The organism is Streptomyces sp. NPDC020996 (genome assembly GCF_040641355.1).
GTDB lineage: Bacteria > Actinomycetota > Actinomycetes > Streptomycetales > Streptomycetaceae > Streptomyces.
This window is the reverse complement of record NZ_JBFADM010000031.1, coordinates 1-57671: the sequence shown is the minus strand read 5'-3', so window position 1 is coordinate 57671 and position 57671 is coordinate 1. Positions and strand designations below refer to the sequence as shown.

General features: G+C 73.1%; 39 protein-coding genes and 1 rRNA gene. 21 read left to right on the top strand and 19 right to left on the bottom strand.

Annotated elements, in window-relative coordinates:
- Nucleotides 1-51: 51 nt before the first annotated feature.
- The 4 genes from AB0G63_RS21505 to AB0G63_RS21490 form a co-directional block, all read right to left on the bottom strand.
- Nucleotides 52-654 (bottom strand): hypothetical protein, encoded by a 603-nt coding sequence (locus AB0G63_RS21505; RefSeq protein WP_360752514.1) that lies wholly within the window; start codon nucleotides 652-654, stop codon nucleotides 52-54.
- A 305-nt stretch (nucleotides 655-959) separates the two neighbouring features.
- Complete coding sequence (gene prfB, locus AB0G63_RS21500) at nucleotides 960-2066, bottom strand: peptide chain release factor 2 (RefSeq protein WP_360752511.1); 1107 nt, start codon at nucleotides 2064-2066, stop codon at nucleotides 960-962.
- 67 nt (nucleotides 2067-2133) lie between these two features.
- A complete protein-coding gene (locus tag AB0G63_RS21495) occupies nucleotides 2134-3366 on the bottom strand; it encodes a serine/threonine-protein kinase (protein ID WP_360752508.1) in 1233 nt (410 codons plus the stop codon).
- A 203-nt stretch (nucleotides 3367-3569) separates the two neighbouring features.
- The gene (locus AB0G63_RS21490; RefSeq protein WP_360752504.1) at nucleotides 3570-5279 is read right to left on the bottom strand and encodes a protein kinase; all 1710 of its coding nucleotides are present in this window, start codon (nucleotides 5277-5279) and stop codon (nucleotides 3570-3572) included.
- Nucleotides 5280-5632: 353 nt separating this feature from the next.
- On the opposite strand from AB0G63_RS21490, the gene AB0G63_RS21485 reads away from it, so the two are divergent.
- From AB0G63_RS21485 to AB0G63_RS21450, 8 genes are all read left to right on the top strand, one after another.
- On the top strand, nucleotides 5633-9199 hold the full coding sequence (locus tag AB0G63_RS21485) for an FHA domain-containing protein (protein ID WP_360752578.1): 3567 nt from the start codon (nucleotides 5633-5635) through the stop codon (nucleotides 9197-9199).
- Nucleotides 9200-9536: 337 nt separating this feature from the next.
- On the top strand, nucleotides 9537-10907 hold the full coding sequence (locus AB0G63_RS21480) for an ABC transporter substrate-binding protein (protein WP_360752501.1): 1371 nt from the start codon (nucleotides 9537-9539) through the stop codon (nucleotides 10905-10907).
- A 42-nt stretch (nucleotides 10908-10949) separates the two neighbouring features.
- Nucleotides 10950-12302 carry a sugar ABC transporter permease gene (locus AB0G63_RS21475; RefSeq protein ID WP_360752498.1) on the top strand — a complete coding sequence of 451 codons (1353 nt, stop codon included), beginning with the start codon at nucleotides 10950-10952 and terminating at the stop codon, nucleotides 12300-12302.
- Nucleotides 12299-13216 carry a carbohydrate ABC transporter permease gene (locus tag AB0G63_RS21470; RefSeq protein WP_360752497.1) on the top strand — a complete coding sequence of 306 codons (918 nt, stop codon included), beginning with the start codon at nucleotides 12299-12301 and terminating at the stop codon, nucleotides 13214-13216. Before AB0G63_RS21475 ends, AB0G63_RS21470 begins: the two co-directional genes overlap by 4 nt.
- Before the next feature lie 153 nt (nucleotides 13217-13369).
- The gene (locus tag AB0G63_RS21465) at nucleotides 13370-15640 is read left to right on the top strand and encodes a bifunctional glycosyltransferase family 2 protein/CDP-glycerol:glycerophosphate glycerophosphotransferase (protein ID WP_360752495.1); all 2271 of its coding nucleotides are present in this window, start codon (nucleotides 13370-13372) and stop codon (nucleotides 15638-15640) included.
- A gap of 154 nt (nucleotides 15641-15794) precedes the next feature.
- The gene (locus AB0G63_RS21460) at nucleotides 15795-18017 is read left to right on the top strand and encodes a bifunctional glycosyltransferase family 2 protein/CDP-glycerol:glycerophosphate glycerophosphotransferase (protein ID WP_360752493.1); all 2223 of its coding nucleotides are present in this window, start codon (nucleotides 15795-15797) and stop codon (nucleotides 18015-18017) included.
- A gap of 8 nt (nucleotides 18018-18025) precedes the next feature.
- Entirely contained in the window at nucleotides 18026-20275 is a 2250-nt protein-coding gene (locus AB0G63_RS21455) for a bifunctional glycosyltransferase family 2 protein/CDP-glycerol:glycerophosphate glycerophosphotransferase (protein WP_360752490.1), read from the top strand.
- A gap of 79 nt (nucleotides 20276-20354) precedes the next feature.
- Nucleotides 20355-21920 (top strand): hypothetical protein, encoded by a 1566-nt coding sequence (locus AB0G63_RS21450; protein WP_360752487.1) that lies wholly within the window; start codon nucleotides 20355-20357, stop codon nucleotides 21918-21920.
- Nucleotides 21921-21950: 30 nt separating this feature from the next.
- On the opposite strand, the gene AB0G63_RS21445 is transcribed toward AB0G63_RS21450, so the two are convergent.
- Complete coding sequence (locus AB0G63_RS21445) at nucleotides 21951-22364, bottom strand: organic hydroperoxide resistance protein (RefSeq protein ID WP_360752484.1); 414 nt, start codon at nucleotides 22362-22364, stop codon at nucleotides 21951-21953.
- A gap of 120 nt (nucleotides 22365-22484) precedes the next feature.
- Here AB0G63_RS21445 and AB0G63_RS21440 point away from each other — a divergent pair, with 120 nt between their 5' ends.
- Complete coding sequence (locus AB0G63_RS21440; RefSeq protein WP_360752481.1) at nucleotides 22485-23000, top strand: MarR family transcriptional regulator; 516 nt, start codon at nucleotides 22485-22487, stop codon at nucleotides 22998-23000.
- 31 nt (nucleotides 23001-23031) lie between these two features.
- Here AB0G63_RS21440 and AB0G63_RS21435 read toward each other — a convergent pair whose 3' ends face one another.
- Nucleotides 23032-24897 (bottom strand): glycosyltransferase family 39 protein, encoded by a 1866-nt coding sequence (locus AB0G63_RS21435; protein WP_360752575.1) that lies wholly within the window; start codon nucleotides 24895-24897, stop codon nucleotides 23032-23034.
- Between the two features lie 260 nt (nucleotides 24898-25157).
- On the opposite strand from AB0G63_RS21435, the gene galE reads away from it, so the two are divergent.
- Nucleotides 25158-26138 carry a UDP-glucose 4-epimerase GalE gene (gene galE, locus AB0G63_RS21430; RefSeq protein ID WP_360752478.1) on the top strand — a complete coding sequence of 327 codons (981 nt, stop codon included), beginning with the start codon at nucleotides 25158-25160 and terminating at the stop codon, nucleotides 26136-26138.
- A gap of 35 nt (nucleotides 26139-26173) precedes the next feature.
- Here galE and AB0G63_RS21425 read toward each other — a convergent pair whose 3' ends face one another.
- Nucleotides 26174-26800: a TetR/AcrR family transcriptional regulator gene (locus tag AB0G63_RS21425; protein WP_360752475.1), complete on the bottom strand. Its 627-nt coding sequence runs from the start codon at nucleotides 26798-26800 to the stop codon at nucleotides 26174-26176.
- A gap of 276 nt (nucleotides 26801-27076) precedes the next feature.
- On the opposite strand from AB0G63_RS21425, the gene AB0G63_RS21420 reads away from it, so the two are divergent.
- Together AB0G63_RS21420 and AB0G63_RS21415 are read left to right on the top strand one after the other, a co-directional pair.
- Nucleotides 27077-27991, top strand: a complete 915-nt coding sequence (locus AB0G63_RS21420) for an ABC transporter permease (RefSeq protein WP_360752473.1) — start codon at nucleotides 27077-27079, stop codon at nucleotides 27989-27991.
- Nucleotides 27984-28838: an ABC transporter ATP-binding protein gene (locus AB0G63_RS21415; protein WP_360752470.1), complete on the top strand. Its 855-nt coding sequence runs from the start codon at nucleotides 27984-27986 to the stop codon at nucleotides 28836-28838. Before AB0G63_RS21420 ends, AB0G63_RS21415 begins: the two co-directional genes overlap by 8 nt.
- 77 nt (nucleotides 28839-28915) lie before the next feature.
- Here AB0G63_RS21415 and AB0G63_RS21410 read toward each other — a convergent pair whose 3' ends face one another.
- The gene (locus AB0G63_RS21410) at nucleotides 28916-33871 is read right to left on the bottom strand and encodes an NAD-glutamate dehydrogenase (RefSeq protein WP_360752467.1); all 4956 of its coding nucleotides are present in this window, start codon (nucleotides 33869-33871) and stop codon (nucleotides 28916-28918) included.
- Nucleotides 33872-34380: 509 nt separating this feature from the next.
- On the opposite strand from AB0G63_RS21410, the gene AB0G63_RS21405 reads away from it, so the two are divergent.
- Entirely contained in the window at nucleotides 34381-34947 is a 567-nt protein-coding gene (locus AB0G63_RS21405) for a DJ-1/PfpI family protein (RefSeq protein WP_360752465.1), read from the top strand.
- Between the two features lie 381 nt (nucleotides 34948-35328).
- Here the strand turns inward: AB0G63_RS21405 and AB0G63_RS21400 are convergent, their stop codons facing one another.
- Together AB0G63_RS21400 and AB0G63_RS21395 are read right to left on the bottom strand one after the other, a co-directional pair.
- Nucleotides 35329-35994: an HAD family hydrolase gene (locus tag AB0G63_RS21400; RefSeq protein ID WP_360752462.1), complete on the bottom strand. Its 666-nt coding sequence runs from the start codon at nucleotides 35992-35994 to the stop codon at nucleotides 35329-35331.
- Between the two features lie 42 nt (nucleotides 35995-36036).
- Nucleotides 36037-36549 carry a hypothetical protein gene (locus tag AB0G63_RS21395; RefSeq protein WP_360752460.1) on the bottom strand — a complete coding sequence of 171 codons (513 nt, stop codon included), beginning with the start codon at nucleotides 36547-36549 and terminating at the stop codon, nucleotides 36037-36039.
- A gap of 333 nt (nucleotides 36550-36882) precedes the next feature.
- Here AB0G63_RS21395 and AB0G63_RS21390 point away from each other — a divergent pair, with 333 nt between their 5' ends.
- A complete protein-coding gene (locus tag AB0G63_RS21390) occupies nucleotides 36883-37518 on the top strand; it encodes an Rv3235 family protein (RefSeq protein WP_360752458.1) in 636 nt (211 codons plus the stop codon).
- Nucleotides 37519-37643: 125 nt separating this feature from the next.
- Here AB0G63_RS21390 and secA read toward each other — a convergent pair whose 3' ends face one another.
- Nucleotides 37644-40457 (bottom strand): preprotein translocase subunit SecA, encoded by a 2814-nt coding sequence (secA, locus tag AB0G63_RS21385; protein WP_360752455.1) that lies wholly within the window; start codon nucleotides 40455-40457, stop codon nucleotides 37644-37646.
- Between the two features lie 279 nt (nucleotides 40458-40736).
- On the opposite strand from secA, the gene AB0G63_RS21380 reads away from it, so the two are divergent.
- Both AB0G63_RS21380 and AB0G63_RS21375 read left to right on the top strand, forming a co-directional pair.
- Complete coding sequence (locus AB0G63_RS21380; protein ID WP_360752453.1) at nucleotides 40737-41306, top strand: GNAT family N-acetyltransferase; 570 nt, start codon at nucleotides 40737-40739, stop codon at nucleotides 41304-41306.
- 81 nt (nucleotides 41307-41387) lie between these two features.
- Entirely contained in the window at nucleotides 41388-42572 is a 1185-nt protein-coding gene (locus AB0G63_RS21375; RefSeq protein WP_360752451.1) for a crosslink repair DNA glycosylase YcaQ family protein, read from the top strand.
- A 30-nt stretch (nucleotides 42573-42602) separates the two neighbouring features.
- Here AB0G63_RS21375 and AB0G63_RS21370 read toward each other — a convergent pair whose 3' ends face one another.
- The 7 genes from AB0G63_RS21370 to mtnA form a co-directional block, all read right to left on the bottom strand.
- Nucleotides 42603-43349 (bottom strand): response regulator transcription factor, encoded by a 747-nt coding sequence (locus AB0G63_RS21370; RefSeq protein ID WP_360752448.1) that lies wholly within the window; start codon nucleotides 43347-43349, stop codon nucleotides 42603-42605.
- Between the two features lie 204 nt (nucleotides 43350-43553).
- On the bottom strand, nucleotides 43554-44246 hold the full coding sequence (gene raiA / locus AB0G63_RS21365; RefSeq protein WP_360752445.1) for a ribosome-associated translation inhibitor RaiA: 693 nt from the start codon (nucleotides 44244-44246) through the stop codon (nucleotides 43554-43556).
- Nucleotides 44247-44561: 315 nt separating this feature from the next.
- Entirely contained in the window at nucleotides 44562-45512 is a 951-nt protein-coding gene (locus AB0G63_RS21360; protein ID WP_360752442.1) for a ComF family protein, read from the bottom strand.
- Nucleotides 45513-45636: 124 nt separating this feature from the next.
- Nucleotides 45637-47472 (bottom strand): LpqB family beta-propeller domain-containing protein, encoded by a 1836-nt coding sequence (locus AB0G63_RS21355; protein ID WP_360752439.1) that lies wholly within the window; start codon nucleotides 47470-47472, stop codon nucleotides 45637-45639.
- On the bottom strand, nucleotides 47462-49627 hold the full coding sequence (gene mtrB / locus AB0G63_RS21350) for an MtrAB system histidine kinase MtrB (protein WP_360752436.1): 2166 nt from the start codon (nucleotides 49625-49627) through the stop codon (nucleotides 47462-47464). Before mtrB ends, AB0G63_RS21355 begins: the two co-directional genes overlap by 11 nt.
- A 1-nt stretch (nucleotide 49628) precedes the next feature.
- Nucleotides 49629-50318, bottom strand: a complete 690-nt coding sequence (gene mtrA, locus AB0G63_RS21345; protein ID WP_187284748.1) for a two-component system response regulator MtrA — start codon at nucleotides 50316-50318, stop codon at nucleotides 49629-49631.
- Nucleotides 50319-50518: 200 nt separating this feature from the next.
- Complete coding sequence (mtnA, locus tag AB0G63_RS21340; RefSeq protein WP_360752433.1) at nucleotides 50519-51661, bottom strand: S-methyl-5-thioribose-1-phosphate isomerase; 1143 nt, start codon at nucleotides 51659-51661, stop codon at nucleotides 50519-50521.
- Nucleotides 51662-51801: 140 nt separating this feature from the next.
- Here mtnA and AB0G63_RS21335 point away from each other — a divergent pair, with 140 nt between their 5' ends.
- The 5 genes from AB0G63_RS21335 to AB0G63_RS21315 are packed head-to-tail and all read left to right on the top strand — an operon-like array spanning nucleotide 51802 to nucleotide 57325.
- The gene (locus tag AB0G63_RS21335) at nucleotides 51802-53118 is read left to right on the top strand and encodes a glycerophosphoryl diester phosphodiesterase membrane domain-containing protein (protein WP_360752430.1); all 1317 of its coding nucleotides are present in this window, start codon (nucleotides 51802-51804) and stop codon (nucleotides 53116-53118) included.
- 4 nt (nucleotides 53119-53122) lie between these two features.
- Complete coding sequence (locus AB0G63_RS21330) at nucleotides 53123-53833, top strand: DUF4129 domain-containing protein (RefSeq protein WP_360752428.1); 711 nt, start codon at nucleotides 53123-53125, stop codon at nucleotides 53831-53833.
- The gene (locus tag AB0G63_RS21325; RefSeq protein WP_360752424.1) at nucleotides 53830-55026 is read left to right on the top strand and encodes a DUF4350 domain-containing protein; all 1197 of its coding nucleotides are present in this window, start codon (nucleotides 53830-53832) and stop codon (nucleotides 55024-55026) included. Before AB0G63_RS21330 ends, AB0G63_RS21325 begins: the two co-directional genes overlap by 4 nt.
- Entirely contained in the window at nucleotides 55026-56015 is a 990-nt protein-coding gene (locus AB0G63_RS21320; protein WP_360752421.1) for a MoxR family ATPase, read from the top strand. The genes AB0G63_RS21325 and AB0G63_RS21320 overlap by 1 nt, the downstream gene beginning before the upstream one ends.
- Nucleotides 56015-57325, top strand: a complete 1311-nt coding sequence (locus tag AB0G63_RS21315) for a DUF58 domain-containing protein (protein WP_360752418.1) — start codon at nucleotides 56015-56017, stop codon at nucleotides 57323-57325. Before AB0G63_RS21320 ends, AB0G63_RS21315 begins: the two co-directional genes overlap by 1 nt.
- A gap of 88 nt (nucleotides 57326-57413) precedes the next feature.
- On the opposite strand, the gene rrf is transcribed toward AB0G63_RS21315, so the two are convergent.
- Nucleotides 57414-57530, bottom strand: a 5S ribosomal RNA gene (rrf, locus tag AB0G63_RS21310).
- Nucleotides 57531-57671 lie beyond the last annotated feature (141 nt).

The following is a 57671-nucleotide window of genomic DNA, read 5'->3' as shown; positions in this document are numbered from 1 at the left end:
CGCCTACGGCCCGCGCACGCTGCGCGCGCGGGCGGACGCCGTCGGTACGCGTCAGGCCGCGGCGCCGCCGCGGCCGCCCACCAGGCGCGGCAGGACGCGGAAGCCGACACCGCCGGCGATCATCGTGGCGGCGCCGATCACCAGGAAGACGGTCTGGCCGGCACCGGTCTCGGCGAGTTCGTCGCCGCTGCCCTGGGCCGCCGTGCCGGACGAGGTGTCCGTGCCGGTGTCGGTGAGGGCGGAGGTGCCCTCCTCCTGCGCGGAGGTGCCGGAACCGCCGTCGGGGTCGGTGTTGCTGTTGCCGCCCCCGCTGTTCCCGTTCCCGTTCCCGTTGCCGTTGCCGTTGCCACCGCCGTTGCCGTTGCCGTTGCCCGGGTCGGTGGGCTGCGAGGTCGGGTCGTCGGTCGGCTCCTCGGTGGGCTCGGTGGGCTCCTCCGTGGGGTCGGTCGGCTCGTCGGTCGCCGTGGGCTGTTCCGTCGGCAGCGTCGTCTCGGTCGGCACCGGGTCGCTCGGGGTCGGCTCCGGCGTGACGCAGATGTCGAGGAGATCGCAGTCGTCGGCGGCCGCGACGCCCGCGGCGGTCAGCGAGGCGCCGGCGGCGATCACGGCACCCGCGGCGATCCGCGCAACGCGGACGCGCATCTTGTTGGTCATGTGGTTGCTACCCCCAGTAGCTCATCGTCAGTGAGGCGGCGCTCGGGGGCCGTGATCGACGGGGACGGCCGCACGGAAGGAGCCCCCCGGTTCACATGCGCCCCAGAGATACGCATGCCAAGGCTTCACCCTTCCCACTTTTCACAGCAACGTCAAGGCCGTTGCGCGCGCAATGTCTGAATTCTGCCTTCTTTGAGGGGAGTTGGAGTCTGTGAGTGTGACGTAAACCCCAGACACAGCGCCTACACAAAAGGCAACTGCCGCCCGTAGGGCGGCAGTTGCCAAGTCGACAAAGCTGTTCGCGGCTACTTCTCCTGCTGCTTGCGCCAGCGAATCCCGGCCTCGAGGAACCCGTCGATCTCGCCGTTGAAGACGGCCTCGGGGTTGCCGACCTCGAACTCGGTGCGCAGGTCCTTGACCATCTGGTACGGGTGCAGCACGTACGACCGCATCTGGTTGCCCCAGCTGTTGCCGCCGTCGCCCTTGAGGGCGTCCATCTTGGCCTGCTCCTCCTGGCGGCGCCGCTCGAGCAGCTTGGCCTGGAGGACGTTCATCGCGGTGGCCTTGTTCTGGATCTGCGACCGCTCGTTCTGGCAGGAGACGACGATGCCGGTGGGCAGGTGCGTGATGCGCACCGCGGAGTCGGTCGTGTTGACGCCCTGGCCGCCGGGCCCGGAGGACCGGTAGACGTCGATGCGCAGCTCGCTCTCGTCGATCTCGACGTGGTCGGACTGCTCGACGACGGGGAGCACCTCGACGCCCGCGAAGGAGGTCTGCCGGCGCCCCTGGTTGTCGAAGGGCGAGATGCGCACCAGCCGGTGCGTGCCCTGTTCCACGGAGAGCGTGCCGTAGGCGTACGGCACCTGCACGGCGAAGGTGGTCGACTTGATGCCGGCCTCCTCGGCGTACGACGTCTCGTAGATCTCGGTCTTGTAGCCGTGGCGCTCGGCCCAGCGCAGGTACATCCGCTGGAGCTTCTCGGCGAAGTCGGCGGCGTCGACGCCGCCGGCCTCGGCGCGGATGTTCACGAGCGCTTCACGGGCGTCGTACTCCCCGCTGAGCAGGGTGCGGACCTCCATCTCGTCCAGCGCCTTCTTGACGGCGGCGAGCTCGGACTCGGCCTCGGCGCGGGTGTCCGGGTCGTCCTCCTCCTCGGCCATCTCGAACAGCACCGAGAGATCGTCGATCCGCCCGCGCAGCGCCTCGGCCTTCCTGACCTCGGCCTGCAGATGGCTCAGCTTGCTGGTGATCTTCTGCGCCTCGTCCGGGTTGTCCCACAGGGACGGCGCGGCCGCCTGCTCCTCGAGCACGGCGATGTCTGCCCTCAGCTTGTCGAGGTCCAGAACGGCCTCGATCGACTCCATGGTCGAGGAGAGGGACTTGAGCTCTTCGGATACATCGACGACTGCCACGCCTCCAGCGTAACGGTTCCGCCAACCGTGGAACGCAGGTGACCACGGCGCACCCGGGTCCCGCCGGTCACGGGGCGGCCGGCGCCGAGGTCCCCGCATCCCGCGGTGCGGTGCCCGCGTCGTCGCCGGACGTGGCCAGCCAGGCGCCGACCCCGGCCGCCGCGGCCAGGACCAGAGCCGCCGCTCCGAGGACGATCCGGCGCCGCCGGGCGATCGCCCGGTGCCGCGCCGAGCCGGGACGCGGCGCCCCGGCGGCCCTGGGCACCCGGGCCGTGCCGCGGGCGCCCCCGGCCAGTTCGTCCGGCCCGGGCACCCGCATCGAGGTGTGCGTGTCCCGGTTGGAGTCGGCCGGCCTGGAGCCCGGGACCAGCGGCACCGCGCCGCGGCGCGTCCCGCCCGCGGACACCGGCTCCGGCGGCGGGGCGTCCTCCGGGGCGGGTTCCACGTCCGGCTCGTCCACGTCCAGCGGCGGCATCCCCGCGAGCATCGGCAGCAGCTCGCGCAGCCGGGTGCCGAGCTCCGAGGCCCGCAGCCGCGAGGCCGGCGCCTTGGCCAGGCACTGCACGATCAGCTGCCACAGCTCGTCCGGGATGCCGGGCAGCGGTGCCACCGTCTCCGTGACGTGCCGGCGCAGCACCGCGCCGGGGTGGCCGCCGCCGAACGGCGTGAAGCCCGCCAGCAGCTCGTAGAGGACCGTGGCGAGGGCGTAGATGTCGACGGCCGCCCGCGGGGGCAGGCCCTCCACGATCTCCGGCGCCAGGTAGTCCGGGGTGCCGATGATCTTCGTCGCGCGCGTCCGGCGGGGGGAGTCGATCAGCTTCGCCACCCCGAAGTCGGTCAGCAGCGCGGGGTGCGCGCCCCCCGGGCCCAGCGGGCCCTGCATGTCGAGGAGCACGTTCTCCGGCTTCACGTCCCGGTGCACCACGCCGGCCGCGTGCGCCGCGGCGAGCCCGTCGGCGACGTCGGCGACGATCGCGACCGCCGCCTCCGGCGCGAGCCGCCGGTCGCGGTCGAGGCGGGTGCGCAGGTCGGTGCCGCGGACCAGGTCCATGACGAGCGCGAGGTCGTTGCCGTCCACGACCAGGTCGCGGACGGAGACGATGTGCGGGTCCTCCAGACCGAGCAGCGCGGTGCGCTCCTGCACGAAGCGCCCGACGAGCTCCTCGTCGGAGGCCAGGTCCTCGCGCAGCAGCTTGATGGCGACGGGACCGTCCGGCCCCTCGCCCAGCCACACCGTGCCGGCGCTGCCCCGCCCCAGGATCTGGTTGGCGGTGTACCGGCTGCCGATCTTCCGTGCCAAGACTGCTCCTACCGACGCGTGTTGTCGCTAAAACTACGCGTCCGGGGAGCCGGCCTTCACCGCGGAGACGGAAATCACCCGCCAGAAGTCGACAAATCCCCACTCCGACGCGTCCTCGGCCCGGCGCACCCGGACCGGCGATCCCCAGGGACGGCTCACCCCGGGGACGGCTCACCCCGGACCGGCGCCCCGCGCCCGGGGTGTCAGGCGCCGTTGCCCGAGCTCGAACTCGAGCTCCCCAGGTCGCCGATCCACCCGGAGACGGTGTCGAACCAGTCCTTGAGCTGCGCGAAGTAGCCCTTGCCGGTGCCGATCCAGTCCTGCAGCGGGCTCAGTTCCCAGATCAGCCAGCTCGCCACGAACAGGATGACGAGGGTGAACAGGCACCCCTTCAGGCAGCCGAGGCCGGGGATCTTCATCGGGTTGGCGCTGCGCTGCCGCGGCTGCCGGGGCTCGCGGGCGGGCTGCTGCGGCTCCGGCGCGTACCGCTGCGGCTGCTGCTGCCGGGGCCGCTGGTGCTGCGGCGGCGCGGCGTACTGCTGCGGCGGGCCGGCGTACTGCTGCGGCTGGTGCGGGTAGCCGTAGTCCGGGCCGGCCTGCGGGGGCCGCTGCTGCGGGCGCTGCTGGGGCCGCTGCGGCTGCTGCTGCGGGCGCGCGACCTGGCGCTGGGGGCGGCGGCGCAGCGGATCCTCGCCGGGGTCGAGGTACTGCACCTGGGTCTGCTCGTTGCGGTCGCGGGCGGCGCGCAGCTGGCTCTGCCAGGGGTGCGGCTGCTCCGGGTCGCCGGACTGCCGGTCCGACTGCCCCTGCGGGACCGGCGGCAGGACGGCGGTGGGGTCGGCGGCGCCGGTCTGCGGCAGCACGGCGGTGGGGTCCGCGGCGCCGGCCGGGCCGGGGGCGCCGGTGTGCGGCAGGACGCTGGTCGCGGCGTTCGGGTCGAAGGCGCCCGCGCCGTGCTGCAGCACCTGCGTCGCGTCCGCCGAGCCGGGGACGGGGGCAGGGGACGAGTCGGGGGCCAGCAGGCTCCCGACGGCGTCCGCGGCGGCGATCTGGGCGCTGCTCGCGTGGACGCCGACGCCCTCGGCGACGACGCGCAGGCCGCGGGCGAGGTTCTCGGCGCTGGGCCGTTCGCCGGGGTTCTTGCGCAGGCAGCGCTCGATGACCGTCCACAGCGGGTCGGGGACCGTGGAGGGGCGGCGCGGTTCGGCGCTGAGGTGCTGGTGCAGCACCTCCAGGGCGGTGGCGCCGGCGAACGGCGGGCGGCCGGTGACCAGCTCGTACAGCAGGATGCCGGCGCCGTAGATGTCGACGGCGGAGGTCTGCGGGCGGCCTTCGGCGGACTCCGGCGCGATGTACGCGGGCGTGCCGACGAACTCCTGGGTGCGGGTCAGGCCCGGGGAGTCGGCGAGGCGCGCGATGCCGAAGTCGGTCAGCATCGGGTGCATCTGGCCGCCGCCCTGCGCCAGCAGGACGTTGGCGGGCTTGAGGTCGCGGTGGACCACTCCGTCGGCGTGGCTGGCGGCGAGCGCGTCGGCGATCTGGGCGGTGAGCAGGGCGGCGCCCACGGGGCTGAGGGGACCGTTCTCGCGCAGGTAGCGGTGCAGGTCGGGACCGTCGATGAGGTCCATGACCAGCGCCAGCAGATCACCCTCGACGACCAGGTCGCGGACCCGGACGATGTTCGGGTGGGTCAGGCGCAGCAGGACGGAGCGCTCCCGGAGGAAGCGCATCACGATGTCCGGGTCGCTCGCCAGCTCCTCCTTGAGGACCTTGATGGCGACGGTCTCGCCGGGCTGGCCCGGCACCGCGGCCTCGGCCCCCGCGGTCTCGCGCTGGCGGGCTCGCCAGACGGTGCCCGTGGCGCCGCGTCCGAGCGGTTCCTCGAGCAGGTACTTGCTCCCTACCGGCCGCACGTCATGGGCTCCCTGCTGCTTGCTTACGTTCCGACCCACTGTAATGGCGCGAAGGGCGCCACCGGCTGTCGTCGCCCAAGCGTCTCGCGTACGAGATTCCCGCGCCTGTGCGAAGGAAAGACGCTCGACCCGGTCCGTCGGTTGCCGGAAGCGGTCGTGACCGATCTCGAACGGTCATCGGGAGGGCGGCTGTCAGGCACTTTTGCGGGCAGAGCCGACCAATCAAGATCACTTGCCCTCCGGCGGCGGGCGTGTTGTCGGCGGCAGGTGCGAGGATGCCTGCAGTACTGGCCGATGTGCTCGTGTGGGGTGGGGGGAAGTCCGCGCCCGCGCAGAAGGGACCGCTGACGGCGATGCAGATCCGGCTGACCGTCGTTGACCCGCTGGGCCCGCCCGACCGGGCCCGGGGCCGCACCGCGAGCCGCGACGTACTGGTCACGGCGCCCGCCGGCACGGCCCTCGCCGCGGTCGCGTCGGCGCTGGCCTCGGCGGTCTCCGGCGACGGGAGCGCGGCCGCGTCCGGCGGCGCCCCCGTGCTGTACGCGGGCGTGGAGCGGCTCGACGACCGCCGCAGCACCCTCGGCGAGCCCCCGCTGACCGACGGCGCCGTGCTGTCCCTGGGCGCCCCGGCCGACCCCGAACCGCACCCGGAGCCGGCCGACGCCCCGACCCAGCTGCACGTGGTCGCCGGGCCGGACGCGGGCGGAGTGCACCTGCTGCACGGCGGGGAGATCCGCATCGGCCGCTCCGCCGACGCCGACGTCCCGCTCGACGACCCGGACGTCTCCCGGCTGCACTGCGCGGTCACGGTCGCCGCCGACGGCCGCGTCTCGGTCGCCGACCTCGGCTCCACCAACGGCACGGTCCTGGACGGCGTCCGCGTGGACGCCCGCCCGGTGCCCTTCACCCCGGGCGGGCTGCTGCGGATCGGCGAGTCGGCCCTGCGGCTCGCCCCCGCCGCGCGGCCGCAGGAGCGGGTGGCGACCGCACCGGACGGGGAGGGCCACATACGGGTGCCCTCCGGGGCGGACCGGACGGCGCCGGGCGGCGCGGGCCCGGCCGGGGCCGCCGCGCAGGCTCCGGCGGGGTCCCACGCGCGTGTGGCGGACGGCGGCGACACGGCCGCCGCCCTGCGGGAGGCGCCCGGCGCCCAGAGGCACGCCCCGGTGGTGCCGGAGCAGGGCGGGGCGCCGCGGATCGAGAGCGGCCCGCCGCAGCCACCGTCCGGGCCGACCCGCTACATGGCCGGGGACACGCACGCCGGCCACCCGGGCGCGGTCGCGTGGAACCCCGGCGCGCAGGCCGCCCACGACGCGGCGCACTACGGCGCGGTGGACCACGGCGGGGTGCACCACGGCGCGGTGGACCACGGCGCGGTGGACCACGGCACGGCGGACGACGGCGCACGCGCGCGGGGCGGTACGGCCGCCCAGGGGGCGCGCAGGCGCGGCGGGCTCACGGCGTGGGCCCGGCGGCTGGCCGGCGGGCGCGGCGAGCAGGCCGCGGCAGCCGACGAGGCGTACGGCGCCCAGGACGCCCCCGGCGCGGCGGCGTACCCGCCCGCCGGCGGTGCCCGGCTGCCGGAGACCTGGCCGGACCCGGCGGTGCTGCTGCTGACGGCGCTCGGTCCGGGCCCCCGGCTGTGGGAGCGCGGGCCGGGACACCCGGAGACGCTCACCGTGCGGCTCGGCACGGCCGACCGGGCGGCGCCCGACGGCTCCGGCCTGCTGCCCGCCGTGCCGGTGACCGCGAACCTGCGCGAGGCCGGCTCCCTGGGGCTGGCCGGTCCCCGCGCGCGCCTGTCCGGGCTGGCCCGCGCGGTGGTGGCCCAGCTCGCCGCGCTGCACTCCCCCGAACTGCTGGAGATCGTCCTGATCAGCGCGGACCGCTCCCGCCCCGTGCAGGAGCGCGCCGCGGAGTGGTCCTGGCTCGGCTGGCTCCCCCATGTGCGTCCCGCGCACGGCCAGGACTGCCGTCTGCTGCTCGCCTACGACCACGAACAGGCCGCGGCGCGCACCGACGAGCTGCTCCGGCGCCTGGAGGACCGGTCGGCGGACGCCCGTCCGGGTGCCCGGCCGGCCGCCCCGGCCCCCGGACTCCCCGCCGCCCGGCGCCCTTCCTGGGCCCGGGAAGACGACGAGGACGGGGCGGACGGCTTCACCGGGCCGTACACCGTGCTGGTCGTGGACGGCGACCCCGGCACCGCCGTGCGCGAGGCGGTGACGCGGCTGGCCCTGGCGGGACCGGCGGCCGGGATCCACGTCGTGTGCCTCGCCGAGACGGAGTCCGCGCCGCCCGCGTCACCGGTCACGGAGACCTACCGGGCGGCGTGCGCGGTGGCCCCGGCGTTCCGGGACTGCGGCGCGGTCGCGCTGCTCAGCGGCGACGTGGCCACGGCGCTGCGCCTGATGCGCGTGGCCCGGACCGCTCCGGCCCCCGCCGACCGCCCGGCCACCGGCCTCGGTACCGGTCCCGGCCCCGGCTCCGGTGCCGCGGGCCGCTCCGCCGTGCCCGCCCCGCCGCACGCAGGCCCGGTGGGTCCCGGCACGACGGCCGCCGTGGACGCCGTGTCGCTCGCGTGGGCCGAGCGGTTCGCGCGGGCGCTGGCGCCGTTGCGGCCGGACGGTTCCCCGGCCGAACAGCACACGCGCGTGTCCGTGCCGCTGCCCCAGGCCGCCCGGCTGCTGGACGAGCTGGGGCTCGCCCGGGCCACCCCGGCGTCGCTGATGGCGCGCTGGGCGGACGCGGCGGACGACGCGCAGTCGCTCGGCGGGCGGGCGTGGGCCGTGCTCGGCGCCGGTCCGCGCGGGCCGGTCTGCGCGGACCTGGCGGCGGACGGGCCGCACCTGCTGGTCGAGGGACCGGCGGGCAGCGGACGCACGGAGCTGCTGCGGGCCGTGGTCGCCTCGCTCGCCGCCGCCGAACGCCCCGACCGGCTGGGCATCGTCCTGATCGACGGCCGGGACGGCACGGGCGCGCCGGGTGGACCCGGCGAGGGCCTGCGCGTCTGCACGGACGTCCCGCACGTCACCACCCACCTCACCGCCAACGACCCCGTTCGGATGCGGGAGTTCGCGCAGTCCCTGAGCGCCGAGCTGAAGCGGCGGGCCGAACTGCTGGGCCGCTGCGACTTCGACGAGTGGCACGCCGGGCGGGCGGCGGCGGGCCGGATCGTCCCCCAGCGGGCGGCGGCGACCCGCGGCACGCCCGCCGCCGCGCCCGCGCCCGGCACCGCGGCAGGCACCACGGCCGTGGCACCCGGCGCGGCGGCCGCGGCAGCCCTGGCGGCCGGAGGCCGCGCCGCCGGCCCGTCCGGTGCCGGGGCCGCCGACCTGGACACCCCGCCCAGCTCGACCCTGCGGCTGCGCCCGGCGGCCGCCCGGAGGCGTGCGGAGGACGCGCCGCCGCCGCTGCCCCGGCTGGTCGTGATCGTCGACGACCTGGACGCCCTCGTGTCCCCCGCGCTGGGTTCACCCGGCCGGCCGGCGGCCGGTTCGGTGATGCGGGCGCTGGAGGCGGTGGCCCGGGAGGGCGAGCGGCTCGGCGTGCACCTGGTGGCGGCGGCCGGGCCGGGCGGCCGTACCGCGGAGACCGAACCGGCCCGCCGGGCCGGCCTGCGCGTGACGCTGGACGCGCCCGGCGCCGGACCGGACCAGCCGGCTCCCGGGCGGGGCCGCCTGACCTGGGCGGACGGACGGGCCACGGCCTTCCAGGGCGGCCGGGTCACGGGCCGCATACCCCGCACGGCGACGCTGCGCCCGACGGTCGTCCCCCTGGAATGGGAGCGCATGGGCGACCCGCCCGCCCGCCGCCCCGTACGGGAACTGGGCAACGGGCCGACCGACCTCGCCCTGCTGGCCAGCGCGCTGGAGAGGGCCGCACGAGAGGTGTCGGCGGCACACGTCCCGTCACTGCTGTAGCCCCGACGGCCGTTTGCAGCCCCGACGGCCGTTCGCACCCCCGCCCGACACCCGTCGGCACCCGCCCGGCGTCCTTCGGCACCCGCCCGGCAGCCGCCCGACAGCCGCCCGGCCCGTTGCCGCGCCCGCCCGGCCCTCGGCGTGCCCGCCGGGCGGCCACGCCATCCCGCACCCGCCCGGACCCACCCGCACCCCCGCCCCCACCCCCGGTCACGACGCGGTCACGAATCGCCACTTGACACGGGAGGCGCTCTTGCCGCCCCCTGCGCACGGGCGTAGACCAGACGGACGGGACAGCGCTCGGTCGTTCGACGAAGATCGAAGAACGGGGCAGTGAATGCACAGCACGAGCAAGAACCGCAGGGCCGCGAGGACGGCCGCCGCGCTCCTCTTAGGGGCGCTCACCCTGTCGCTCACCGCCTGCGGCGGCGACGGCACCGACAAGAGCAAGGACGACACAGGCGGCGGCAAGGAGACGGGCTCCACCGTCACCCTCCCGAAGCTGAACGGCGCGAACCTGGAGGTCGCCGCCGTCTGGACCGGCGGCGAGCAGAAGAACTTCAAGAAGGTCCTGGCCGAATTCGAGAAGCGCACCGGCGCCAAGGTCACCTTCGTGCCCGCCCAGGACCCGATCATCAACTTCCTCGGCTCGAAGATCGCGGGCGGGCAGCCGCCGGACGTCGCGCTGCTGCCGCAGCCGGGCGCCATCAAGCAGGCCGTCGACAAGGGCTGGGCCAAGCCCCTCGGCGCCGAGGCCGTCGCGGAGCTGAAGAAGAACTATGCCCAGGGCTGGCAGGACATCGGCAAGGTCGACGGCAAGCAGTACGGCGCCTACTACAAGGCCGCCAACAAGTCGCTGATCTGGTACAACGCCAAGGTCTTCGAGAACGCGGGCGCCTCCGAGCCGAAGACGTGGAAGGAACTGCTCAGCACCGCCCAGACGGTCTACGACTCCGGTGTGACGCCGTTCTCCGTCGCCGGCGCGGACGGCTGGCCGCTGACCGACTGGTTCGAGAACGTCTATCTCTCCCAGGCGGGCCCGGAGAAGTACGACCGGCTCGCCCAACACAAGATCAAGTGGACGGACCCCTCCGTGAAGGAGGCCCTGACCACGCTCGCCCAGATCTGGGGCAAGAAGGACTACGTGGCGGGCGGCAGCTCCGGCGCCCTGCAGACGGAGTTCCCCGCCTCCGTCACGCAGACCTTCACCGGCGGCGCCCAGCCCAAGGCGTCCATGGTCTACGAAGGCGACTTCGTGCAGGTCAACATCCAGGAGACCAAGGCGAAGGTGGGCACCGACGCGAAGGTGTTCCCGTTCCCCGCGGTCGGTGACAGCCCGCCGGTGGTCTCCGGCGGCGACGCGGCCGTGATCCTGAAGGACTCCAAGGCCGCGCAGGCCCTGGTCACCTTCCTGGCCTCGCCCGACGCGGCGACCATCCAGGCCAAGCTGGGCGGCTACCTCTCGCCGAACAAGAACGTGCCCAACTCGGCGTATCCGAACCCGGTCCAGCGGAAGATCGCCAAGGCGCTCATCGCGGCCGGCGACGACTTCCGCTTCGACATGTCCGACCAGGCCCCGCAGTCCTTCGGCGGCACGCCCGGCAAGGGCGAGTGGAAGGACCTTCAGGACTTCCTGAAGAACCCGAAGGACGTGGCGGGCGCGCAGGCGAAGCTCGAGGCGGACGCGGCGAAGGCGTACGGAGGCTGACCGGACGATGACCGGACACGTCACTGTGGGGTGGAGCCGGCGATGACGCCGGCCGCCGCGGAGGGTGTCGCCAAGAACACGGCGAGACCCTCCGCTCCCCGTCCGCGCAAGAGTGTGACCGGCACCCGCCGGACGGTGGCAGCGCTCTTCCTGCTGCCCGCCCTGGTGCTGCTCGGCGCGCTCGTGGTCTACCCGATCGGGTACTCGGTCGTCCGCAGCTTCTACAACGCCTCCGGCGACGGCTTCGCCGGATTCGACAACTACCGGGCCCTGTTCACCGACGACGGCATCCGCACCGCGCTGAAGAACAACATCGTCTGGGTGGTGTTCGCGCCCACGGTGGCGACCGCGCTCGGCCTGATCTTCGCGGTGCTCACCGAACGGGTGCGCTGGGGCACGGCGTTCAAGCTGGTCGTCTTCATGCCGATGGCGATCTCGATGCTGGCGGCCGGCATCATCTTCCGCCTGGTCTACGACCAGGACCCCGACAAGGGCGTGGCGAACGCGGTGTGGGTCGGGGTGCACGACACCTTCGCCGAGTCCTCCGCGTTCCCGAAGGCGCACCCGGGCCGCGAGTCACCGCTGACGGCGCAGGGCGGCGGCTTCGTGACCAAGGCGGCCGTCCGCACCGGGGAGTCCGTCGCCCTCCCGCTGGTCGGCGTCGCCCCCGACCAGATGCCCGGCAGCGCGAAGCACGCCGTACAGGCGAAGCCCGACCCGGGGAAGATCACCGGCACGACCTGGCAGGACTTCACCCGCGGCAAGGGCGTGGGGAAGCTCGGCGCCGTCGACGCCTCCGAGCTGGGCTACCCCGGCATGCGGATCGAGGCCGTCAAGGACGGCAGGGTCGTGGCGACGGCGAAGGCCGCGGACGACGGCACCTTCGCGCTGCCCGCGAAGGCCGACGGGGCGCACCTGCGGCTGCCCGCGTCCAACTTCGCGGAGCCGTACAACGGCCTGGACTGGCTCGGCCCGTCGCTGGTCACACCGGCGATCATCGGCAGTTACGTATGGATGTGGGCGGGCTTCGCGATGGTCCTGATCGCGGCCGGGCTCGCGGGCATCCCGCGGGAACTCCTGGAGGCGGCCCGCGTCGACGGCGCGGGCGAGTGGCAGGTGTTCCGCAGGATCACCGTGCCGCTGCTGGCGCCGGTCCTCGCGGTCGTCGTCGTCACCCTGATGATCAACGTGCTGAAGATCTTCGACCTGGTCTTCATCATCGCCCCGAACAGCTCCCAGGACGACGCCAACGTGCTGGCCCTGGAGCTGTACCGGAAGGGCTTCTCCGAGGACCAGCCCGGCATCGCCAGCGCGATCTCGGTGTTCCTGCTGCTGCTCGTCATCCCGGTGATGCTGTTCAACGTCCGCAGGCTGCGACGGGAGGTGCGGCGATGACCGCGGAAGCCGGAAGTCTCCCCGAAGCGGCGCCCGTCGAGCCCGTCCGGCCCGCCAAGGCCGGGCAGTCGCTCGGCTCGCGGCTCGCGGGCGCGGTCAGCGGTGGCGTGCTGCGCGCCTTCCTCCTGGTCGTGGCCCTGTTCTGGCTGGTCCCGACGATCGGCCTGCTGCTGTCGTCGCTGCGCTCCCCCGAGGACATGGCGGCGAACGGCTGGTGGAACGTGTTCAGCGAGCCGTCGCAGATCACGTTCGACAGCTACCAGAAACTGCTCGCCAACAGCGACATCACCGACGCGCTGCTGAACACGATCTGGATCACCGTCCCGGCGACGGTCATGGTCGTCGTCATCGGCGCCCTCGCGGGCTACGCCTTCGCGTGGATGGAGTTCCCGGGCCGCGACTGGTGGTTCCTGGGCGTGGTCGGCCTGCTGGTGGTGCCGGTGCAGGTGGCGCTGATCCCGATCGCCGAACTCTTCGGCAACATCGGCCTGTTCGGGACGATCTTCGGGGTGATCCTGTTCCACGTGGGCTTCGGCCTGCCGTTCGCGGTGTTCCTGCTGCGGAACTTCTTCGCGGAGATCCCGCGGGAGCTGCTGGAGGCGGCCCGGCTCGACGGGGCCGGCGAACTGCGCCTGTTCGCCCGCGTGGTGATGCCGCTCGGCGGGCCCGCGATCGCGAGCCTGGGCATCTTCCAGTTCCTGTGGGTGTGGAACGACATGCTGGTCGCCCTGGTGTTCACCAAGGCGGGCACCCAGCCCATCACGGTCGCCCTGCAGACGCAGGTGAGGCAGTTCGGCAACAACGTCGACGTGCTGGCGCCCGGCGCGTTCATCTCGATGGTGATCCCGCTGGCCGTGTTCTTCGCCTTCCAGCGGCAGTTCGTCTCCGGCGTGATGGCCGGCGCCGTCAAGTGACCGTGTGAACAACGCCCGAGGGGGCGGGGCCGTCACGGCCCCGCCCCCTCTCGTTCACCCGGCATCCCCCGTATGCCGTACAAACCGTAACCAGGTCACTCCATTGGCCGTTCCTGGGCAGAACCCCCCGCGCCGAGCCAACTTGGATGTGCCTTGCCCAGGTTCAGTGTCATCGTCCCCGCGTACGAGGTTCAGGCGTACCTGCACGCATGCCTGGAATCGGTGCTGACCCAGTCGTACCCCGATCTCGAGGTGATCGCGGTGGACGACCGCTCGCCGGACGCCTGCGGCGAGATCATCGACGAGTTCGCGCGGCGCGATGCGCGCGTGCGCCCCGTGCACCTGCCGGAGAACGGGGGCCTCGGCCCCGCCCGGAACGCCGGCCTGGCCCGGGCCACCGGCGACTACCTGGTGTTCCTGGACGGCGACGACACCCTCGCCCCGGACGCGCTGCGGGCGATCGCCGACCGGCTGGAGGAGACGGGCGACCCGGACGTGCTGGTCTACGACTACGCGCGCACCTTCTGGTCGGGCGAGACCGTCCGCAACCAGGCCGCCGCCCAGCTCACCGAGCAGGGCCCGGCGCCCTTCCGGCTGGCGGACCGGCCGGGCCTGCTGCGCCTGCTGATGGTCGCCTGGAACAAGGCGTACAAGCGGGAGTTCGTCGAGCGCGAGGCGCTCGCCTTCCCGCCCGGCTACTACGAGGACACCCCGTGGACGTTCCCGGCGCTGATGGCGGCCGAGTCGCTCGCCACCCTCGACCGGGTGTGCGTCCACTACCGGCAGCGCCGCCGGGGCAACATCCTCGGCACCACCAGCCGCCGGCACTTCGACGTCTTCGAGCAGTACGACCGCGTCTTCGCCTACCTCGAGCGGCGCCCCGAACTGGCCTGCTGGCAGCCGGTGTTGTTCCGCCGCATGGTCGACCATCTGATCGTGGTGTTCTCCCGGCGCGACCGGCTGCCGCGCGAGGCGCGCGCCGAGTTCCTGCGCAAGGCCCGCGCCTACTACCGCCGTTACCGCGTCCCCGGAGGCCCCGGCGGCTCGGCCGGCGGCCCCGTTCCGCTGCGGCACGCCCTGGTCCGCTGGGGCCTGCACCGCACCTACCGCGCCCTGCGGCTGGCGTCGGCGGCGCACCGCAGGACCGGCAAACTCGCCGCACGCCTGCTCAGGTCGGTGCGGGCGGGCGGCCTCCGGCTGCACTACCGCCTCCAGCGGTGCCTGCCGCTGCGCACCGACCGCGCCGTCTTCTCCGCCTCCGGGGGCCGCGGCCACGGCTGCGACCCGGGGGCGCTGGAGGAGGCGTTCCGCGCCCTGGCGCCGCACATCCGCACCACGTGGGTCGCCCGCCCCGGGCACCGGCACCCCGCCCCCGAAGCGGCCCCGCGGGTCAGCCCGGACACGGCCGCGTACTTCACGGCGCTCGCCCGCTCCAAGTACCTCGTCGACGACACCGACCTCGACCGGCGCCTGGTCAAACGCCCCGGCCAGATCCTGGTGCGGGCCGGGCACGACACCCCGCTCCGGCACCGGGGCCTGGACCTCCAGGAGCGCCCGGCGGCCGCCCGCGACACGGACTTCGCCGCCCTGCTGCGAGGCGTCGACACCTGGGACTACCTGCTGTCCGCCAACCGCCACTCCACCCTGACCTTCGAACGCGTCTTCCCGGGCGCCTACACCACGCTGGAGTACGGCGCCCCGCGCAACGACGTGTTCCAGCGCGCGACCCCGGCGGACGTGGCGCGGCTGCGCAAGCTGTTCGGCGTCCCCGGGGACGCGGTGGCGGTCCTGTACGCGCCCACCTGCCGCGACCACCGGCGCACCCAGGGACCGGCCCTGGACGTGGAGCGCGTCGCGCGCCGGCTCGGGCGGCGCTTCGTCGTCCTGCTGCGCGCCCACGCCCGGCACACCGGCCCCCTGCCGCGGGGCGCGCGGATCATCGACGTCACCGGCCACCCCAGCGTCGAGGACGTCTGCCTCGCCTCCGACGCCCTGGTCACCGACTACTCGTCGATCATGTTCGACTACGCCAACCTGGACCGGCCGATCGTGGTCCACGCCGCGGACTGGGAGGCCTTCGAGGCTTCCAGCGGCGCCTACTTCGACCTGCGTGACGCCCCGCCGGGCCCGGTCGTCCGCAGCGAGGACGAGCTGATCGAGGTCTTCGCCGCCGGACGCTGGCACGACGCCCGCTCGGCGCGGCTGCGCTCGGCGTTCCGGGAGCGCTTCTGCCCGTACGACGACGGGCGCGCCGCCGAACGCGTGGTCCGGCACGTGGTACTGGGTGAGCGCGGGGCGGACCTGCCGCCGGTCGTGCCGCTCGCCGAGCGCCGCCCGGTGCCGTCGGCGGCGGCCCCCACGCGCGCCCCGCAGACCACGGTGCCGCAACCGGCCGGCCCGCTGACCGTCACCGACAGCCTCTGAACGCCGTTGTCACACCGAGGAGTTCGCATGCCCTCCAGTCCGTCGCGGCCCGCCCCGAGCAGGCCGTGCAGCCGGCGTCCCGCCGGGCGTCCGGGGCGAGGCCGCGCCGTCTGAGGCGCCCGAGCCCGTGCAGAACATCGACAGGAAGATCAGAATGCCCCGCTTCAGCATCATCGTCCCGTCCCACGGTGTGGCGGGCCGGCTGTCCCAGGCGCTGGACTCCGTCCTCGCGCAGCCCTTCGGCGACGTCGAGCTGATCCCGGTCTGCGACGCCCCCGGCTCGCCCGCGGCGGACGTCGCCGCCCGGTACGCCGAGCGGGACTCCCGGGTGGTCCCGGTGCACTCGCCCCCGTCGGCCGGTCTGGCCGGGGCGCGCAACACCGGCATGCGGGCGGCGACCGGCGCGTACGTGCTGTTCCTCGACGGCGACGACACCCTCGTACCGGGCGCGCTGGCGGCGCTCGACGCCCGCCTGGCGGACACCGGCGACGTCGACGTGCTGTACTTCGAGCACGAGCGGGCCCCGTGGTGGGAGGGCGAGCCCACCAACCCGGCCGCGCTGCTGTGGCCGCGGAGGCTCCCGGACGGCGCCTTCGCTCCCGGCCAGGTGCCGCAGCTGACCGGGGTGCGGCTGCCGGCGTGGAGCGCCGCGCACCGCCGCGGGTTCCTCCTCGAACACGAACTCCGTTTCCCCGGCGGCCACTTCACCGACGTCGGCTTCTGCGGGCTGGTCGCGCTGCACGCCGAGCGGGCCGCGGTGCTGCGCCGGGTCGTGGTGCGGCACCTGGTGCGGCGGCAGGGCAGCCGGGCGGCCCGGCCGGGCGAGCACCACTTCGAACTCCTCGACCAGACCGACCTGGTGCTCACCCGGGCCGCCGAACTGGGGCTGCCGGCCGAGCGGTCGGGGCCGCTGTTCGCGCAGCTGTTCGCCGCGATCCTGAAGACCGCCGCGCATCCCGGGCGGCTGCCGGCCAGGCGGCGGGCCTTCTTCCGGCGGGCGAGCAGGCTCTACCGGCGCCACCGCCCGGCCGGGTTCCGCCCGCCGGGCGGCAGCGTCGGCGTGCAGCACCGGCTGCTGGCGGCGGGGGCGTACACGGCGTTCCGCACCCTGCGCTCCGTCAACCGGGCGGCGGCCGGGGCGCGGGAGCGCCTGCCGCGGCCGAAGGGGCTGCGCACCCGCCTGCGCTACGCGCGCGCCCTGCGCCGCCCGCTGGATCCCCACCTCGCGGTGTACTGCGCCTACTGGGGCCGCGGCTACGCCTGCAGCCCGGCTGCGATCCACGCCAAGGCGCGCCAACTGGCCCCGCACATCCGCGGGGTGTGGGTGGTGGAGGCGGACCAGGCGCACACCATGCCGGCCGACGTCGACTACGCGGTGATCGGCAGCCGCCGGTACTGGGAGGTGCTGGCCCGCGCCACCTACCTCGTCAACAACGCCAACTTCGCGGACGCCGTCGTCAAACGGCCCGACAGCGTGCACGTGCAGACCCAGCACGGCACCCCGCTGAAGAAGATGGGCGTCGACCAGGTGGCGTACCCCGTGGTCGCGGCCGCCACCGGCAGCTTCGCCAGGCTGCTGGCCCGGGTGGACCGCTGGGACTACAACCTCACCTCCAACCGCCACTCCACCGAGATGTGGGAGCGGGCCTTCCCCGGCGCGCACGAGACCCTGGAGTACGGCTATCCGCGCAACGACGTCTACTGCACGGCGACGGCGGACGACGTGGCGCGCGTGCGCCGGGAGCTGGGCGTGCCGGAGGACAGCACGGCCGTCCTGTACGCGCCCACCCACCGCGACTACCGCACCGGCTTCGAGACGGGCCTGGACCTGGAGGCGTTCTGCGAGGCGGCCGGCGAGAACGTCGTCGTGCTGCTGCGCGCCCACTACTTCTACGACCGCGGCGGCAGTCCGGACACCGGCCGGGGCGGCAGGGTCAGCCGGGTCATCGACGTCTCCTCGCACCGCTCCTCCGAGGACGTGTGCCTGGCCGCCGACGCGCTGATCACCGACTACTCGTCGATCATGTTCGACTACGCCAACCTGGACCGGCCGATCGTGGTGTACGCGGACGACTGGGACGTCTACCGGGAGACCCGCGGCGTCTACTTCGATCTGATGGAGAGCCCGCCGGGCGCGGTGGCCCGCACCCCCGAGGAGCTGGCGCGGGTCTTCGCCGACGGTTCCTGGGCGGGGCCGGAGGCCGCCGCGGCGCGGGCCGCCTTCCGGGAGCGGTTCTGCCAGTTCGACGACGGGCGCGCCGCCGAACGGGTCGTGCGCCGGGTGCTGCTCGGCGAGCCGCCCGAGTCGATCCCGCCCGTTCTCCCGCTCGCGGAGCGCGTCCCGGCCCCGGCCGCCTCCCCCCTCGTAAGGAGCTGACGTCAGCCGTGCCCCGCTTCAGCATCATCGTCCCCGTCTTCAAGGTGCAGGGCTACCTGCGCGAGTGCCTCGACTCGGTGCTCGGGCAGTCGTACGGCGACTTCGAGGTGGTCGCCGTCGACGACCGCTCGCCCGACGGCTGCGGCGCGATCCTCGACGAGTACGTCGCGCGCGACCCGCGGGTGCGGGTGCTGCACCTGCCGGAGAACGTCGGTCTCGGCCGCGCCCGCAACGCCGGCCTGGAGCAGGCGGGCGGCGACTACGTCCTCTTCCTCGACAGCGACGACGCCTACACGCCGGGCCTGCTGGCCGCCGTCGCCGCCCGGCTGGAGTCGGCCGGCGACCCCGACATCCTGGTCTTCGACCACGTCCGCACGCACTGGTGGGGGCGCGGCGGGCGCAGCGACTCCGCCGCCCTGCTCCAGGCGGCGGGCCTGGACACCTTCAGCCTGCGCGAGAGCCCCGAGTACGTGCACCTGTTCCTGGTGGCCTGGAACAAGGCCTACCGGCGCGCGTTCTTCCAGGGGCACGGGCTGCGGTACGCGCCCGGCCTGTACGAGGACGCGCCGGTCACCTACCGGTCGATGGTCCTCGCGGACCGGATCGCCTGCCTGAACCGGATCGGCGTCGAGTACCGGCAGCGCCGGCAGGGCGCGATCACCAAGACGCCGGGGCTCCGCCACTTCGACATCTTCGCGCAGTACGAGGGCCTGTTCGCGTTCCTGGAGGAGCGCGCGGACCTGGCCTGGGCGCGGCCGCTGCTGTTCGAGCGGGCGCTGGACCACATGCTGTACGTGCTGGCCTGCGAGGACCGGGTGACGCCCGGTCACCGCGCCGACTTCCACCGCGAGATCCGGTCCTTCCACCGCCGTCACCTCCCGGCGGGCTTCACCCCGCCGGACGGACCGCGCGGCACCGAGATGCGGCTGCTGGCGTCGTCGCCCTACCCGGCGTACGCGGCGCTGCGGGGCGCGCGCGGGGCGCGCGCCCTCGCGGGGAAGGCGGCCCGGCGCACGGCGCGGACCGTCTCGGAGCGCTCCCAGCGGGTCCTGTACGGGGCCGGGTCGAGGCTCCCCCTCGACCCGCACCTGGCCGTCTACTCCTCCGGCCACCACCGGGGGGTGTCCGGCGACCCGGCGGCGATCCACGCCAAGGCCCGCGAACTGGCCCCGCACATCCGCGGGGTGTGGGTGGTGCGGGAGGACGCGGTGGACACCCTGCCGCCGGGCATCGAGCACGTGACGCCGGGGTCGGCGCGCTACCACGCGGTCATGGCGCGGGCCACGTACTGGGTGAACAACGTCAACTGGCCGGGCAGCCTGGTCAAGCGGCCCGGCAGCGTCCACATCCACACCCACCTGGGCACCCCGCTGAAGTTCATGGGCGCCGACCTGCTGGGCAAGCCCGGCGCCCGGCACGGTTTCAGCGTGCCGCAGATGCTGCGCCGCGCCGACCGCTGGGACTACAGCCTGGTCGCCAACCGCCACTCCGAGCTGGCGTGGGAACGGGCCTACCCCTGTCACTTCACCTCGCTGCGGACCGGCAGCCCGCGCAACGACGTCCTGGTGGAGCCCTCCGCGCGGCGCGGCCGTGCGGTCCGCGAGCGGCTCGGCATCCCCGACGGCGACACGGTGGTGCTGTACGCACCGACCCGGCGGGAGTACCGGCGCGGCGGCCATGTGGACCGGATCGACCTGGCCCGGTTCGCCGCCGATCTCGGCCCCGGCCACACCCTCGTGGTCCGGCTGCACCCCTCGCTCGCCGCCGGCATCGCGCGCGGCCTGGGCCTGGCCGACCTGCACCGGCGGGGCGTGCTGGTGGACGCGACGGACGAGCCGCACGTCGAGGATGTGATGCTCGCCTCAGACGTGCTGGTCACCGACTACTCGGCGCTGATGTTCGACTACGCCAACCTGGACCGGCCGATCGTGGTCCACGCCGACGACTGGGACGCCTACGTGGCGAGCCGGGGCGTCTACTTCGACGTCACGGCCGAGCCGCCGGGCCCGGTGTCGCGTTCCTACCGGGAGCTGGCGTGGCTGTTCGCGTCGGGCGGCTGGCGGGGCGAGGAGTCGGCGAAGCTGCGGGCGGCGTTCCGGGAGCGGTTCTGCGAGTTCGACGACGGCCGGGCCGCCGAGCGGGTGGTGCGGACGCTGATGCTGGGCGAGCCGATGCCCGGCCCGGAGCCCTGCCCCGTCGTCCCCGCCCCCGCCGCCGGGGACGGCCGGGAGGTTCCGACACACCGTCTCACCCGTTGAGGTGACGGACGGCCAAGGCGTCGCCTTCGGCGGGAAACATACGGCCCATGCCCAAGACCTTCGCCCGGCCGGCCGTCCTGTGAGCGCCGGCGTCCTCGTCCGCCGGACCCTGCGCGGCGCGACGGCGCTGCGCGTCGGCCGGCTCCGGCGGCCCAGCCCGTACCAGGTCTTCGGCGGCCTGTTCTGGCTGGTGATGACCCTGGCGTTCTGGCGGATCCCGCTGTGCTGCGACGCCGGCCAGCACGCGGCGGTCGTCGAGCGGCTGCGGGCCGACCTGCTGCACCCCGCCCACTCGATGGCGGACCTGCCGGGCACGGGCAGCCCGTACTACGGCCCGTACGCCGTCGCGCAGGGCGTGTTCGCCCGGCTGACGGGACTGTCCGGGTGGGAGGTCCTGCGGCTCGCGGGTCCGCTGCACCTGGCCGTGCTGCTGACCGGGGTCGGCCGTTTCGTGCGGGTGCTCACGCCCCGCCCGTGGGCGCCGGTGCTGGCGCTGCCCGCGATGACGCTGCTGTGGGGCACCGAGCGGATCCTGTGGAGCGGCTACCTGGGGCTGATGTCGATGACGACGAACATCAGCTATCCGTCGGCGTTCGCGATCGGGCTGACGTTCTGGGCGTGGGCGCTGACCGGCGGGCGCGCCTGCGAACGGGATGCGCCGGTCCGCTACGTCGGGCCGAGCGGTCTGGGCGGCTGGTGGGGCTACGCCGGGATCGGCGCCCTGTACGGCCTGATCCTGCTGATCCACCCGGTCACGGCCGTCTCCGCGGCGACCGGCGCGGTGGCGGTGGTGGCGGCGCGGCAGCGCGACTGGCGGTCGCCGGTCGCAGCCCGGTGGGCGCTGGCGGCCGCGTCGGCGCTGGCTCTCGCCCTGGTGTGGCCGTACTACGACGTGCTGTCGCTGAGCGGCGACACGGGCATGGACGGGATGCACCGGCGGCTGTACGAGCACCTGGCGGGCAACTCGTGGCTGGCGCTGATCGGGGCGCCCGCGCTGTGGTGGCGGGCCCGGCGGTCGGCGCGTGATCCGCTGGTGCTGATGTTCGCGCTGGGGTGCCTGGTGCTGGCGTACGGCTGGGTGAGCGGGCACTACACGTACGCGAGGGCGTTGTGGGCGGCACTGGTGCCGTTGCAGTTCGCGCTCGCGGTGGAACTGGCGGCGCCCCGGCCGTGGGGTTCGGTGCGGAAGGTGCTGGCGGCGACGGCGGTGGTGTGGGCGTGCGTGGGGTTCTTCACCGTGCACGCCGGCGCGGTGGTGCCGCGCGCGCTGGACCCCGTGGGGTTCGAGCAGCCGCCGCGCTGGCCGACGTACGGCTGGGCGGCCCGGTACATCGGGCGCGGCGAGGTGGTGCTCACCGACGACTACACCGCCTCGCACCTCATCGCCGGGTACGGTCCGAACCTCGCCGCGCCGATCTGGCCGGACCCCGCCCTGGACGAGCGGGAGCGCAGACGCCGCGGTGCCGACGTCCGCGCCTACTTCGCCCCCGACGCGACCCGCGCCCGGCGGGCCGCCCTGGTCCGCCGCTACCACGTGCGCTGGCTGCTGCTGACGCGCGGCCGGCCGGTGCCCGCGGAGGCGGTGGTGGTGGCGCGGAGCGCGCGGACCGGGGAGGTGCTGGCGCGGGTCGGGGCGGGGAACTGAGGGCGCGGCCCCTCAGGCGTCACTCGATCGTCACTCGATGACGAGGTCGACCTCGATGTTGCCGCGGGTGGCGTTGGAGTAGGGGCAGACCTGGTGGGCCTGCTCGACCAGCTTGCGGCCGGTCTCCTGGTCCAGGCCGTCGGGCAGTTCGACGCGCAGCGTCACCTGGAGGCCGAAGCCCTCGCCCTGCTTGCCGATGCCGACCTCGGCGGTGACGGCGGCGTCGGTGACGTCCACCTTGGCCTGGCGGCCGACGAGACCGAGGGCGCTGCCGAAACAGGCGGCGTAACCGGCGGCGAACAGCTGCTCGGGGTTGGTGCCCTGACCGTTGCCGCCCATCTCCACCGGGATCGACAGCGGAAGGTCGATCTTGCCGTCGGAACTGACGGCGCGGCCTTCGCGGCCGTGGGTGGCGGTGGCGACGGCGGTGTAGAGCGCGTCCATGGAAGACCATCCCTCTCGAGTCACGTACCGGCGGCTCGCTGCGGCCGCCTCACGACCACAAGTAGAGCACGCAATTCAATTGCGCGCAACTAAATGGCGAGGAGGGCTATCCTCGTGAGCATGGCCACCACTCCCGCCACCACTCCCGCCACCGACTGGCTCCGCCTCGACCAGCAGGTCTGCTTCTCCCTGCACGCCGCCTCGCGCGCCTTCAACGGCGTCTACCGCGTGGTCCTCAAGGACCTCGGGCTCACCTACCCGCAGTACCTGGTGATGATGGTGCTGTGGGAGCACGGCGAACTGCCCGTGAAGCGGCTGGGCGAACACCTGCGCCTCGACTCCGGCACCCTGTCCCCGCTGCTCAAGCGCCTGGAGGCGGCCGGTCTCGTGGTGCGGGAGCGCAGCGCGCGCGACGAGCGCTCGGTGGAGGTGCGGCTGACCGGCGAGGGGGCCGCGCTGCGCGAGCGCGCGCTGGAGGTGCCGCGCCGGATCGCGGCGTCCACCGGCCTCGACCTCGACGAGATCGGCGACCTGCGCGCCCGCCTGGACCGGCTCACCTCCGCGCTGGACACGGCCGCGGCGCAGGGGGCGCCGGCCGCGCAGGGGGAGCAGGGGGCGCAGGCGGAACGCTGGTAGCGCCGGCGGCGCCGGTGGCGGCGGCGGCTGTTCACGTGCCTGGCGTGGCTGTCGTGCCCGGGGTGGCTGTCGTGCCCGACGTGGGCGTCGTGCCCGGCGTGGCTGCCGTGCCCGGCGTGGCTCCCGGCGTCGCGGTCGTGCCCGGCGTGGCTGTCGTGCCCGGCGTGGCTCCCGGCGTGGCTGTCGTGTCCGGCGTCGCTGTCGTCTCCGGCGTGGCTGTGGTGGCGGGGCGGCGCACGTAGAGGCGGAGGGTGACCCGGCCGCGGACGTACTGGACCTGGGGCTCGAACTGCTCGCCGACCAGCGCGAGCTTGGCGCGCTCGGTCGGGTCGCCCGGGTCGGCGGGCGTCTGCAGCAGACGCGTCTCGGCGAGCACCCAGACACGGTCCGCCGAGGCGAGGCGTTGGCGCAGTTGCTCGGGCGTGGTCTCGCGCCCGCTCAGCGTCCCGGACCTGGGCCCGGACTCCAGCAGGGCGATGTCGCGAGCCCCGCTGAAGTCCTGCGGGTACGCCAGCGCCGTCAGCCGCCAGACCGACGGCACGAACAGCACCGGGTCGCCGGGGCGGATCTCACGGGCGGCGACGGCGCCGACGGCGGCGAGGTTCTCGGGACGGTGCGCGGCGGACCGGTCGTACCGGTACAGGGGCAGGTGGTGCACGAAGACGACGGCGACCACCAGAACCCCGGCCAGGGCGACCCGCGACCGCACGGGCGCGCGCGACACGGGCATGCGCGGCTGCGCGGACGGCGGCGGCCCGGCCGCACCCGGGCGCGCGGACGGCGGCGACGTGGGCGATGGCGACGCGCCTGTGGCCGGCGTAGCGCCCGTGCCCGGACGCGGGGACGACGGCTGCGCCGTCGCGCGCACCGTGCGCGGGGGGTACGCCGGAGGTGGCGGGTACGGCGCGCGCGCCGGGCTCGGCGGGGACGCCGGGGACTGTGCATGCGTCGGGGACGGCGGATGCACCGGGGACGGGTGACGCGGCCGTGGGCGCACCAGGGCCCGCGCGCACCGGTCGGCGCCCGCGGCCACCAGCAGCGACGCGCCCGCCAGCGCGTACAGCACGTACCGCTCGTGGTAAAGGGGCCGTACCTGGGAGAGGACCATCAGGACGCCCGGCGGCACCACCAGCAACGGACCCGCGACCGCTCCCGTCCGGCCCGCGCCCAGCCCCGCCGCCATCAGCAGCACCGCCGCCCAGAACACCGGGCCCTGCGGGGCGACGGCGAAGTCCCGCAGCAGCTGCCCCGCCTGCTCCCAGCCCGGCGCCACCAGCCACGACACCTGGGCCGACTGCCGCCGCGACACCCACACCAGCGGCAACACGACCAGCCCGGCCGCGCCGGCCGCGCGCCCCCAGCCGGCCCACACCCGCCCCGGCGCCCGCAGCAGCGCCAGCGTCACGGCGTGCGCGCACAGGGCCAGCACGGCCAGCTCGTGCAGCAGACAGGTCACGGCCACGACGGTTCCGTACGGCCACCACCGCGGCGGCCGCTCCTCCAGCGCCCGCACCAGCAGCAGCGTCGCCGCCGCCACGCCCGCCGCGACGAGCGCGTACGAGCGTCCCTCCTGCGCGTAGTGGCCGGTCAGCGGGGTGACCGCGTACAGCAGACCGGCCCACAGCCCGACCCGCGGGCGGGCAAGCCGGACGCCGAGGGCCGCGACCAGGCCGGCCGCCGCGGCCGCCCCGCACACGGACGGCAGACGCAGCACGACCTCGTCGGGACGGACGGCCAGGACGGCGTGCATCAACAGGTAGTACAGGCCGTGCACCGCGTCCATGCCGTGCAGGAACCGCCAGATCTGCGGCACCGAACGCTGCCCGACCAGGAAGGTGACGCCCTCGTCACCCCATATGCCGCCGCGGTCCAGGCCCCACAGCCCGATGGCGAGCATCACGGCCGTGGGCACCGCCACCGCCACGACGTCCGCCCGCACCCGCCACCGGCCCGCCCGCTCCGCGCCCACGCCGTCCCGATTGTCCTGGATGTTCCGATTGTCCACGCAGCCGATTGTGTGCCGCGGGCGGGCGGCTGCCGGAGATTGACGGTCCGATGGCACCCGTACGCCGGAAAGCCGGTGCGGCTCAACGCACCCGGCGGCCTGCTTCACTGATACGCGGCACACGAGGGCGGGAAAGAGGGAGACGGCCGCACATGACCTGGCTGATCACCGGCGGCGCCGGTTACATCGGGGCGCACGTCGTACGGGCGATGGCCGGGGCGCGCGGCGGCGCCGTGGTCTACGACGACCTGTCGACGGGCGACGCGGCGCGCGTGCCGGAGGGTGTGCCGCTGGTCGTGGGCTCGACCCTGGACGCCGAGCGCGTGGCGCGCGCCCTCGCCGACCACACGGTGACCGGCGTCGTCCACCTCGCGGCGAAGAAGCAGGTGGGCGAGTCGGTGGCGCGGCCCCTGCACTACTACCGGGAGAACGTCGAGGGCCTGCGCGTCCTGCTGGAGGCGGTCACGGCGGCCGGCGTCCCCTCCTTCGTCTTCTCGTCCTCCGCCGCGGTCTACGGCATGCCGGACGTGGAGCTGGTCACCGAGGACACGCCCTGCGCGCCCCTTTCGCCGTACGGCGAGACCAAGCTGGCCGGGGAGTGGCTGGTGCGGGCGACGGGCCGCGCGACCGGCCTGTCCACCGCCTGCCTGCGCTACTTCAACGTGGCGGGCGCGGCCACCCCGCAGCTGGCGGACACCGGCGTCCACAACCTGATCCCGATGGTGTTCGACAAGCTCACCCAGGACGCGCCGCCGCACATCTTCGGCGACGACTATCCGACCCCCGACGGCACGTGCGTCCGCGACTACATCCACGTGGTGGACGTGGCCGAGGCCCACGTGGCCGCCGCCCGCGCCCTGTCGGCGTCGCCGGGCCGCGACCTCACCCTCAACATCGGCCGCGGCGAGGGCGTCTCCGTCCGCGAGATGATCGACCGCATCAACGCCGTCACCGGCCACGACCGCCCCCCGACGGTGGCCCCGCGCCGCCCCGGCGACCCGGCCCGCGTCGTCGCCTCCGCCGCCCGCGCCACCACCGAACTGGCCTGGAAGGCCAAGCACGACGTCCAGGACATGATCACCTCGGCCTGGGCGGGCTGGCTGCGCCTGCACCCGGAGGCGGCGCGGCATTGAGGGTCAGGCGGCGGCCCCGCACAGGCCGCCGCCCCTCACAGAGCCTTGAGGGCCTGCGCGGTGGCCCGGGCCAGGGCGTCCAGGTATCCCTTCGGCAGCCTGGGGCTGCGGATCACCACCGAGCGCCAGTAGAGGGGGCCCGAGATCAGGTCGAGCGCCAGGTCCTCGTCGAAGTCCGGGCCCATCTCGCCCCGTTGCGCCGCCGCCCGGACGATCTTGCTGGCGACGCCCTCCTGTCCCTCGCGCAGCGCCTTCTGCATCGCCTCGGCGATGTCGGGGTTGCGGGCGGCCTCCGCCTGGAGGTCGGGGATGATCTGCGAGGCCACGGGGTGGCGCAGGGCGCGGGAGGTGACCTCGTACAGCAGGCGCAGGTCGCCCTCCAGGGTGCCGGTGTCGGGCACCGGCAGTCCCTGCACCGCGAGCGCCGAGACGACGTCGAGCACCAGGTGCAGCTTGGAGCGCCAGCGGCGGTACACGGCCGTCTTGCCGACGCCCGCACGGCGCGCGATCCCCTCGATGGACATCCGCGCGTAGCCGACGGCCGCGAGCTCCTCGAAGACGGCCGCCCGGATGGCTTCCGTCACATCCTCCCGGAGCACGGCCGCTCCGGCGGGGGCCCGGCGGCGCGTCCCCGTCCGGGGTTCGTCGGCGTTCGTCGTCATGCGACCAGCATAGAGCGTTGCGACGATACGGTCCCGTCCCCACGTGCCACGTCACGACGATACGGTCCCGTCCTCACGCAGGACGTGACGACGAAACGGTTGCGTCCCGACGCCACTCGGCCTACGCTCACGTTGCGACGATACGGTCCCGTCCCGACGTAAGAGAACGTGAAGAGAAGCGTAAGGAAACGCCGGGTGACGGGACACGGCGTCCGCGGTACCACCGCACGGCAACCCCCGGCGCAACCCCCCTCCCCCCGAGCGAAAGCAGCGGATGTGAGCCAGGTCCTCCACACACCGCCCCCGACGTCGGCCCCCGCCGACGGCGACCTCGCGGCCCTCGCCGCCCGCCACGGCCTCTCGGTCAGCGGCGCCCGCCCCTCGCTGCCCGACTACGTCCGCCAGCTGTGGGCCCGGCGCCACTTCATCGCCGCCTTCTCGACCGCCAAGCTCACCTCCCAGTACAGCCAGGCGAAGCTGGGCCAGGTCTGGCAGGTGATGACCCCGCTGCTGAACGCGGCGGTCTACTACCTGATCTTCGGCATCCTGCTGGGCACCAAGCGGGGCGTGCCGGACTACGTCCCGTTCCTGGTGACCGGCGTGTTCGTGTGGACGTTCACGCAGAGTTCGATCCTGTCGGGCACCCGCGCGATCTCCGGCAACCTCGGCCTCGTCCGCGCGCTGCACTTCCCGCGGGCCGCGCTGCCGATCTCCTTCTGCCTGCAGCAGCTCCAGCAGCTGCTGTTCTCGATGTGCGCCCTGGTGGTGATCCTGCTGTTCTTCGGCGTGCCGGTCGCCGCCTCCTGGGTGCTCGCGGTCCCGGCGCTGCTGCTGCAGTTCACGTTCAACGCCGGCATGGCGATGATCATGGCCCGGATGGGGGCGAAGACGCCGGACATCGCGCAGCTGATGCCGTTCGTCCTGCGCACCTGGATGTACGTCTCGGGCGTCATGTGGAGCATCGACAAGCTGACCAGCCGCGACCACATGCCGCACGCGGTGACCGTCGCGCTGCAGGCCAACCCGGCCGCCGTCTACATCGACCTGATGCGCTTCGCCCTGATCGACAGCTTCCACTCGAGCCAGCTGCCGCCGCACGTGTGGCTGATCGCGCTGGGCTGGGCCCTGCTCGCCGGGGTCGGCGGCTTCATCTACTTCTGGAAGGCTGAGGAGACCTACGGCCGTGGCTGAGCACACCGTCAAGACCGTCCCCACCGTCGTGGCCGACGGCGTCGACATCGTCTACCGCGTCAACGGCACCGGCGCCGGACGCGGCTCCGCGACCGCCGCCCTCAACCGCATGCTGCGCCGCAAGCAGACCGAGAAGGCGTCCGGCGTGCGCAGGGTGCACGCGGTCAGGAACGTGTCCTTCGTCGCCTACCGCGGCGAGGCGATCGGCCTGATCGGCACCAACGGCTCCGGCAAGTCGACCCTGCTCAAGGCCGTCGCCGGCCTGCTCCCGGTGGAGAACGGCCGCATCTTCACCGACGGCCAGCCCTCCCTCCTCGGCGTCAACGCGGCGCTGATGAACGACCTGACCGGCGAGCGCAACGTCTTCCTCGGCGGCCTCGCCATGGGCATGTCCCGCGAGCAGGTCAAGGAGCGCTACCAGGAGATCGTCGACTTCTCCGGCATCAACGACAAGGGCGACTTCATCACCCTGCCGATGCGCACCTACTCCTCCGGCATGGCGGCCCGGCTCCGCTTCTCCATCGCCGCCGCCAAGGACCACGACGTGCTGCTCATCGACGAGGCGCTGGCCACCGGCGACGCGGCCTTCCGCAAGCGTTCCGAGGCGCGGATCCGCGCGCTGCGCGAGCAGGCGGGCACCGTCTTCCTGGTCAGCCACAACAACAAGTCCATCCGCGACACCTGCGACCGCGTGCTGTGGCTGGAGCGCGGCGAGCTGCGCATGGACGGCCCGACCGAGGACGTCATGAAGGAGTACGAGGCCTTCACCGGCGACAAGAGCGACAAGACGGCGGCGAAGAAGGCCAAGCCCAAGCCGAAGGCGCCGCAGACCACCGTGCCGGCCTGACACCTGCCCCGGCACGCCGAAGCGCCCCCGGACCGCTGTGACGCCGCGGTCCGGGGGCGCTTCGGCGTACCCGCCGCCTACGAGTGCGTGCGCAGCAGCGTCCGCATCGTGCGCATCGCCACCGACAGGTTGGCGAGGTCGAACGTCTCCGAGCCGCGGATCTCCTCCAGCGTGGTGCGCGCCCGTCCCAGGATCGCCGCGTTCTTCTCCTCCCAGGCCACGAAGCGCTGCTCGGGAGTCGAGGTGCCGTTGCCGACGGCGAGCACGTCCGCGGTCAGGGCCGCGTGGGCCGCGTACAGGTCCTCACGGATGGACGCACGGGCCATGGACTGCCAGCGGTCGGCGCGCGGCAGCTCAATGATGCGGTCCATGAGCCGGGTGATGTGCAGACGGTCGGCGAGGTCGTAGTACACGTCGGCGACGTCCAGCGGCTCCTTGCCCATGCGGTCGGCCACCGAGACGATGTCCAGCGCCGGGAAGGCGGAGGAGAACCCGGCCACGCGGGTGGCCAGTTCGTCCGGGACGCCGGCGCCGGTCAGCTCGTCGTAGATCTGCTGCCACCAGTCCAGGTCCACGCCGCGCAGCAGCTTCGGCAGCTGCTGCCACACCTGCTCGACGCGTTCGGCGAAGAAGTCGACCGTCTCGGCGAGCTGCAGCGGCTGCGGCCGGTTGTTCAGCAGCCAGCGCGTGCCGCGCTCGACCAGACGGCGCGAGTGCAGGCGGATGCGGGTCTGGACGACCGCCTCGACCCGGTTGTCCAGGGACTCCACCGCGTCCCACACCGGCGCCGAGAGGAAGATCGCGCGGGCCACGGTCTGCGCCCGGACGATCTCCTCCAGGGAGGCGCCGGTCTCCTCGCGCAGCCGGTGCAGATACGTCGTACCGCCCGTGTTGACCGTGTCGTTGACCAGCACGGTGGTGGTGATCTCACGGCGCAGCGGGTGACCGTCGATGCGGTCGGTGAACTGCTCGCGCAGCGCGGTCGGGAAGTAGGCGTGCAGCAGGCCGCGCAGGTAGGGGTCGTCCGGCAGCGAGGTCTGCAGCAGCTCCTCCGCGACCGTGATCTTCGTGTACGCCAGCAGGACGGCGGTCTCCGGGCCGGTCAGGCCCTGTCCGGAGCCGAGGCGTTCGCGGATCTGCCGGTCGGTCGGCAGGAACTCCAGCGCCCGGTCGAGGTGGCCCTCGCGCACCAGGTGCCGCAGGTAGCGCTGCTGGGCGTGGAGCATGTCCTTGGACTGGGCGAGCGCGTTGGCGATGGCCGTGTTCTGCGCGTAGTTGTTGCGCAGGACCAGGCCGCCGACCTCGTCGGTCATCTCGGCGAGCAGCTTGTTGCGCTGCTTGACGGTCATGTCGCCGTCCGTGACCAGGCCGTTGAGCAGGATCTTGATGTTCACCTCGTGGTCGGAGGTGTCCACGCCCGCGCTGTTGTCGATGGCGTCGGTGTTGATCTTGCCGCCGTGCAGGGCGAACTCGATCCGGCCGAGCTGGGTCAGGCCCAGGTTGCCTCCCTCGCCGACGACCTTGACCTGGAGGTCGGCGCCGTCCACGCGGATCGCGTCGTTGGCCTTGTCGCCGACGTCGGCGTGCGTCTCGGTGGACGCCTTGACGTACGTGCCGATGCCGCCGTTCCACAGCAGGTCCACCGGCGCCTTGAGGATGGCCTTCATCAGGTCGGCCGGGGTCATCTTGGTGACCTTGCCCTCGATGCCGAGGGCCTCGCGGATGTGGCCGCCGATCGGGATGGCCTTGGCGGTGCGCGGGAACACGCCGCCGCCGGCGGAGATGAGCGCGGTGTCGTAGTCGGCCCAGCTGGAGCGCGGGAGCTCGAAGAGGCGGCGGCGTTCGGCGTAGGAGGTGGCAGCGTCCGGCTCGGGGTCGATGAAGATGTGCCGGTGGTCGAAGGCGGCCACCAGGCGGATGTGCTCGCTCAGCAGCATGCCGTTGCCGAACACGTCGCCGGACATGTCGCCGATGCCGACGACCGTGAAGTCCTCGGTCTGCGTGTCGACGCCGAGCTCGCGGAAGTGCCGCTTGACCGACTCCCAGGCGCCGCGGGCCGTGATGCCCATGCCCTTGTGGTCGTAGCCGGCGGAGCCGCCGGAGGCGAAGGCGTCGCCGAGCCAGAAGTTGTACTGCTGGGCGACCTCGTTGGCGATGTCGGAGAACGTCGCCGTGCCCTTGTCGGCGGCGACGACGAGGTAGGTGTCGTCCTCGTCGTGCCGGACGACGTCCTGCGGCGGGACCACCTCTCCGGCGACCATGTTGTCGGTGATGTCGAGCAGCGCCGAGATGAAGGTCTTGTAGCTGGCGATGCCCTCGGCCAGCCACGCGTCCCGGTCGACGCCCGGGTCGGGCAGCTGCTTGGCGACGAAGCCGCCCTTGGCGCCGACGGGCACGATGACGGTGTTCTTCACCATCTGCGCCTTGACCAGGCCGAGGATCTCGGTGCGGAAGTCCTCACGCCGGTCGGACCAGCGCAGACCGCCTCGGGCGACCTTGCCGAAGCGCAGGTGAACGCCCTCGACACGCGGCGAGTACACCCAGATCTCGAACGCCGGGCGCGGTGCCGGCAGGTCGGGGATCGCCTGCGGGTCGAACTTCATGGAGACGTAGTCGTGCGGCTTGCCGCCGGTCGCCCGCTGGAAGAAGTTCGTCCTGAGGGTCGCCTTGATGACGGTCAGGAAGGAACGCAGGATGCGGTCCTCGTCGAGGCTGGCGACCTGGTCGAGGGCTGCGTCGACCTCCTCCAGGAGGGCGTCGACGATCTCGAGCCCGGCGCGCTGCCGGTCCGGCGACATCCGCGCCTCGAACAGGGAGACCAGCAGCCGGGTGGTGTGGACGTTGTTACGGAGGGTGTCCTCCATGTAGTCCTGGCTGAAGGTGGACCCGGCCTGCCGCAGGTACTTCGCGTACGCCCGCAGCACCATCGCCTGCCGCCAGGTCAGGCCGGCGCTCAGCACGAGGGCGTTGAAGCCGTCGTTCTCCGCCCGGCCGGTCCAGGCGGCGGCGAAGGCCTCCTGGAAGCGCCCGCGGGCGTCGTCGCCGAGGTAGTCGGCGCTGCCGGTCTGCGCCTTGGGCATGCGCAGGCCGAAGTCGTAGATCCACGCGACACTGCGGTCGGAGCAGCGCAGTTCGTACGGCCGCTCGTCGATCACCTCGACGCCGAGCTGGCTGAGCACCGGCAGCACCGCGGACAGGGAGATGGCGCCGCCCTTGCGGTAGATCTTGAACCGGCGCTCGTCGGGGGCGGCGCCCACCGGCTCGTAGAGGCTGAGCGCGAAGTCCTTGCCGCCCTTGTCGTGCGAGTCGCTGAGCTGCTCGATGTTGACCAGGTCGGCGACCGCGGCGCGCGGGGTGTGGTCGGCCTTGTAGCCCTCGGGGAAGGCGTTGTGGTAGCGGCGCAGCAGCTCGGCCGCCCGCTCCTCGCCCAGCTCGGCGGTGAGCGCCTCGGCGAAGCCGTCGGCCCAGGAGCGGGCGGCCTCGACCAGGCGGGCCTCGATGCGCTCCCGGTCGGCGTCGGACAGCTCCGGCAGCTCGGTGCCCGGCGGGACGCGGACGACGAAGTGCAGCCGGGACAGGATCGACTCGGTGTTCCAGGCGGTGAAGTCGACGCTGATGCCGCCCAGCTCCTCCTTCAGGATGTCGATGATCCGCAGGCGCACGCCGGTGGTGTAGCGGTCGCGGGGGAGGTAGACGAGGGCGGAGTAGTAGCGGCCGTACTCGTCCTGGCGCAGGTACAGGCGCAGCCGCCGGCGCTCCTGCAGGTACAGGACGGAGGTGACGATGGACTGCAGCTCGTCGGCCGGGGTCTGGAAGAGCTCGTCGCGCGGGTACGTCTCCAGGATCTGCAGCAGGTCGCGGCCGTCATGGCTGTTGGGCGAGAAGCCGGCGCGCTGCAGGACGTCCTCGACCTTGCGGCGGATGACCGGGACCCGGCGCACCGACTCCGTGTACGCGGCGGAGGAGAACAGTCCCAGGAAGCGGCGCTCGCCGATCACGTTGCCGTCCGCGTCGAACTTCTTGACGCCGATGTAGTCCAGGTAAGACGGCCGGTGCACGGTGGCACGGCTGTTGGCCTTGGTGAGGACGAGGAGCTTGTGCTCGCGGGCCTTGGCGCGCGCGTCGGCGGGCAGCCGCTCGAAGGACGGGCTGACCGGGTGCTCCTCGTCGCCGGAGTGGTGCGGGTCGGATCGCAGTATGCCGAGTCCGGTGCCGGGCACGGCGGCCAGCGAGTCGTCGTCGCGCAGCTGGTACTCGCGGTAGCCGAGGAAGGTGAAGTGGTCGGCGGCCAGCCAGCGCAGCAGCTCGCGGGCCTCCTCGACCTGCGATGCGGGAAGGTCGCCGGGGAACGGCTCGTCCGGCATCCCGTCGGCGATGCGGATCGCGCAGTCCCGCATCTTCTCCCAGTCCTCGACGGCCTCGCGGACGTCGGACAGCACGCGCAGCAGGTCGGAGGTGATCTGCTTGAGGTCGGAGCGGTCGGTCTCGCGGTCGATCTCGACGTGGATCCAGGACTCGGTGTGCGCGTCGTGCGGCAGGGGCTCCTTCGGCGGCGTGGTGAGCACCTCGATGAGCTTGCCGGTGACGTCGCGGCGGACGACGAACTGCGGGTGGATCACCACGTGGATGCCGCGGTTCTGCCGGGTGAGCTCGTTGGTGACGGAGTCGACGAGGAAGGGCATGTCGTCGGTGACCACCTCGACGACGGAGTGGCTGCAGGTCCAGCCGTTCTCCTCGACGGTCGGGGTGTGCACCCGCACGCTGGCCGTGCCCTGGGGGCGGTTCTCGGCCAGCCGGTAGTGCGAGAAGGCGGCCCCGAAGACGTCGACCGGGTCACGGTCGGCGAGGTCCTCCGGGGCGGTGTGCAGGTAGTAGCGCTGGAGGAACGCGAGCACGGTCTCACTGTCCGGGGTGCCCGGAGTGCCCTGTTCCGTCGTCCCGGTCGGTAGGTGCCCCCCGACCGGGCTGTTCTCAGCTACCCGAGCGGCCCTCTCGAGCAGCTCGGCCTTGGCTTCGTCCAGCTTGGTCTGCATTGTCCTCTGGCTCCTGTCGCGCGCCGTTGCGTGACGTAGAAGGAAGTACGGTCTCTTCCCCGGTGACGTGACGCCGCGACGCGGGGTGTCCGGTCTGCTCCGACGCTATGCCGCACGGTGAGATGAGCGGGGGGATATGAGTCAATGTTGAGGTTCCCGACGGGTGTGACGCTGCTCTCTGCCGCGTCGCTTCCCGGGATGTGCGCGGCGCCCTGGGGACTGTCGCACCCCCGTCCCGCCCGCGCGGACCAGCGGGCGCCGCCCGGCCACGGATGTCGTCCGTGGGCGCCGGGCGCAGGGCAGGGGCGACGTTGCCCCCGCGAGCTATCGCGCTGATCACGCCACCAGGCTATCGCTCATCACAGGGGGGTCGTCATGAGCCGTATGTGTACAAAACCTGGGGTGGAAGTTTGACGTTCTGCACAGGGCGAAGGCGACCGAGACGGCGTATTCGGCGCAATCATGCGTGCCCTCTTGGCAATCGCGCCCGTCGGGGGCAGGTTGCCGACATGACAGCCAAAATCCTGATCGTCACCGGAGACGCGGCGGAGTCCCTGGAAGTCCTGTACCCCTACCAGCGGCTGCGCGAGGAGGGCTACGAGGTCCACATCGCGGCCCCCACCCGCAAGAAGCTGCAGTTCGTCGTCCACGACTTCGAGCCCGGCTTCGACACCTACACCGAGAAGCCCGGGTACACCTGGCCCGCCGACCTCGCCTTCGCCGACGTCGAGCCCGGCCGGTACGCGGCCCTGGTCATCCCGGGCGGGCGGGCTCCGGAGTACCTGCGCAACGATCCCGAACTGCGCAAGATCCTCAAGTCGTTCTTCGACGCGGACAAGCCCGTCGCGCAGATCTGCCACGGTCCCCTGCTGACCGCGGCGGTGGACGGCCTGCGGGGCCGGCGTGTCACGGCGTACCCCGCGCTGGAGCCGGACATGCAGGCCGCCGGTGCCACCTTCCAGGACGCCGAGGCGGTCGTCGACGGCACGCTGGTCTCCTCGCGTGCGTGGCCGGACCACTCCGCCTGGATGCGGGAGTTCCTCACGGTACTGCGCGCGAAGGCGCCGGTGACCTGATCCCGCCGTCGCACGCGCGTACGTGCGTTGGGGCGTAGGGGCGTGCATGCGTAGGGGCATGCGTGGGGGCGTGAGGGCGTGGGTGCGTACGTACGTGGGTGCGTACGTGTACGTGCGACGGGCGCGGGGTGGCCGGAACGGCGCGTGCGCCGCCGAGGCGCGACCGGTCGAATGCGCGGCCGCGCGCGCCGGGGCGCGGGGTGCCGGAGACGCGACGCGTCCGCCGGACGCGGCACTCACCCCGGAGGCCGCAGGCCCGCCGGAAGCCCGCCGCAGGCCCGCCGGACGCCGCGGGCTCGCCGGACGCGGCAGGTCCTCCAGGCACGGCACGCCCCGGCGGGCCTGCCGTGTTCCTGCCGCAGCGCGGCGCGGCAGGCGGGCTCACGCCGCCAGCCGTGCCGCCTCCGCGACCGCCTCGGCCAGCGTGTCGACCACCGGCGCGCCCGCCGCCTCGAGGCTGGTCCGGCCGTGCGAGCCGCCGGTGTAGAGCACGGCCTGCGCTCCCACGTGCCGCGCGGCCAGCGCGTCGTCGGCGGCGTCCCCGATCACCACCGTGCGAGCGGGGTCCACACCGGTGAGCGAGGCGAGGTGGCGCACCATGTGCTCGGCCTTGCTGCCTCCGGACGGACCGGTCCGCCCGTCCACCCGTACGAAGTGCGCCTCGATCCCGAATCCCCTTACCAGCGGGACGAGTTCGTCGTGCACGTACATGCTGAGCAGGGACTGGCTGCGGCCCGCCGACCGCCACCCGGCGAGCAGGTCCACCACGCCCTCGGTGAGGCCGCACCGCACCCGGTGCTCGGCGTAGTACCGGTGGAAGACCTCGTCCATGACCTCCCACTCGGCGTCGGTCGGCAGCCGCCCCATCAGCCGCTCGTAGAACTTCGGCACCGGCACGCAGTACAGCTCGCGGTACTGCTCGATCGTGATCGGCTCGAGGCCCAGCTCGGCGAACGCCGCGTTCGTCGCGCCGATGATCGCTTCGTTGTCGTGGAACAGCGTGCCGTTCCAGTCCCAGACGATGTGCGCCCCAGTGTGCTTCCCCATGCAGAAAACCTACCCGCCGCCACTGACAGTCAAGGGGCGACCTCAGCCGAGGCCCACCAGGTTGGGGATCTCCTGCGTGGCGTACCACAGCAGCTCGTGGTCCTCGGCCCCGTCCACCACGAACTGGGCGTCGTCGTCCCCGTCGTCCGCCGCCGGCAACGCCTCGGCCGCGGCGGCCACGTCCGCCTCCGCGTCGTCGGCGTCGACGTGCACCGACGCCGCCTTCGCCAGCGGAACGGCGCGGGCGACCCGCACCTCGCCGAGCGCCGCCGGATCCAGTCCCCGGTCGGGGTCGGCGGAGGCGGTGCCGTCGGGCACGTCGACGGCCACCACGACCCGGCGCCGCGGCGCCGCCGGCTCGGCCGCGAGCAGGCGCAGCGAGGCGAGCGCGGCCCGGTTCAGTGCCGCGTACTCCAGCTCCTCGATGTCGTCGGAGAGGTACCACTCGCGCAGCGCCGGCGTGACGGCGTAGGCGGCGAGGGGCGCGGTCCCCAGCTCGCCCGTCCTGTACGCCTCGGCGAGACCGGGGAGGGTGAGAGGGACGTAGACGCGCATGGGCGGCCGCTTCTTTCGTGGTCGGTGGCTCGTGCTCCGCTGGAGTCCCGAGGGCGCACCCGCGTCCCCGGAGGGCCTTCAGGATACGTGCGGCGGTCCCCTTTCGAGTTCCCCCGCAGCCGCCCGCAGGCGTCAACTCCCGTCCCGGAATTCACCCGGTCCGCCCCCGTGGCGACGGGCCCGGACAGCCCCCGGTCACCCTGATAGGTGAACTTTTCCGCCGCCCCGACGCGTGGTCCGGGTTCCTTGCCCCTGCCGTCCCCGGAGCCGTACAAGAGCCCCACCGCCAAGTTACCTCCCGGTATCGCCCGGGCCCGTGGAACGGGGACACGCATGCACAAGGTCATGACCAGGGCACAGCACCGCCCGGGCGCCCGCCCGCCGGGCCGCCACGACTCCCGCCGCCCCGGTGGCGCCCCGCCCCGGGCGCCGGGCGGCGGTCCGGCCCGCACCGCGCCCGGGGACGGCCGCCCGCCCGGAGCGCGCGGCAGCGGTCCCGCCGCGGCCTGCGGTCCTGCCGACGCCCGCCCCGCGCCGGGCCCCGGCAGGACCACGGACGGCACCGCGGCCCGCGCCCGCGCCGGCACCCCTGGTACGGCCCCGGCCCCCGCACCGGCGGCGCCGCCCCGCCCCACGGATGTCTTCGCCGACCGTCTCCTCGCCGTCCTGAGCGGCCAGCGGCCGGTCCACTGGATGCTCCGGCACACCGCGGGCCGCGCCTACGACGAACTGGCCCGGCTCGCCGAGCGCGGCCCGCTGCGCACCCGCCGCGCCCGGCCCGTCGTCCGCGACATCGGCTACTTCGTCCCCCGCCCGGGCGCCATCGAGGCCTTCGCCCGCATCGGCGCCGGGGACCAGCTGCGGGCCCTGGCCTTCCGCCTGGAACAGGGCCCCGACCTGCGCTGGCGCTGCACAGCGGTGGAGATGGGTGGCCCGCGCCCGGCGCGGGCCACCGCCGACGACCGCTGACCGCTGACGCCTGACCGACGACCTCTGACGACACACGCCGAGTGCCCCGCCCGCACACGCCGGAGGGCCGGACCACCCCACAGGGTGACCCGGCCCTCCGAACCGCTACGGCGTGGCGGGAACCGTCACTTCTTGCGGCGACGGCCGCCCCGGGCCTGCTTGCGCCGCTCCGCGCGCGTGAGGCCGTCGGCCTCGGAGCGCACGGGCTCGTCGTCGCCGGCGAAGTCGCCCTCGATGGTGCCGCCCTCGCCGTCCACCGTGGGCGCGGAGAAGTGCAGGTTGCGGCGGAGCGGGGCGTCCAGGCCCTTGGCCCGGATCTCCGGGCGCCCGCCGGTCTGCGCCGGCACCGCGTCCTGCTTCTGCATGTCGACCGGCGCCGCGTCCTCGACCGGGACCTCCTCGACCTGCTGCTCGACCTGGACCTCCAGGTTGAACAGGTAGCCGACGGACTCCTCCTTGATGCCCTCCATCATGGCCTGGAACATGTCGAAGCCCTCGCGCTGGTACTCGACCAGGGGGTCCTTCTGCGCCATCGCGCGCAGGCCGATGCCCTCCTGGAGGTAGTCCATCTCGTAGAGGTGCTCGCGCCACTTGCGGTCCAGGACCGACAGCACGACCCGGCGCTCCAGCTCGCGCATGATCTCGGAGCCGAGCTGCGCCTCGCGCGCCTCGTACTGCTCGTGGATGTCGTCCTTGATGGACTCGGAGATGAACTCCGCGGTCAGGCCCGCCCGGTCGCCCGCCGCCTCCTCGAGCTCCTCCACGGTGACCTTCACCGGGTAGAGCTGCTTGAACGCGCCCCACAGCCGGTCCAGGTCCCAGTCCTCCGGGAAGCCCTCGGCGGTCTCCGCGGCGATGTAGGCGTCGATCGTGTCGTCCATGAAGTGCTGTACCTGCTCGTGCAGGTCCTCGCCCTCCAGGACGCGGCGCCGCTCGCCGTAGATGACCTCGCGCTGGCGGTTGAGGACCTCGTCGTACTTCAGGACGTTCTTACGGGTCTCGAAGTTCTGCTGCTCCACCTGCGACTGCGCGGACGCGATCGCGCGCGTGACCATCTTGTTCTCGATCGGCACGTCGTCCGGCACGTTCGCCATGGACATCACGCGCTCGACCATCTGGGCCTTGAACAGGCGCATCAGGTCGTCACCCAGCGACAGGTAGAAGCGGGACTCGCCCGGGTCGCCCTGACGGCCGGAACGACCGCGCAGCTGGTTGTCGATACGGCGCGACTCGTGCCGCTCGGTGCCGAGCACGTACAGACCGCCGAGCGACTCGACCTCTTCCTTCTCGGCCTTGACGGCCGCCTCGGCGCGCTCCAGGGCGGCCGGCAGCGCCGCGGCCCACTCCTCGATGTGCTCCTCGGGGTCGAGGCCGCGCTGGCGCAGCTCCGCCTCGGCGAGGTCCTCGGGGTTGCCGCCGAGCTTGATGTCCGTACCACGGCCGGCCATGTTGGTGGCGACCGTCACGGCGCCCTTGCGGCCGGCCTGCGCCACGATCTGCGCCTCACGCTCGTGGTGCTTGGCGTTCAGCACCTCGTGCTGGATGCCGCGCTTGCTGAGCTGCTGCGAGAGGTACTCCGACTTCTCGACGGACGTCGTGCCGACGAGGATCGGCTGACCCTTCTCGTGCTTCTCCGCGATGTCGTCGACGACCGCCTCGAACTTGGCGACCTCGGTGCGGTAGATCAGGTCCGACTGGTCCTTGCGGATCATCGGCTTGTTGGTCGGGATCGGGACCACGCCGAGCTTGTAGATCTGGTGGAACTCGGCGGCCTCGGTCATCGCCGTACCGGTCATGCCGGAGAGCTTGTCGTAGAGGCGGAAGAAGTTCTGCAGGGTGATCGTGGCGAGCGTCTGGTTCTCGTCCTTGATGTCCACCCCTTCCTTCGCCTCGATCGCCTGGTGCATGCCCTCGTTGTAACGGCGGCCGGCGAGGATACGGCCGGTGTGCTCGTCGACGATCATGACCTCGCCGTCGATGACGACGTAGTCCTTGTCCTTCTTGAACAGTTCCTTGGCCTTGATGGCGTTGTTCAGGTAGCCCACCAGCGGCGTGTTCACCGACTCGTACAGGTTGTCGATGCCCAGCCAGTCCTCGACCTTGCTGACGCCGGACTCGTGGATGGCGACCGTGCGCTTCTTCTCGTCGACGTCGTAGTCGCCGGTCTCCTCGAGGCCCTTGAGCGGGTTGCCGGCCTCGCCCTTCTTCAGCCGCGTGACCAGCTTGGCGAAGTCGCCGTACCACTTGGTGGCCTGGTCGGCCGGGCCGGAGATGATCAGCGGCGTACGGGCCTCGTCGACGAGGATGGAGTCGACCTCGTCGACGATGGCGAAGTTGTGGCCGCGCTGGACGAGCTCGTCCTTGGACCAGGCCATGTTGTCGCGCAGGTAGTCGAAGCCGAACTCGTTGTTCGTGCCGTAGGTGATGTCGCACAGGTACTGCTCGCGGCGCTGGGCCGGCGTCATGTTGGCGAGGATGCAACCGACCGTCAGGCCCAGGAACTTGTGGACGCGGCCCATCATCTCGGAGTCGCGCTCGGCCAGGTAGTCGTTGACCGTGATGAGGTGGACGCCGTCACCCGAGAGGGCGTTCAGATACGCGGGCAGCGTGCCGACCAGGGTCTTGCCCTCACCGGTCTTCATCTCGGCGACGTAGCCGAGGTGCAGGGCCGCGCCGCCCATCAGCTGCACGTCGTAGTGCCGCTGGCCGAGGACCCGCTTGGCGGCCTCGCGGACCGTGGCGAACGCCTCGGGCAGCAGGTCGTCGAGGCTCTCGCCGTCGGCGTACCGCTGCTTGTACTCATCGGTGAGGGCCCGCAGCTCGGCGTCGGAGAGGTCGACGAAGTCCTCTTCGATGGAGTTGACCTGGTCCGCGATGCGGTGCAGCTTGCGCAGGATCTTGCCTTCGCCTGCACGCATGATCTTCGAGAGGACGGACACGGGGGTTGGTCTCCTTGCCGGTCGGGCCTGGGACGGTCGGTTTCCATTTGACTTACTGAGCAACGGCCATCGTATGCGAGGACACGGCCGGGCCGGGAGGCCTGCCACCACGACGACCGGCCGCCGCTCGGCGCACTGATTCAAATCTTCTTCAAAGGGGACAACGGCCGGACCTCGCGGATGGTGCCGCGCCACGCCGAAGAATTGCGCGAATTGTGATCACCCGCTCACGGATGGAAATGGATGGCGTCCTCGCCGGCCGCGCCGCAGAATCGGCCGATGGAACCCGTGACGCTCACGACGCCCCGACTCCTCCTGCGCACCGTCGGCCCGCAGGACGCCGACGCCGTGTACGCCGCGGCGCAGGACCCGGACATCCAGCGCTGGACCACCGTCCCCTCCCCCTACCTGCCCGAGCACGCGCGCAGCTTCACCCGGCAGATGGCGCCCGACGGCTGGGCGAACGGCTCCATGTTCACCTTCGGCGCCTTCCTGCCCGACGGCGCCCTGACCGGCATGCTCGGCATCACGATGCGCTCCATGGGCGTGGGCGAGATCGGTTTCTGGGCCGCCAAGGAACACCGCGGCAACGGCTACGTCACCGAGGCCGTCCTCGCCGCCTCCCGCTGGGCCTTCACCCGCCTGTCGGTCGGCCGCGTGGAATGGCGGGCGGAGGTCGGCAACGCCGCCTCCCTGGCGGTGGCGCGGCGCGCGGGCTTCACCATCGAGGGCACCCTGCGTTCCGCCGTCGACAACAAGGGGGTGCGACGCGACTGCTGGGTGGGCTCCCTGCTCCCGTCGGACCTGGGCCTGCCGTCCACCGCCCCCTATGTTCCGGCGCCGTCCTAGCCGCCCTGGCACGGTTCCGGCACGTCGCCGGAAGCCGCAGCTCACGCCGGACTGTCAGTGCCGGCCCCTATCGTGCCGACCATGACGACCCCGCGTCCCTCCATCGACCTGTCGGCCGACGAGGCCCGCCGCATCGCCCTGCGCGCCCAGGGCCTCCTCGGCACGCCCGACCGCAGAGCCGGCGTCCGCGGCATCCTGCGCCGCCTGGGCGCGGTCCAGCTGGACACGATCTCCGTCCTGGCCCGCTCCCACGAACTCATCCCCTACGCCCGCCTCGGCGCGGTGGGCCGCAGGACGGTCGAGGACGCCTACTGGGCCGCGCCCACCGTGCAGGCGCACTCCTTCGAGTACTGGTCGCACGCGGCGTGCATACTCCCCGTCGAGGAGTGGCCGCACTTCGCCTTCCGCCGTCGCGCCTACCGCGCTCGCCCGCACTGGAACCACGCCCTCCCGGACGGCGCCTACGACCGGGTGATCAAGCAGTTGAGCGCCGAAGGCCCGCTGACGGCCACCGAGTTGGGCGGCGCGAAGCGGACCAGCGAGTGGTGGGACTGGTCCGGCTCCAAGGTCGCCGTCGAGCGTGCGCTGATGTACGGCGAGGTGGTGTGTGTGCGCCGCCGCGGCTGGAAGCGGGTGTACGACCTCGCCGAGCGCGCGATCCCCGGCCCGCTGCTGCACGACGGTCTGGACGACGCGGAGTGCCTGCGCCGCCTGGTCCGCCTGGCGGGTCAGTCCCTCGGGGTCGGCACCCGCGCGGACATCGCCGACTACCACCGCCTCAAGGGCGAGCAGGTCGACGCGGTGATCGCGGACTCGGGCCTGGTACCGGTCACGGTCGAGGGCTGGTCCAAGCCGGCCTGGGCCGACCCCGCGGCCCTCGGGACACCCCCGCGCGGCCGCCACCGCACCACGCTGCTGTCCCCCTTCGACTCCCTGATCTGGGAACGGGCGCGCACGGAACGGATCTTCGGCTTCACCCACCGCCTGGAGGCCTACGTCCCCAAGCCGAAGCGGGTGTACGGCTACTTCGCGATGCCGGTGCTCGCCGGCGGCCGCCTGGTCGGCCGGGTGGACCCCGCCCGCGAGGGCCGCACGCTGGTGGCCAGGCAGGTCACCGTGGACGGCGCCAAGGCGGTTCCGGCGGTGGCGCAGGCCCTGGTGGAGGCGGCGGGCTGGGTGGAGTGCACGGACGTGCGTGTCGAGCGGGTGGACGCGGCGCACCTGCGCGAGCCCCTGGTGACGGAACTCGCCCGCCTGCTGGCCTGATCCGCTCGCCCGCCCGCTCGCCTGCTTCTGCTAGCGGATCTCGAGGATCTTCTCCCGCATCGCGTACACCACGGCCTCCATCCTGGAGTGCAGCTGCAGCTTCTCCAGGATGTTGCGCACGTGGTTCTTCACGGTGTTCTCGGAGATGAACAACTCCTTGGCGATGTCACGGTTGTTCATGCCCGTGGCGACGAGTTTGAGGACTTCCAGTTCGCGGTCGGTCAGCCGCGGCGCGGGCACGAGCCGGCGCTCGTCGGTGCGCTGGATCATCGACTTGAACTCGGTGAGCAGCTTCGACGCCATGGACGGGCTGATCTGCGACTGCCCGTCGGCCACCGCCCGGATGGCGGTGGCCACCTCGTCCGTGGAGATCTCCTTGAGGAGATAGCCGGTCGCGCCCGCCTTGATCGCGTCGTAGAGGTCGGCTTCCTCGTCGCTGATCGTCAGCATGATGATCTTGGCGCTGGGGGCCACCTCCTTGATCGAGGTGCAGGCCTCGATCCCGCCCCGCTTGGGCATGCGGACGTCCATCAGCACGATGTCCGGCAGCAGGTCGGCGGCCTTGTCGACGGCCTCCGCGCCGTCTCCCGCCTCGCCGACGACCTGGATGTCCTCCTCGGCGGCGAGCACGATCTCCAGGCCGCGGCGGAACAGGGCGTGGTCGTCCACGACAAGGACTCTGATCGGCTCCTTGCGTGAGGTGCCCGCGTCCGGGCCCATGCCGATGACGCCGTCGTCGGCATCCTCGTCATGCATCGGTCCGAAGCTGTCCGCCATCGTTCCTCCCCCTGAAGGCTGTGGCCTGTGGTCCTGTGCCATCGCCAACCCAAGGCAACGGCCCACCCGTTGGGCCGTTGTCGCCATGATTCCATGCCTGGGCGGCAACGCGGTGACGGAGCGGGGCGCGAAGTGGTCGCACGCGGGTGCCCCTGGGGGCGCACACGCGCTCCAGGGGCACCGGTTCACCGCTCGACCGCGCGGTCACTCACCCACGGTGCCGCCCGCGCCGGGGATTTGCGCCTGGGCGACCATCGGGTCGGTGCTGAGGTGGATGACGCCGTAGTCATAGGCATGCCGCCGGTAGACGACACTCGGTTCCTTGGTCTCGGAGTCGACGAACAGATAGAAGTCGTGGCCGACCAGTTCCATCTCGTAGAGGGCCTGGTCGAGCGTCATCGGTGAGGCAACGTGAGTCTTCTCGCGTACGACGAGGGGTCCTTCCCCCTTCACTTCCAGCGAGCCGATCTTCTTCGTGGGCACACCGTCCGACTCCTCCTCGTAGACGGTGCCGCCGTTCCCGTTGAGCGTCGCCGCGTCCGGGACGTGATCGGGGACCTCGGCTGCCGAGATCCTGCGTGCGCCACGGCGCGAGAACCGCTTGTCGTGCTGCTTGCGCAGCCGGGCGTCCAGCTTCTCCGCGGCCAGGTCGAGGGCTGCGTACGGATCGCTGGCCGCCGCCTCCGCCCGGATCACCGGACCGCGGGAGCGGAGCGTGATCTCCACCCGGTCGCAGCGGTCGGCCTGTCGGGGGTTCGGCTCCTTGGACACCTCGACGTCGAGGCTGATCACCTTGGCATCGAGCCTCTGGATCTTCTCCAGCTTCAGCTTCTCGGCCACGTGCTTGCGGAACCGCTCGGGCACCTCGGTCTTGCGGCCCTTGACGACGATGTCCACGCAGAACTCCGTTCCCGGATTGCTCCGCTTCGGCGGCGGAGCATCTCCCTTGTGCACCAGATTCCGGTGAGTTCCGGAATCTCGGACTCGGTGACTTCCACCTCCTCCTCCCCCATGGGCAAGATCCCCACCCCACCGGCACGGGTGATGGTGCAAATCCCGCAGCGCGGCATTCGCTCAGGAGGGGTATGGCCTGGGCCTTTCCCTCACAACTGAACATATCTCGCCCGGACGGATGTCGTCACCCTCTACTGCGCCGTACCTCCGTTCCGGTGATTTGATGCTCTCGTTGCCTGCAACGACGCGCGTTCACAGTCAGTTCCGGTTTATTTCAAAAGAATCCGGCGGTGCGGCGACCACGGCCGCGCACACCACGGCATCCGGGCCGGCCGCCTCCGCCTCTGTCGTTCCGGGCGCTCTTCGGCCGCGGCCGACGCCTTCGTTCCCCGTTACGGCGCCCTCGTTCCCTGTTCCGGTTGTTCGTTCCTTTCTGCCTTCCCGAGTTGCGGCCGGGTACACGGCCGTCATCTCCACGGTCTGCGGAACCCGCCCGCGGCCCCTCCCGCCGCCAGTCGTCGGCGGCTCGTGCCGCTCCCGCTCCGACCGCGCCGCCCGCACGGCGCGTGCCGCCTCCGCCAAGGAGGCGCCCGTCGTCATCAGGTCGTCGACCAGCACCACCTGTCCTCCGCGCAGCAGCCGCGCACCGCCCGGCACCACGGCCAGTGCGTCGGCGAGGTTGTCGAGCCGCTGCCGCGCGTCGAGCCCCGACTGGTCGGCCACGGCACGCCGCTGCCGCAGCACGGCCAGCACCCGGGCCGGCGTCCCCGTACGGCGCAGCTCGCCCGCCGCCGCGAGCGCGATCCGCCGCGCCGGGTCGTGCCCCCGCGCCCGCACGGCGGCACGGGCGGACGGCACGGGGACCAGCAGCAAGGGACCGTCACGGCGCGCGGTTCCGCGGCCGCTTCGCCGTGCCTCCCGCAGCCCCGCCCGGACCGCCTCTGCCAAAGCGGTCCCCAGCGGCGCCGCGAGTGCCAGCGCGCCGCGCTCCTTGTGGGCCAGCAGCACGGCCCGCACCTCGTCCGCGTACCGGGCGGCCGCGTGCACCACGGGCAGCCCGGGTGGTTCCGGCACCGGTCGCACCCGGCTCGGTACGGCCCCGTCCAGGGCGGCACGGCACTCGGGACAGAGAGCCGTGCGAGGCATCCCGCAGCCTCCGCACTCGGCCGGCAGCACCAGGTCGGTGAGGTCCTGCCACCACCCCCGCATGCCCACCACTGTGCCGACATCGAAGCCGGCCGGCCACCCCTGTGGACAACCAGCGAGACCCGGCCGGCCACCCCTGTGGACAACCAGCGAGACCCGGCCGCCGGCCCCGGACCGCACCGGCGGTTCACCCCGGATAGACCGGCGCCCTCCCGTCCGTGACCACCTTCTGCCACTGCGCCCCCGACGGCAGCCGGACGATCCCGTCGTCCTCGGAGTACGCCACCAGCGGCAGCCCGTCGTCCTCCGCCGCGGTGATCTCCTTGACCCCCGTCAGCGCCGCGGGCGCCGCCATTTCCGGCGTGGAGCCGTCGACCTGGACGTACCGCATGGTCTGCACGCCGCCCTGCTCGCGCCCGGCCACCACGAGCCGGGTGTCACCGGCCCACGACATGGCCGTGACGTCCTCCAGCTCCGGTGTCGCGGAGCGCAGTCCGACCACCGAGAACACCGCCCGCTCATCCGTGTCCGCGTGTCGTTCGATCCGCCCGATGAGCAGGGACTTCTTCTTGCCCTTGGCCACCACCAACGCGATCCGCACCCCGTCGGCTGCCACCCGCACGTCCTCGATGCGCCCGTCCAGCCCCGAGGTCGTCACCACCAGCGGCTCGTCCCTGCCCTGCTCCAGCAGCAGCAGGCGCGGGGCGCCGGGGTCCCGGTCGGCCACCCAGAGGTCGCCGTGCGCGTCCCAGCTGGGCGCCGTCAGCCGGTCGTCCTCCGTCTTGCCGTGGCTGACCAGCACGGGATCCCCGAGCGATCCGCCCGACACCAGCGACGCCACGTACAACGCCTGGCCGTCGGCGGTGACCGCGGCCGCGGTGCGCTCGTCGCGTGCCACGGCCACCGAGCGCAGCGCCTTGCCGCCCTCGCCCAGTGCCCCCGGCACCGCGCTGGCGTTGGTCCCGCTGCTGCCGGCGGCTATCCGTACGAGCCTGTTCTTGCCGTCGATGAAGTACAGGTAGGAAGGGTGCTGAGCGGAAGCGGGCGCGGCCACGTCGTCGACCCGCTCCTCGCCGAGCGAGCACAGGCGCGAGCCGCCGGAGCGCAGCTCGACCTGGTCGACCGCCGGCGTGAGGTTCTGCAGCGTGAGCAGCAACTGGGCCGCCATCTCGCGGCACATGCCGGTGCCCACCCGGGCGGCTTTGCCGTTCAGCGGCACGGTGAGCTTGCTCCGGTCGTCGGGCGCCAGCGAGGCGACGCCCTTCTCCAGGGCCGCGCCGGTGGGGAAACTCGTCCGGACCACGGGGTCGAGCCAGGTCGTGGGCCCGTTGAGCAGGGAGCGCACCACCTGAGTCATGGGATCCACGCGCCGCCGCACGTACACCGGGTCGGCGACGGCCGCGGCCTGCGTCTCGCTGCCCGTGGCGGTGTTCGAGGCGAAGTAGTACTTGTTGACGGACATGTAGTTGCGCTGGAAGTCCGACTTGCCCATCACCAGGCCCTGCGGCAGCCGGTCGATGCGCCACTGGTTGGTCTTCCGATTCCGCGTGAGGTGCACCAGCGCGTGGTAGCTGCCCTCGGCCGGCCGGTAGGACTGCTGCGCGTCCACCGTGGCGACCTTTGTGCCGGTCAGCGTGAACGACAGCTCGTCCGTGTCCTCCCGGGCGTCCGAGCGGTCGGGATCGGTGCCCGGACCGTCCGCGAGGACCGTGGTGGACAGGCCCGGCCGCCACATGTGCGACGCCTTGCCCGTCAGGTACAGGCGCGCCGTGGAGTAGTCGGGGTCGTCGCTGGTCAGCGCCTCCAGGAAACCCGAGACGATGTCCGGGGGCGGGGCGTTGTCCTGCGGCGGCACGGCGAACACCCGCACCTGGGTGTCCTGCCGCGGGGTGGAGTCGACGCCGCGCAGATCCCCGCTGTCGGGCATCGAGGCGCACCCCGTCAGCAGTACGGCACCACAGGTGGCGTACGCCACCGCGCGCGCCGGCATGCGCCGGGCGCCCCCCTCGCGGTCAGCGCCCACGAGCCGCCTTCCCTTCCCTGTTCGAGTCCTGCGGAGCGGCATCCGGACGGCTCGCGGTCTCGTCGCGCGCCCCGTCAGCGGCGGGCCCCCCGTCCCTGGCGGATGCCCCGTCCCTGGCGGATGCCCCGTCCCTGGCGGATGCCTCGTTCCCGGAGCGCGCTCCCTCCCCGGCGGAGCCCCCGGTCCCGGTCTGTCCGTCTCCCCGTCCTCGCGTGCCCCGGACGGGCCGGGAGACCACGCGCGCGCCGTTCCCGGGCAGCGCGGTCGGGTCGGCGGTGGGGGCCGGGCCGCCCAGCCGCGGGGTCAGCGACGACATCTCGGCCGGCTGCACGGGCACCGTCGCCGTCTTCCCGCCGCCCCCGCGCGGCAGCCCGGCGCCGTTGAGCCCGCGGTTGCGCCGCGAGTCCTTGGGCTCCAGGGGGATCGGGGAGCCACGCAGCGGCTCGTCCGCCGTGCGCGGCAGCGTAAGCCGGAACTGCGACCCGCCGCCCGGCTCACCCCACGCCTGCAGCCAGCCGCCGTGCAGCCGCGCGTCCTCCAGCGCGATGGACAGCCCCAGGCCGGTACCGCCCGTGGTACGCGCGCGTGCCGGGTCGGCCCGCCAGAAACGGCTGAAGACGCGGGTCGCCTCACCGGGCTTGAGCCCGACGCCGTAGTCGCGCACCGCGATCGCGACCGCCCCGCCCGCCGCGGCGAGCTTGACGACGACGTCCTTGCCGTCGCCGTGCTCCACCGCGTTGACGACGAGATTGCGCAGCACCCGCTCCACCCGCCGGGCGTCCGCCTCGGCGACGACGGGCTGCTGGTCGCCGACGACCCGGATCTTCGTGCCCTTGCGCTCCGCGAGCGGCTCGGCGCCGCTGACCACGCGCCGCACGACCTCCCTGAGGTCTATCGGTTCCGCCTCCAGGGCCGCCGCGCCCGCGTCGAAGCGGCTGATCTCCAGCAGATCCGCGAGCAGCGACTCGAAGCGGTCCAGCTGGTCGGCGAGCAGTTCCGCCGACCGCGCGGTCACCGGGTCGAAGTCCTCCCGGGCCTCGTGGATGACGTCCGCGGCCATGCGTACGGTCGTCAGCGGCGTCCGCAGCTCGTGGGACACGTCCGACACGAACCGCCGCTGCATCCGCGACAGGTCCTCCAGCTGCTGGATCTTCAGCTGCAGGTTCTGCGCCATCTTGTTGAAGGCCTCGCCGAGCCGCGCGATGTCGTCCTCGCCGGTGACCTTCATGCGTTCCTGCAGCCGCCCGGCCGACAGCCGCTCGGCGATGCCGGCCGCCATCCGCACGGGCGTGACGACCTGCCGCACCACCAGCCAGGCGATCGCCCCGAGCAGGACGACGACGAACAGTCCGGCGGTCGCCAGCGTGCCCTTGACCAGGCTCAGCGACCTCTCCTCCTGCGTGAGCGGGAAGAGGTAGTAGAGCTGGTAGGGGTCGCCGTTGGGGTCGTTGACCTGCTTGCCGATGACCAGCGCCGGCTGCGATTCCTTGCCGTTGCTGTAGACGATGCGGGTGTAGCTCTGGGCGGCCGCGGTGCTCTTGTCGATCCGCGCGCGCAGAGCGTCGGGCACGCTGACCGACGGGTCGACGTACCCGGAGGCGCGCGGGCCGCGTCCGCCGCCGCTGTCGTCGCCCACGGGCAGGGTGACCACGTCGAAGGCGCCCTGGCCGCCGCTGGACAGGGAGGACACCAGTTCGCTCATCCACGGGGTGAGGTTCTGCGTGGGGCGGCCGTCGGCCGCGGTGCCGTCGTCGACGGTGCCGGAGGCGGCCTCGTCGGCCTTCTGCTTGGCCACCGCGAACCCTCCGGTCGCCTGGCTCTGCGAGGCCTTCACCTTGGCGTCCAGCAGGCCGTTGCGCACCTGCCCGATGACGACGAAGCCCAGCAGCAGGACGACGCCCAGGGACATCAGCAGCGTCGTGACGACGATCTTCAGCTGGATGTTGCGCCGCCACAGCCGCATCACCGGCAGCAGCGGCCGCCGTACCCACCGCAGGAGCAGCCGCAGGACAGGACTGCCCTGGACGCCGCCCTGCAGCAGCCCGCCCTCGAAGAGGCGTCGCCGACGGGAACCCGCCGCCGCGTTCCGGCCGACAGGCCGCCCGGCGCGGGCCCCGCCCGGCCCGGGCTCCGAAGCGGCACTGTCACCGGACATATCAGCTGGGTCCCGCCTTGTACCCGACGCCACGGACGGTCACCACGATCTCCGGCCGCTCCGGGTCCTTCTCGACCTTCGAGCGCAGCCTCTGGACGTGCACGTTGACCAGGCGGGTGTCGGCGGCGTGCCGGTAGCCCCACACCTGCTCGAGCAGCACCTCGCGTGTGAAGACCTGCCACGGCTTGCGCGCGAGCGCGACCAGCAGGTCGAACTCCAGCGGCGTCAGCGCGATCGACTGCCCGTCCCGCTTGACGGAGTGCCCGGCCACGTCGATGACCAGGTCGCCGATGGCGAGCTGCTCCGGCGCCGGTTCCTCCGACCGGCGCAGGCGCGCCCGGATCCGGGCGACCAGCTCCTTCGGCTTGAACGGCTTCACGATGTAGTCGTCCGCGCCCGACTCCAGGCCGACGACGACGTCGACCGTGTCGCTCTTGGCCGTGAGCATCACGATCGGCACCCCGGACTCCGCCCTGATCAGACGGCACACCTCGATGCCGTCCCGTCCGGGCAGCATCAGGTCCAGCAGCACCAGGTCGGGCTTGGACTCACGGAACGCGGCCAGCGCCTTGTCGCCGTCGGCTACGAAAGACGGTTCAAAACCTTCACCACGCAGCACGATGCCGAGCATCTCGGCCAGTGCGGTGTCGTCGTCGACGACGAGGACTCGTCCCTTCATAAACGACATCATCCCATTCTCGTAACAGTGACCGGGGCGCTGGTGAGAGAGGTCACTGGCCCGTGACGATAGTCGTATGGGGTCGTTGCTGTCTGCCCTCGTCCGCCGGGTGCGGCCGCAGGCAGGGGACGCCGCGGGAGCAGGTGTCCGCCGCTCCCCGCCGAGCCCCGCGGTCCGTACCCCCGCCGACCGGCCGATGCCCCCCTGTTCGGCTAACCGATGCTCACCTGCCGTGACCTGGCACACAGCTCCGCGAGCGCCTCGGCGGTCACGGGCGACACGGCGCCCTCCTCCGTGACGATCGCCGTGATCAGCTCGGGCGGCGTCACGTCGAACGCCGGGTTGTACGCCTGCGTCCCCAGAGGTGCGACCGGAAGCCCGCCTCCCACGCCGGTCACCGGCATCTGCGGCGCCATGATCTCGGTGACCTCGAACCCGGGCCGCTGCTCCACCTCGATGGACGCCCCGTCCGGCGTGTCCGGATCCACCGTCGTCACCGGCGCCACCACGACGAAGGGCACGTGGTGGTACCGGGCGAGCACCGCGAGCGGATAGCTCCCCACCTTGTTCGCCACCGAACCGTCGGCGGCGATGCGGTCCGCCCCGATCAGCACCGCGTCCACCTCGCCGGCCGCGAACAGCGAACCCGCCGCGTTGTCCGTGAGCAGGGTGTACGCCATCCCGCTGCGGGCCGCCTCGTACGCCGTCAGGCGCGCGCCCTGCAGCAGCGGACGCGTCTCGTCCACCCACAGCCGCCGCAGCTTGCCCGCCCGGTGCGCCGCGAGCGCGACCGCGAACGCCGTACCCTCGCCGCCCGACACCAGCGAGCCGGTGTTGCAGTGGGTGAGGATCCGGTGCCCGCCGCCGGGCAGCAGCTCCTCCAGCAACGCCAGACCGCGCTCGGCCATCCGGGCGCTGGCCTCCGCGTCCTGCTGGTGCAGCTGCCGCGCGGCCGCCAGCGCCGCCGCCGCGGCCTGCGCGGGATCGCCGCTCCTGGCGAACTCGGCCCGGTACGCGGCCTGGGCTCTGCGCACGCCGACGGAGAGGTTCACCGCGGTGGGCCGGGCACCCGCCAGGGCGGCCGCCGCGTCGTCCACCTCGAAACCGCGCGCGGCGGCGAGCGCGACGCCGTACGCCCCGGCGATGCCGAGCAGCGGCGCCCCGCGCACGGCGAGCGAACGGATCGCCTCCACCAGCGCGGAGGCGTCCGTACAGACCAGCTCGACCTCCTCTGCCGGCAGCCTCGTCTGGTCCAGGAGCACCACCACGGGGCCTTCCGGTGGCTCCTCCCAGCGGATCGCCGGGATCTCGGTCGGCCTGCTGTCCTCGCCGGAATGCGCGTACTGATCAGCCATGCGGTCAGTCTGCCCGTTTTCCGGCAGACAATTGAAGCTCCGCACCCCCTACCGCGGCCGGCACCTCGACGACCGCCCCATGGCACGATGGCAGCCGAACTGCCGCCGCGCCCGCGGACGGGCACCGTGAAGGAGCGACGATGAAAGACACTCCGGGCTGGGCCTCGCCCGGATCCGCCCCGTCCGAGGGGCAGGAGCCCGGCGCGTCCGGCCCTGCCGAGCCCGGCGACCGCCCCGCGGAACCCGCCGACCAGCCGGTCACGGACCCGCAGGCACCGGGCGTGAAGTGGTCCAAGGAGCAGCCGCCCGCAGGCCAGTGGTCCGCCCCCTCCGGTCCGGCGAGCCCGGGCCAAGCCCCGCCGCCTCCGCCGCCCGGCCCGGGCTGGGGCGGCCGGCCCCCGGTCGCCCCCGGCGGCCAGGGCGCTCCCGGCCACGTCCCCTACGGCGGCTGGGGCGGCGGCTGGGGCGGTCCCCCGCCCGCGGCGAAGCCAGGCGTGATCCCGCTGCGTCCGCTCGGCGTGGGCGAGATCCTCGACGGCGCGGTCTCCACCATGCGCACCCACTGGCGCACCGTCCTCGGCATCTCGCTGACCGTCGCGGTCGTGGTGCAGGTCGTCGTCATCCTGCTCGAGGGCCTGTTCCTCTACGACCGAGCCGGCACCGAGGCACTGAACGACCCGAGCGCCACCCTGAGCGAGCTGACGCGCGCCCTGGGCGACACCATGCTCAACACCGGCGTCGTCTTCCTGATCTCCCTGCTCGGCACGATCGCGGCGACCGCCCTGCTCACGACCGTCACCAGCCGGGCGGTGCTCGGCAAGCCGGTCACCACCGGCGAGGCCTGGCGCGACGCCCGCCCGCAGGTGGTGAAGCTGTTCGGCCTGATCTTCCTGCTGCTGCTCATCACGTTCGGCATCGTCCTCGGCGGCGCCTTGCCCGGCATCCTCGTGGCCGTGTCGGGATCCGGCGACGCGGGCGCCGCGCTCGGCGTCCTGGGCACCCTCGGCGCCGGCGTGGTCGCGCTGTGGCTGATGATCCGCTTCTCGCTGGCCTCGCCCGCGCTGATGCTGGAGAAGCAGGGCATCAAGAAGGCGATGAGCCGCTCCGCGAAGCTGGTCCGCGGCTCCTGGTGGCGCGTCTTCGGCATCCAGCTGCTCGCGACGGTCATCGCGAACATCGTCGCGTCGATCGTCGTCATCCCCTTCACGGTCCTCGCGGCCCTGTTCGCCGACGGCGGCATCGCCTTCTTCCTGAACAACACCGGCGGCAACCCCGGCTGGGCCTTCCTCGTCATCAGCGGGATCGGCGCGGTGATCGGCTCGATGATCACCTTCCCCATCACGGCGGGCGTCACCGTCCTCCTCTACGTCGACCAGCGCATCCGCCGCGAGGCCCTCGACCTCGAACTCGCCCGCGCGGCGGGCCTGCAGGGCTACGGCACCGGCTCGGGAGGCTGATGCGGTGAGCCTGACGGGGGGTGTCCTCACGTCCGTGCTGTCCACGCTCGGATCCGGTGACGAACCGCCGGTGACGACCCCGCGCGATCCCGCGCGGGAGGCGGCCCGGCGCGAGCTGTCCAAGCGCATGTACCACGAGAACGACCCCAGCTGGCTCCAGCGGGCCCTCAACGCCTTCTGGGACTGGGTCGACAAGCTGCTCGGCTCGGCCTCCACCGCGGCGCCCGGGGGCACGCTCGGCCTGGTCGTCATCGTGGTGGCCGTACTCGCCGTGCTCGGTGCGCTGTGGTGGCGCCTGGGCACTCCGCGCCGCGGCCCCGCCTCCGCCGCCGCCCTGTTCGACGACCGTCCGCGCAGCGCGGCGGAGCATCGCGCGGCCGCCGAGGCCCACGCCGCCCAGGGCCACTGGAGCCAGGCCGTCCAGGAACGCATGCGCGCCATCGTCCGCTCCCTGGAGGAGCGCGCCCTGCTCGACGACCGGCCCGGCCGCACCGCCGACGAGGCGGCCGCGGAGGCGGGCCGCGCGCTGCCCACCCACGCGGACCGGCTGCGCGCCGCCGCCCGCGACTTCGACGACGTGACGTACGGCGGACGCAGGGCGAGCGAGCAGTCGTACCACCGCATCGCCGAACTCGACCGCGAGCTCGAGCGCGCCAGGCCCCGGCTCGCGGCCGCCGCGACGGCCCACGACACCCGCCGGGGAGCCGCCGAATGACCCCCGGGACCACACTCCCGACCGCCTCGGCCCCGCCCACCGCACGCCGCTGGTGGACCCGCGCGCGCGGCATCGCGGTCGCCGTCGCGCTGCTGCTCGTGGCCGCCGTCGCCATCGCCGTGATCCGCTCGGACACCCGGCACGGCACGCTCGACCCGCGCTCCGCCGACCCGTACGGCAGCCGTGCCGTCGCCGAACTGCTCGCCGACCGCGGCGTGTCCACGCGCGTGGTCAGCACCCTGGATCAGGCGCGTGCAGCGGCCGCCCCGGACACGACCCTCCTGATCGCCGTCCCCGACCTGCTGACGCACCGGCAGCAGACACTGCTGCGCTCCGCGACCGCCGGCTCCGGCGGGCGCACGGTCCTGGTCGCCGCCGGCAGCGCGTCCGTCGAGAAGCTCGCCCCCGGCGTCACCGCGGACCCCGCCACCAGCATCGGTTCCACCCTCTCTCCCGACTGCTCCCTGCTCGCCGCCCGCCGCGCCGGCAGCGCCGACACCGGCGGCATCCGCTACACCACCACCCACCTCGGCGCCGACAAGTGCTACCCCAGCGAGCGCCTGGCCACCCTGCTGCGCATCCCGGAGGCCTCGGGGCACGGCGACACCATCGTCCTCGGCGCGCCCGACATCCTCTTCAACGAACGACTGGACAAGGCGGGCAACGCCTCGCTCGCCCTCCAGCTCCTCGGCTCCCGTCCCCATCTGGTCTGGTACCTCCCCTCGCTCTCCGACACCTCGGCCGCCGAACCGGACGACGAGAAGGGCTTCTTCGAACTGCTGCCCTCCGGCTGGCTCTGGGGCACCCTGCAGCTCTTCGTCGCGGCCGCCCTCGCCGCTCTCTGGCGGGCACGCCGGCTCGGCCCCCTCGTGCCCGAGAAGCTCCCTGTGGCGATCCGCGCCTCCGAAACCGTCGAAGGCCGCTCCCGCCTCTACCGCAAGGCGAACGCCCGTGACCGCGCGGCCGCCGCTCTGCGCTCCGCCACCCGCATCCGCCTGGCCCCTCTCGCGGGTGTCCCCGTCTCCCAGGCGCACGCGCCCGAGACCCTGCTCCCCGCCCTGTCCGCCCGCCTCCACGGCGACGGACAGGCCCTGCACTCCCTCCTCTTCGGGCCGCCGCCCAGCGATGACGCGGCCCTCATCACCCTCGCCGACCGACTCGACGCCCTCGAAAGAGAGGTACGCCGTCCATGATGGACCCGACCACTGACAACGCCGGGTACGCCGGGGATCCGGGCAGAGCCCGCGCCTCCCTGGAGGCCCTGCGCGCCGAGATCGCCAAAGCCGTGGTCGGCCAGGACCCCGCCGTGACCGGCCTCGTCGTCGCCCTGCTCTGCCGCGGACACGTACTACTTGAAGGAGTCCCCGGGGTCGCCAAAACGTTGCTCGTCCGCGCCCTCGCATCCGCACTCGAACTGGACACGAAGCGTGTCCAGTTCACCCCCGACCTGATGCCCAGCGACGTCACCGGCTCCCTCGTCTACGACGCCCGCACGGCCGAGTTCTCATTCCAGCCCGGCCCGGTCTTCACCAACCTGCTCCTCGCCGACGAGATCAACCGCACCCCGCCGAAGACCCAGTCTTCGCTCCTGGAAGCCATGGAGGAACGCCAGGTCACGGTTGACGGCACCCCCCGCCCGCTCCCCGAGCCGTTCCTGGTCGCAGCCACCCAGAACCCGGTCGAGTACGAGGGCACGTACCCCCTCCCCGAGGCCCAACTGGACCGCTTCCTGCTCAAGCTGACGATCCCTCTGCCGTCCCGCCAGGACGAGATCGACGTCCTCACCCGCCACGCGGAGGGCTTCAACCCGCGCGACCTGCGCGCCGCCGGCGTACGCCCGGTCGCGGGACCGGCGGACCTGGAGGCCGCCCGCGCCGCGGTGGCCAAGACGACCGTCTCCCCCGAGATCACCGCCTACGTCGTGGACATCTGCCGGGCCACCCGCGAGTCGCCGTCCCTCACCCTCGGCGTCTCCCCGCGTGGCGCCACGGCCCTTCTGGCCACCGCGCGCGCCTGGGCCTGGCTCACCGGCCGCGACTACGTCATCCCCGACGACGTCAAGGCGCTCGCTCTGCCCACCCTCCGCCACCGTGTCCAGTTGCGCCCCGAGGCCGAGATGGAAGGCGTGACGGCCGACTCCGTCATCAACGCCATCCTCGCCCACGTCCCCGTCCCCCGCTGATGGCCTTCACCGGACGCGCCGCGCTCCTCGCGGCACTCGGCTCCCTCCCCGTCGGCATCTGGGCCCCCGGCTGGACGGGCATCCTGGCCGTGAACGCGCCCCTGGCCGTGGCCTGCGCCTGCGACTTCGCGCTCGCCGCGCCGGTGCGGCGCCTGGGCCTCACCCGCTCCGGTGACACGACAGTGCGCCTGGGCGACGCCGCGGACGTCACCCTGACCATCAGCAATCCGTCGCGCCGCCCACTGCGCGCCCGCCTGCGCGACGCCTGGCCCCCGAGCAGCTGGCAGCCCGGCACGGAAGTGGCGGCCTCCCGCCACCGCCTGACGGTGCCCGCCGGTGAACGCCGACGCGTGACGACCCGGCTGCGTCCGACTCGCCGCGGCGACCGCCACGCCGACCGCGTCACCGTCCGCTCGTACGGCCCCCTCGGCCTCTTCACCCGCCAGGGCACCCACCAGGTCCCCTGGACGGTACGTGTCCTGCCCCCGTTCACCAGCCGCAAGCACCTCCCCTCCAAGCTGGCCCGCCTGCGCGAACTGGACGGCCGCACCAGCGTGCTCATCCGCGGCCAGGGCACGGAGTTCGACAGCCTGCGCGAGTACGTCCCCGGTGACGACACCCGCTCCATCGACTGGCGCGCGACGGCCCGGCAGACCACGGTCGCGGTCCGCACCTGGCGCCCCGAACGCGACCGCCACATCCTTCTGGTCCTCGACACCGGCCGCACCTCGGCCGGCCGCGTGGGCGACGCCCCGCGCCTGGACGCTTCCATGGACGCGGCCCTGCTCCTGGCAGCCCTCGCCGCCCGCGCCGGCGACCGCGTGGACCTGCTCGCGTACGACCGCCGGGTCCGCGCCCTGATTCAGGGCCGCACGGCGCGCGATGTCCTCCCGTCCCTCGTCGACGCGATGGCGACGCTGGAACCCGAACTGGTGGAACTGGACGCCCGCGGCCTGGCCTCCACCGCTCTCCGGACCGCCCCCCGCCGCTCCCTGATCGTGCTGCTGACCAGCCTCGACGCGGCCCCTGTGGAGGAGGGCCTGCTCCCGGTCCTGTCCCGGCTCACGCAGCGCCACACGATCCTCGTCGCCTCGGTTGCGGACCCCTTCGTCGCCCGCATGGCCGCGGCCCGCGGAAGCACGGAGGCGGTCTACGAGGCCGCGGCCGCCGCGCAGGCCCAGAGCGAACGCCACCGCACGGCGGAGCAACTCCGCCGGCACGGGGTGACGGTCGTCGACGCGGCACCGGACGACCTGGCTCCGGCGCTGGCGGATGCCTATCTCGCCCTCAAAGCGGCGGGACGCCTGTGACGGATTCCTGGGGCTCTCTACGGAGAGCCGGGGGCCGGAACGCAGAAAACCCCGTACCGGAACCGGTACGGGGTTTTCTTGAAGAATTGTTCGGCGGCGTCCTACTCTCCCACAGGGTCCCCCCTGCAGTACCATCGGCGCTGTAAGGCTTAGCTTCCGGGTTCGGAATGTAACCGGGCGTTTCCCTCACGCTATAACCACCGAAACACTATGAAACTGTGAACACCCACACCACACCGCCGAAACGGCATAGGGCTGTTCGTGGTTTCAGAACCAACACAGTGGACGCGAGCAACTGAGGACAAGCCCTCGGCCTATTAGTACCGGTCACCTCCACCAGTCACCT

Bases quoted from the DNA above. Each gene is read 5' to 3' on its own strand.
- AB0G63_RS21505 (WP_360752514.1), bottom strand. From the start codon at position 654: ATGACCAACAAGATGCGCGTCCGCGTTGCGCGGATCGCCGCGGGTGCC.
- AB0G63_RS21485 (WP_360752578.1), top strand. From the start codon at position 5,633: ATGCAGATCCGGCTGACCGTCGTTGACCCGCTGGGCCCGCCCGACCGG.
- AB0G63_RS21480 (WP_360752501.1), top strand. From the start codon at position 9,537: ATGCACAGCACGAGCAAGAACCGCAGGGCCGCGAGGACGGCCGCCGCG.
- AB0G63_RS21475 (WP_360752498.1), top strand. From the start codon at position 10,950: ATGACGCCGGCCGCCGCGGAGGGTGTCGCCAAGAACACGGCGAGACCC.
- AB0G63_RS21470 (WP_360752497.1), top strand. From the start codon at position 12,299: ATGACCGCGGAAGCCGGAAGTCTCCCCGAAGCGGCGCCCGTCGAGCCC.
- AB0G63_RS21460 (WP_360752493.1), top strand. From the start codon at position 15,795: ATGCCCCGCTTCAGCATCATCGTCCCGTCCCACGGTGTGGCGGGCCGG.
- AB0G63_RS21445 (WP_360752484.1), bottom strand. From the start codon at position 22,364: ATGGACGCGCTCTACACCGCCGTCGCCACCGCCACCCACGGCCGCGAA.
- AB0G63_RS21440 (WP_360752481.1), top strand. From the start codon at position 22,485: ATGGCCACCACTCCCGCCACCACTCCCGCCACCGACTGGCTCCGCCTC.
- AB0G63_RS21435 (WP_360752575.1), bottom strand. From the start codon at position 24,897: ATGCTCGCCATCGGGCTGTGGGGCCTGGACCGCGGCGGCATATGGGGT.
- galE (WP_360752478.1), top strand. From the start codon at position 25,158: ATGACCTGGCTGATCACCGGCGGCGCCGGTTACATCGGGGCGCACGTC.
- AB0G63_RS21425 (WP_360752475.1), bottom strand. From the start codon at position 26,800: ATGACGACGAACGCCGACGAACCCCGGACGGGGACGCGCCGCCGGGCC.
- AB0G63_RS21410 (WP_360752467.1), bottom strand. From the start codon at position 33,871: ATGCAGACCAAGCTGGACGAAGCCAAGGCCGAGCTGCTCGAGAGGGCC.
- AB0G63_RS21405 (WP_360752465.1), top strand. From the start codon at position 34,381: ATGACAGCCAAAATCCTGATCGTCACCGGAGACGCGGCGGAGTCCCTG.
- AB0G63_RS21400 (WP_360752462.1), bottom strand. From the start codon at position 35,994: ATGGGGAAGCACACTGGGGCGCACATCGTCTGGGACTGGAACGGCACG.
- AB0G63_RS21395 (WP_360752460.1), bottom strand. From the start codon at position 36,549: ATGCGCGTCTACGTCCCTCTCACCCTCCCCGGTCTCGCCGAGGCGTAC.
- AB0G63_RS21390 (WP_360752458.1), top strand. From the start codon at position 36,883: ATGCACAAGGTCATGACCAGGGCACAGCACCGCCCGGGCGCCCGCCCG.
- AB0G63_RS21380 (WP_360752453.1), top strand. From the start codon at position 40,737: ATGGAACCCGTGACGCTCACGACGCCCCGACTCCTCCTGCGCACCGTC.
- AB0G63_RS21375 (WP_360752451.1), top strand. From the start codon at position 41,388: ATGACGACCCCGCGTCCCTCCATCGACCTGTCGGCCGACGAGGCCCGC.
- AB0G63_RS21370 (WP_360752448.1), bottom strand. From the start codon at position 43,349: ATGGCGGACAGCTTCGGACCGATGCATGACGAGGATGCCGACGACGGC.
- AB0G63_RS21360 (WP_360752442.1), bottom strand. From the start codon at position 45,512: ATGCGGGGGTGGTGGCAGGACCTCACCGACCTGGTGCTGCCGGCCGAG.
- mtrB (WP_360752436.1), bottom strand. From the start codon at position 49,627: ATGTCCGGTGACAGTGCCGCTTCGGAGCCCGGGCCGGGCGGGGCCCGC.
- mtrA (WP_187284748.1), bottom strand. From the start codon at position 50,318: ATGATGTCGTTTATGAAGGGACGAGTCCTCGTCGTCGACGACGACACC.
- mtnA (WP_360752433.1), bottom strand. From the start codon at position 51,661: ATGGCTGATCAGTACGCGCATTCCGGCGAGGACAGCAGGCCGACCGAG.
- AB0G63_RS21335 (WP_360752430.1), top strand. From the start codon at position 51,802: ATGAAAGACACTCCGGGCTGGGCCTCGCCCGGATCCGCCCCGTCCGAG.
- AB0G63_RS21325 (WP_360752424.1), top strand. From the start codon at position 53,830: ATGACCCCCGGGACCACACTCCCGACCGCCTCGGCCCCGCCCACCGCA.
- AB0G63_RS21320 (WP_360752421.1), top strand. From the start codon at position 55,026: ATGGACCCGACCACTGACAACGCCGGGTACGCCGGGGATCCGGGCAGA.
- AB0G63_RS21315 (WP_360752418.1), top strand. From the start codon at position 56,015: ATGGCCTTCACCGGACGCGCCGCGCTCCTCGCGGCACTCGGCTCCCTC.